This window comes from Yersinia vastinensis, assembly GCF_902726565.1.
GTDB lineage: Bacteria > Pseudomonadota > Gammaproteobacteria > Enterobacterales > Enterobacteriaceae > Yersinia > Yersinia vastinensis.
This window is the reverse complement of sequence record NZ_CACVAF010000015.1, coordinates 1-57,671: the sequence shown is the minus strand read 5'-3', so window position 1 is coordinate 57,671 and position 57,671 is coordinate 1. Positions and strand designations below refer to the sequence as shown.

Below are 57,671 nucleotides of genomic sequence, written 5' to 3'. Positions count from 1 at the left end.
TTTGGTGCGTGATGCGCTAAGCGCATTAGCCATCCCATCAGTTTACTTGTCCAATCGTGACAGTGTATTTGATACGACAGAAGCCAAAGATTTACTGTGGTTATTGCAGGCGGTGCTTGCCCCTGAGCAGGAACGGGCACTACGCAGCGCTATGGCGACCGGCATCTTAGGGCTGGATGCCAAAATGTTGGATGAATTAAACCACGATGAGCGAGCTTGGGATGCTTTAGTTGATGAATTCGATCGCTATCGCCAACATTGGCAGCATCGTGGCGTGTTGCCAATGCTACGTGAGATAATGGCCCGCCGTCATTTAGCTGAAAATTTGCTTGCTACCCCCGGTGGTGAGCGTCGGTTGACAGATGTGTTGCATCTAGGGGAATTATTGCAAGAGGCGGCATCACAACTTGATAGTGAGCACGCACTAATCCGCTGGCTAGCACAACAAATAGCACAGCCAAATAACCAGTCAGATAACCAACAATTACGTTTGGAAAGTGACCGCCATTTAGTGCAGGTCATTACTATCCATAAATCGAAAGGGCTGGAATATCCGTTGGTATGGCTGCCTTTCGTGGGCAATTTTCGTCAGCAGCAAGATGTGCTCTATCATGACCGCCACAGTTTTGAAGCATTATTGGATCTGAATGCCGACGATGAGAGTCAAGCCTTGGCGGAAGAAGAGCGCTTGGCGGAAGACCTACGGCTATTATATGTGGCACTCACTCGTGCGGTTTATCATTGTAGCGTGGGTATTGCTCCGCTGATTAAAGGCGGGCGAAAAAAGCAAGGCGACAGTGATATGCACCTCAGTGCCTTGGGCTATCTGGTACAACAAGGTAAAGCAGGTGATGCACAGTATCTGGCCGACAAACTCACAGAGCTGGCGACACTTGCTGGAGGGGATATCTCGGTTTCACCCGCCGGGCAACTAAGTGAGACTCCTTGGCAGCCACAGCCGGAGGAGGTTCCTTCCCTTGCTGCTCGTCACTTTAACCGACAAATACAAGATTACTGGCGCGTGACCAGTTATTCCGGTCTACAGCAGCATGGCTCCAGCAAAAATAGCCTATTACCGGCATTGAATGTGCCTTTACAGGAGTTATTACCCCGGCTGGATACCGATGCTGCTGGCGAGCAAGCACTGATAACCGAGCCCCATTTAACCCCGCATACTTTCCCGCGCGGCGCAGCACCGGGGACTTTCCTTCATGATTTGCTTGAGCCATTGGATTTTAGTCAACCCATTGAGCAGGAGTGGCTTTCCGAACAATTACAGCAGCAAGGGTTTGGTGAGCAATGGTCACCTATGTTGTATCAGTGGCTAAATGACATTGTACACGTCCCACTTAATGAAACCGGTGTGACACTGGCGGAGTTAACACCACAGAGCAAACAAGCGGAATTACAATTTTATCTGCCCATTGACACGCTGCTACAAGCCCGAGAGTTAGACACCTTAATTAAACACTACGATCCACTCTCTCGTCAGTGCCCGGTATTGGATTTTCAGCAAGTCCGTGGGATGCTCAAAGGGTTTATTGACTTGGTTTTCTGTTGGCAAGGTCAGTATTACTTATTGGATTACAAATCCAACTGGCTGGGAGAAGACAGCAGCGCTTACACCGTGGAGGCGATGACCCAAGCCATGGCTGAACATCGCTATGATCTGCAATATCAGCTTTATACCTTGGCATTACACCGCTATTTACGTCATCGGTTAGCCAGCTATGACTATCAACGTGATTTTGGTGGCGTCATTTATCTCTTCCTGCGTGGTATTGATAAGCAACATCCGGGTAACGGCATTTTTAGTTGTCGCCCAGCGCAGGAGTTGATTGAAGGAATGGACAGTTTATTCAGTGGATTTACCTCGGTAGATGAGGGGACATCAATATGATGATGCTACTGGAGCAAGCTGTTCGAGACCATTTACTACGTCCTCTGGATGTCCAGTTCTCACGTATGATAGCTGCTGATAATGACCCTATGCTGCAATTAGCGGCCGCTATTCTCAGTGCTGAAGCTGGGGCGGGGCATGTGTGCTTGCCATTAAGCTATTTACAGGCGGATGAGTTATTTGGTGGGCGGCAACCAGAGCTATCGCAAGCGCTATGGCAGGCGGCGGGAGCGCCAGATAAATTGCGTTGGGCACAAGTACTAAATAACGCGCCTGCGGTCAGTGATGGATCGCAGCCAACACCGCTCGTCCTACATAATGACCGTTTGTATTTGCAGCGGATGTGGCAGTACGAGGGGGATGTGGTGCGCTTTATTGCCAGTGATAATGCCGCTTCATTCATCAACGAAACCAGAGTAGTAAATGAAACGTTATTGAGAGAAACCCTTGATAACCTCTTTGGGAAGGCTGGCCCTGAAATTGATTGGCAAAAAGTGGCCGCCGCCGTCGCAGCCACACGTCGAATTTCAGTCATTTCTGGTGGGCCGGGCACGGGCAAAACGACCACAGTCGCAAAGTTATTGACCGCACTGATACAACTTAGCCAAGGGCAACGGTTACGTATTCAACTAGCAGCCCCCACTGGTAAAGCCGCGGCACGCTTGACCGAATCACTGGGCAACGCTATTCGGCAACTTCCACTGACTGATGATGAGCGCAAGTTATTTCCTGAACAGGCCTCTACTTTGCATCGTTTGCTAGGGGCTCAACCTAACAGCCAGCGCCTACGTTATCATCAAGGTAATCCATTAAGCCTTGATGTGCTGGTGGTTGATGAAGCCTCTATGGTGGATTTACCCATGATGGCGCGGCTTATTGCTGCATTACCAGAGAAGGCTCAGGTGATTTTTCTTGGTGACCGTGATCAGTTAGCTTCCGTTGAGGCGGGGGCGGTACTGGGCGATATTTGTCGCTTTGCTGAATTAGGCTATAGCAGCACTCGAGCGGCACAATTAGCACGCTTAACAGGCTGTACGCTGGCGGGTCAAATACCTATTGGTGATGTGCAGAGCGATACAGTCAATGTCCGTGATAGTTTGTGTTTGCTACGCAAGAGTTACCGTTTTGATGAAAAATCCGGTATTGGGCAGCTTGCTTTGGCCGTGAATGCAGGCAAATATCGGGACGCATTATCCGTTTTAAATGGGGCACATTCTGATATCGAGCATTTTTCTCTCGCTGACGCCGATGAGTATCAGGCATTGCTGGAAGACTGTGCTACTGGTTATCAGCACTATCTTCAACTGGCGACCACTGGCGCGCATACTGCTGATGTGTTATCAGCATTTGGTCGTTATCAGTTATTGTGTGCATTACGTACCGGGCCATTTGGTGTCAGTGGGTTAAATGAGCGGGTTGAACAGTTATTGCATCGTAAGCGCTTAATTGAACGCCCCGTAGGGCCATCAGGGCGCTGGTATGTCGGTCGGCCTGTCATGATTGGGCTTAATGACAGTGCTCTTGGTTTGTTCAATGGTGATATTGGTATTGCGCTAATTGACGGTGAGGGGGAGCTGCGAGTGCATTTCCAGTTGCCAGACGGCAATATAAAATCAGTACAACCCAGCCGCCTTCCTAGCCATGAAACTGCTTATGCGATGACCGTGCACAAGTCTCAGGGGTCGGAGTTTGAGCATACAGCGTTGGTATTACCCAATACTTTTATGCCAGTGTTGACCCGAGAGTTAGTTTACACCGCGATAACACGCGCCCGACAGCGCTTAACGCTGTATTGCAGTGAGGCGGTATTGAGCCATGCGATACGCACACCAACTCTTCGCCTTAGTGGATTGGTTGATCGTTTGAATGCGCTGAAGAAATAATACTAAGGGGGCTATTGCCCCCTCATCACCATCAATGACCGACTACAAATCCGCCAACATAATTTTTGAGCGGCGCTGATAGTTATACAATTCTTGTTTTTGAATCGGTAAAACCTCAACTTCTGCTGGGGTAAAACCGCGTTCTTGGAACCAATGAATACTGCGAGTAGTTAACACAAACAGTTTTTTCAGGCCCATCTGCCGCGCTTGATTTGCGACCCGCTTGAGGAGCATTTCACCTCGAGAAGAGCTGCGATAATCCGGGTGCACTGCAACACAAGCCATTTCCCCTATTTGCTCCTCAGGGAATGGATAAAGCGCGGCACAGGCAATAGTCAGATTATCCCGCTCAATAATAGTGAACTTATCAATTTCCATTTCAAGTTGCTCACGTGAACGCCGCACCAAAATACCTTGTTGTTCAAGTGGACGAATCAATTCCAATATGCCACCGATGTCATTGATAGTTGCGCGGCGAACTTGCTCCGCACTTTCCATCACAATCTGGGTGCCGATCCCATCACGAGAGAATAGCTCTTGAACTAATGCGCCATCTTCTTGATAACTCAGTAAATGGCTACGGCGTACGCCACTGCGGCACGCTTTCACCGCTCCACGCAGAAAACGGACTGTCCCCGAATTGTAGTCACCCTCTTGCTCCAGGTCTTCAATTCGCTTTTGCGCTTCGTTTGGAAACAGTTCTGAAATGATATTGCCTTCGTTGTCTGTCACCCCTTGGGATGAGCAGAAGCCGATCATCTTTTCGGCTTTTAGTTTAATGGCTAATTGAGTGGCAACTTCTTCAGATGTCAGATTAAAACTCTCACCAGTAACGGACACCGCAACAGGCCCCAGTAATACAATAGCGCCATTATCCAATTGGCGATGAATAGCATCTTCGTCGATTCTACGGATGCGTCCGCTATGGCAATAATCAACACCATCATCCACCCCCAGAGGTTGGGCAATGATAAAATTGCCGCTGACGACATTGATATGCGCGCCTTGGAGCGGAGTATTATTCAGGCTCATTGATAATCTTGCCGTAATATCCAACTGCAATAGGCCTGCGGCCTGTTTGACCATTTCCAACGTGCGGGCGTCGGTCACCCGAGTATGCTTGTGATAAATAGGTTCGTAGTGGTGCTGTGCCAAATTGGCATCGATTTGTGGGCGGGCGCCGTATACCACGACCAGCCGGATCCCAAGGCTATGCAACAACCCTATATCATTAACGATGTTTGAGAAGTTTTCATGCTCAATCGCCTCGCCACCCAGCATGACAACAAATGTCTTGCCGCGGTGTGCATTGATATAGGGAACTGAGTGGCGAAATCCTTGAACCAGTTCAGTACTACGTTCCTTCACGGCAGACCCTCTTTGAATTTTTATTCGATATTTTTGTATTTTTATTCTTTTTTGATCAAGATGGCAAGCAGGAAATTGCTATTAAATGCATATGTATGGCACATGTGTATTAATAAATTGAATAACATAAAAATGTTTTTCTGATGACAGCAGGGGGGCGATTAGTTAAAGTTTTTCCTCGTTAATTTTTTTTGTTCGATTTTTATTCATATTTTGGTAGTTACTTTGGAGTTACATGGCAGATTCAAATCATAATTCTGGGCGTCGCCGTCTACTACAAGGTGCTGCCGCAGCCTGGATGCTTAGTGTCACCCGGGTTGGATTTGCTGCTTCCTCACATATTATTGCTGTTAGGGTCTGGCCTTCCTCAACCTATACCCGGGTAACGCTGGAATCCAATACGCCACTTAAATATCGTCAGTTCGCTTTGACGAACCCAGATAGGATTGTGGTGGATATAGAAGGTGTGCACCTCAATAGCGTTCTGAAAGAAATTAGCACTCAAGTACAGTCCGGTGATCCTTACTTAAAGCAGGCGCGAGTAGGGCAGTTTGATAAAAACACTGTCCGACTGGTACTGGAGTTGAAGCAAAGCATCAGCCCACAATTATTTACGCTTAAGCCTTTTGCAGAATTCAAAAATCGTTTAGTCGTCGATTTGTATCCGCAAGAGGGGACAACCTCGGCAGAGGATGACCCGCTGCTGGCGTTATTAGAGGATTACAATAAAGGCAATGTGGAGCGCACATTGCCCGCAGAAGCGCCTAAAGCGGGTAAAGCAGGGCGAGATAGACCCATTGTTATCATGCTCGACCCTGGGCATGGCGGAGAAGACCCCGGTGCTATTGGTCGAAATAAAACTCGCGAAAAAGATATTGTGCTGCAAATTGCCCGGCGGTTGCAGGCATTGATAAAGAAAGAATCAAATATGCGGGTGTTTATGACCCGCAATGAAGACGTCTTTATTCCTTTGAAAGTGCGGGTGGCTAAAGCCCGTAAGCTACGTGCAGATTTATTCATTTCGATCCATGCCGATGCTTTCACTAATCGAGCTGCCAGAGGCTCCTCAGTATTTGCATTATCGACCAAGGGGGCAACCAGTACCGCAGCACGTTTCTTGGCTCAAACACAGAATGAAGCCGACCAGATTGGTGGGGTCAGTAAGAGTGGGGACCGCTATTTGGACCATACCATGATTGATTTACTGCAAACTGCAACCATCAATGACAGCCTGAAATTTGGCAAAGAAGTGCTAAACCGTATGGGGAAAATCAATAAGCTTCACAAGAATAGTGTTGATCAGGCTGGTTTTGCTGTATTGAAAGCACCGGATATTCCGTCAATTTTGGTTGAAACGGCGTTTATCAGCAACTTGGAAGAAGAGCGAAAATTGCGAACTAGCCATTTCCAGCAGCAAATTGCGGAGTCTATCTTTGCGGGTATCAAAGCTTATTTTGCTAATGGTGGGGCGATGGCACGGCTTTAGTCTTTGGCACATGGTCATTGACTGATATATAGCAGGACTAGGATAGCCCTGCTTAGGGATACGTTTATCGTCGATTGGACGCCAGAAACAAAAAAACACCCTTGAGGGTGTCTTATAGCGATATAAAGATGATTAAGAATTGGTTGCGGGGGCCGGATTTGAACCGACGACCTTCGGGTTATGAGCCCGACGAGCTACCAGGCTGCTCCACCCCGCGTCCGATTGAGCGCACTATACTCTGGATGAGATCTGTTGCAAGTAGTTTTGCCACTTAATTAGGGTAAATAGGGTTTTTCGATTAATTTATCAACTATCTGTTTCCTTTTTCCCCACAACCATGCCAAGGGGATTTTTTTCCACCTGCTGATTCCTTTATCTATAGGCGTTTGTTATCGTTCGCCAGTAGATAAAATAAGTAAGAGAAGGCGTGAAATGACGAGTCGTTGGGGCAAATACCTACTGAGTGGAATAATGATTGCTGTATTGGCCGGTTGCCAATCGCGCCCAACAGATCGCGGGCAGCAATATAAGGATGGGCGTCTGGAGCAATCACTGGAACTGGTGAATGAGCCGAACGCGACAGGTAAGCCAGTCAACGCAAAAGATTATTCTGATCAGGTGAATGTGATTAACCAATCTTCACCGGGTCTCTATAACCGTAATAGCAATACTTTCAATGCGGTTCAAAATTGGATGTTAGCAGGCGCTGATACCAGTAAATTAAGTTTGTTTGGGTTAAATGCCTATCAGATGGAAGGGGTCGATAATTTTGGTAACGTGCAATTTACCGGCTACTACACCCCGGTACTTCAGGCGCGTTACACTCCACAAGGTGAGTTCCGCCACCCACTTTACCGCATGCCAGCCAAAGGAAAGCGCCGTTTACCTGATCGGGCGGCTATTTATGCAGGTGCTCTGGATAATCGTAATTTAGTTATCGCCTATACCAATTCATTGGTGGATAATTTTATGATGGAAGTACAGGGCAGTGGCTATGTTGATTTTGGTGATGGCCGGCCTCTGACCTTCTTCGGCTATGCGGGTAAAAATGGCCATGCATATCGCAGTATTGGTAAGGTCTTGATTGATCGCGGCGAAGTTGCCAAAGCTGATATGTCAATGCAAGCGATTCGCCACTGGGCTGAAACTCACAGTGAAGCTGAAGTCAGAGAGTTATTAGAGCAAAACCCGTCCTTTGTGTTCTTCAAACCGGAAATGTATGCGCCCGTGAAAGGTGCCAGCGCTGTGCCATTGATTGCCAAAGCTTCGGTCGCTTCAGATCGTTCACTGATCCCACCGGGAACCACATTGCTGGCAGAAGTCCCTTTGTTGGATAATCAGGGGAAATTTACCGGCCAGTACCAGATGCGCTTGATGGTCGCTTTGGATGTAGGTGGTGCAATTAAAGGTCAACACTTTGATATTTATCAGGGGATTGGGCACGACGCAGGACAAGCTGCTGGTTTCTACAACCATTATGGCCGAGTTTGGGTGCTGAAAAATGCCCAAAGTGGTGGGCCACTGTTTACGGCTTATCAAGGTAATAAGGCAACGGCGCCATCGGGTGAAAACCCGTCTCTATTAGTGAGTAATCAGGGCCAATAAATAGAGTGGTTTTTATTTTTCTCAGGCGGCCAATGGGCCGCTTTTGCATTCGTATTGTTTTTCTAAGTTGTGAAGGTAATAAGGTTATGAAGGTAACAAGTCGATGAGCACAACCTATTCCGAAGCTTACCAACAGCGGTTTGGTGGTATAGCACGTCTATATGGACAGCAGGCGCTGACGCTTTTTTCACAAGCGCATGTTTGTGTCATCGGTATTGGTGGCGTGGGTTCATGGGCGGCAGAAGCATTGGCACGCACTGGCATTGGTGCAATTACTTTGATTGATATGGATGATGTTTGCGTTACCAATACTAATCGCCAGATCCATGCTTTACGGCACAATGTTGGGCAGGCCAAAACCGAAGTGATGGCAGAACGGATTCTGGCTATTAATCCGGAATGCAAAGTAACTTGTATTGATGATTTTATTACTGCAGATAATGTTGCAGAACTTTTAGATAACAATTTTAGCTATGTTATTGATGCTATTGACAGTGTAAGGCCAAAAGCGGCGCTATTGTCTTATTGCCGTCGCTATAAAATCCCAGTAGTGACGACGGGGGGAGCAGGTGGACAAATCGACCCTACCCGCATTGAAGTGGTGGATCTGGCGAAAACAATTCAAGACCCACTGGCAGCGAAATTGCGAGAAAGACTGAAGAATGATTTCAATGTGGTGAAAAACAGCAAAGGGAAATTGGGGATAGATTGTGTTTTCTCCAGCGAACCCTTGGTTTACCCACAAAGTGATGGTTCTGTATGCGCATCCCGTAGTACTGCTGAAGGGCCGAAGAAGATGGATTGCACTTCAGGTTTCGGCTCGGCGACGATGGTTACCGCCACATTTGGCTTTGTCGCCGTCTCACACGCATTGAAGAAAATGATGGCGAAAGCCGCACGCCAGGTACAATAGCTACTCAGGTATATGTGTGCGGTTAACAAAATAATCTTGTTACTTCAATTAGTTAGTGTATTTTTCGGCAATGGTTTGGACACCTTGTGCCAGCGCCTGTAAACCGCTGGCACGTGAAGTGCTTAACTGTTGGCGTAATCCCAATTGATCAAACAGTATCAAGGGGTCTTGCGCCAATACCTGCTCTGGAGTTTTGCCTTCTACAGTCGTTAAAATAACTGCCAATAATCCACGAACAATCCGCCCCTCACTGTCACCATAGAAATGTAAGCTGCCGTCTGGCAGGCGTTCATGCCCAAGCCACACTCTGTTTTCACATCCTGTGAGTTCCAACTCATTTTGCTTTAATGACTCAGGCAGTGGTGGTAATTGCTTGGCGAGCAAGATTAACTGGCGATAACGATCTTCCCACTGTTTCTGAGCACTGAATGTTTCAAGCAGATGAGCTGCGGTAATATCGTGGCCAAATGGGTGTGGAGCAATCATCATCTTCTCATTTTATGGTTAGTTAAATTATTCGAAATTATAAGCTGTTAGCGCCTAATCTTGTAATAGCGCGAGCGCTTTGGTGATTGCAGAGCACAGGACTTCAACATCGTTCTCGGTATTGTAGGGGGCAAAAGATGCACGCAAACTACCACTCACGCCCAACGCGGCCATTAATGGTTGGGCACAATGTTGCCCAGCTCGCAGTGCGATACCTTGTTCGGCGAGCAACGTCACTAAATCGCTGTGGTGAACACCATCAAATGTAAACGCGAGTAAACTTGATTGCTGACAACGGAAGCTACGAAAACCCGGCAAGTTAGCCAGTTTATTCTCGGCTAAGGTGGCTAAACTTTGGCTATAAGCTTCGGCCTCTTCCAAATCAATATGTTCGAGCCAACTGAGAACTGCTGAGAGACCAATCACACCAGCAATATTGGGCGTACCCGCTTCAAAACGGTATGGTACTTCGTGAGGAGTAAAACCACTGAATGAAGCATGTGTCAGCATTTTCCCGCCGCCTTGCCATGCGGGCATTTCGCTCAGTAATTCAGATTTGCCGTACAGGGCACCAATGCCTGTTGGTCCATATAATTTATGGGCAGAAAATGCATAAAAATCAATATGAAGAGCTTGAACATCGGCGGGGCTATGAACGATACCTTGTGCACCATCCACGACCACAATGCAGTCATACTGATGGGCGAGTTCAATGGCCTGAGCCAACTGCGGACAACCACCAGTCACATTAGACATCTGCCCCAGCGCTAAGAGCCGAGTTTTCTTATTGAGTAACCGTGGCAATTGCTGTAAATCCGGCAGATTATCCGGACCGATGGGTAATTTAACTATTTTGGCCCCGGTCTGTTCGGCAACCATAAGCCAGGGTATTAAGTTCGCATGATGTTCTGCTTCACTGACAATGATTTCATCCGCTGCCTGTAGACGAGGCCGAGCGTAGCTTTGTGCTACTAAGTTAATGGCCTCAGTTGTCCCTCGTGTCCAAATGATATTTTCTGCATCCGGCGCATTGATAAAGTCAGCTACCTGTTGGCGGGTTTCTTCAAAACGAACAGTCAATGATAGCGCCGATTGATGCTGGCTACGATGCACAGTTGCAGAATCTTGCTGATAAAACAGCTGAGTAGCCTCAATCATGGCGCGTGGCTTCAGCGCTGTTGCTGCACTGTCCAGATAGATTATTTCGTCGTTGATTGCCGGGAATTCCTGGCGAAAATCTGTTGGATTAAAAGCCTTCATATTGTTGTTTATATCCTTTAATTGGCTTCGGAACTGTCTCATTTTGCCCATAATCAGCCGACTAATGGCCCTGATGGCTGGCAATATGACATGAGCGAGTTATGCTGAATAGTAACGGACATAACCATTTGTCTGGTAATGGAAACGAGTTTTTCAGCATTTTAATCTGCAAGGAGTCACCCATGAAAAAGACAGCTGCCGTAATTTCTGCACTTATGCTCACTTTTACCTTAGCAGCCTGTTCAAGCAACTATGTTATGCACACGAATGATGGTCGCACTATCGTTGCTGATGGTAAACCTAAAGTAGATGATGAAACAGGGATGATAAGCTATACCGATGCCAATGGCACTGAGCAGCAAATTAATCGTTCAGAAGTGAAAGAGATGGCTGAAGGTAATTAGTTGATCCCCTTCGTACTACTTAAATTTAAGCTTTTGCTCTGTGCAATATAAAGCGGGCGCTTACATTTAGGTCTATTGAACATAAGTCAGCCCCAAAATAGGGCAAAAAAAAAGCACCGCAAAAATTGCGGTGCTGCATAAAATCACTATGGACAGACAGGGTAAATGTACAGGAAGTGAAAAAAAACAGTAGCTTGGCTACTATGTCTGGTACACCAGACCATTTGCAAACACAACATCACAACCACAAAGCCAAAAGCATTTCAGTACCTGGATACTAAACCTACTTTTCGTTCCGGCTTGGGAAGTGCCGTCACTATAGGTATTTACTGGCACATCCTCAACGGACAATTTATAATGTCTCGGATTACAAAAACTAATAAGTAAACAAAGGGTTTCATCTCGCGATGAGCCGTTATAAAAAAGTATCCAATTCATGTCAAAACGATTACCACCACTGAATGCTCTGCGGGTTTTCGATGCGGCCGCACGCCACCTGAGTTTTACTAAAGCTGCTGATGAATTATTTGTCACTCAAGCGGCTGTTAGCCACCAGATAAAGTCACTGGAAGATTTTCTTGGACTAAAACTGTTCCGTCGCCGTAATCGCTCTTTATTACTGACCGAAGAGGGGCAGAGTTACTATCTCGATATCAAAGAGATTTTTACTTCCATCAATGAAGCCACGCGAAAATTACAGGCGCGCAGTGCGAAAGGTGCCCTGACCGTCAGCCTTCCCCCTAGTTTTGCTATCCAATGGTTGGTTCCTCGCCTGTCTGGATTTAATGCGGCTTATCCCGGTATTGATGTCAGAATCCAAGCCGTTGACCGTGAAGAAGATAAACTTGCCGATGATGTGGATGTGGCGATATTTTATGGCCGAGGAAATTGGACCGGCTTGCGCACTGAACGTTTATATGCCGAATTCTTGCTTCCCGTGTGCGCACCGAGCCTGTTAATGGGCGAACATGGGTTAAAAGTGCCATCAGATCTGGCTTATCACACCCTATTGCATGATACTTCCCGCCGAGATTGGATGGCGTATACCCGTCAACTGGGTGTACCACAAATTAATGTGCAACAAGGCCCGATATTTAGCCACAGTGCGATGGTGGTTCAGGCCGCTGTTCATGGGCAAGGTATTGCGCTGGTGAATAACGTGATGGCGCAGTCCGAGATCGAAGCCGGGCGATTAGTGTGTCCGTTTAATGATGTGCTGGTAAGTAAAAATGCTTTTTATCTGGTTTGTCATGACAGTCAGGCAGAACTGGGTAAAATAGCCGCCTTTCGTCAGTGGATACTGGCAAGAGCTGCTAGCGAACAGGAAAAGTTACGCTTTCGCTATGACAACTAATTTTGATTATCACTAGGCGATTTAACGATAACTCTATCTAATTTAAGGTTAATGACGATGAATGGTCGTTTAATGCTGATATTTGCCGCCCTGAGCGGGTTTTTCTATGTGGCTTTTGGCGCTTTTGGTGCCCATGTATTGAATGCCTCTTTGGGGCCAAATGAGATGGCTTGGATTCGTACCGGGCTGGAGTATCAGGGGTTCCATACGTTGGCAATCCTGGCACTGGCTGTTGCCATGCAACGGCAGATAAGTATTTGGTTTTATTGGAGTGGAGCCTTGTTAGCACTTGGAACACTACTCTTTAGCGGCAGTCTCTACTGCCTGGCTCTATCACACCTGAAATTGTGGGTATATATCACGCCAATTGGCGGAGTATGTTTTCTGGCGGGATGGATTTTGATGTTGATTGGCGCGCTGCGTCTAAGAAAAAGGGCAGAACGCCATGAATAATAAGATTGCTTTGTATTGCCGCTCTGGCTTTGAGAAAGAGTGTGCGGCAGAGATTACTGCTAAGGCAGCCCAACTTGAGATCTTTGGCTTTGCGCGAGTCAAAGAAAATAGCGGTTATGTGTTGTTTGAATGCTATCAATTGGAAGATGCGGATCGTCTGATTCGTGAAGTCCCATTCCGTGAATTGATCTTCGCCCGCCAGATGATGGTGGTGGGTGAGTTATTAAAAGATTTACCGCCAGAAGATCGCGTCTCACCTATTGTTGGCATGTTGGTGGGGGTTATTGAAAAAGCGGGCGAACTGCGTGTTGAAGTTGCAGATACTAATGAAAGCAAAGAGTTACTTAAGTTCTGTCGTAAGCTGACAGTGCCGCTGCGTAATGCTATGCGTGAACAGAAAATTCTCTCTGCCCGTGAGAATCCTCATCGTCCAGTTGTGCATGTGTTCTTTATTGCCTCTGGTTGTTGCTATGTTGGTTATTCTTATAGCAACAATAACTCGCCGTTCTATATGGGAATTCCACGCCTTAAATTCCCTTCAGAGGCACCAAGCCGTTCGACCTTAAAATTGGAAGAAGCTTTCCACGTATTTATCCCCGCGGATGAATGGGACGAGCGTTTAGCTAGTGGTATGCATGCTGTTGATTTAGGGGCTTGCCCCGGTGGTTGGACTTATCAATTAGTGCAGCGCAGCATGATGGTTCAGGCTATTGATAATGGCTCAATGGCACAAAGTCTGATGGATACCGGGCAGGTAACACATCATCGCGTTGATGGTTTTAAATATGAGCCAACGCGCAGCAATATTTACTGGTTAGTATGCGATATGGTCGAGAAACCGGCCAAGGTGACCCAACTTATCACTAAGTGGTTAGTTAACGGGTGGTGCCGTGAAGCTATTTTCAATCTGAAGTTACCGATGAAAAAGCGTTTTGAAGTTGTTTCAGAGAATCTGGAAATGATGGATGAGCAACTGAAAGAAAATGGCATCAACGCGCATATTCAGGCCAAGCAACTTTATCATGACCGTGAAGAAGTTACGGTACATGTACGGCGAATCTGGTCAGGCGTGCCTGGCCGCCGAGATGAGCGTAACTAGCTCAATAACGTTGGCGTAGTGTTATATTTAAAGAAGGGATCAATGGATCCCTTCGCTTTTATATAACCGCTATCTTCAAACTGCAGGTTTGTTGGCTGCATTCATTCACTCAAGTCATTGCGTTATCTGAACTCCTCGAGTTCACTCTGTTACCACCTACCTGCAACTCAAAGTCTATTGGGTATAAGCTGATATTATTTATTCAAACGCAACTGCTGCAAATTGCCAGTTAAGGGCAAATCAGTTTTTAGTGTGGCTATTTGTTTGCAAATAAAAGCCATTTCTTGATGTTCTTGCAGTTTTTTACGCCATTTTTCCGGTATAGAATCCAGCCCCTGATAAAGTTCCTCCAGACTACTGGCTTGTTGCAGTAATAGCGCTGCCGTTTTTGCTCCGATACCGGCGACCCCAGGAATTTTGCTGCTACTGATCCCAGCCAGTCCCCAGTAATCTGGCAATTGATGTGGTAATACACCAAATTCTTGTTTTACAAATGGTATATCTAGCCAGCGTTTTTGGAAATAATCTCGAATCTGCACATTCGGCGCGAGCAGTTGGCAGTAGCCTTTGTCAGTAGAAACGATGGTTACCTGATGCCCGGCCCCACTTATCTTTGCTGCCAATGTAGCGGCCAGATCATCGGCTTCATTGCCCGGCGAATGCCAACAATTAACGCCTAATGAAGTGAATGCTTCACGGATAAGGGGCATTTCCTGTTGCAGATTATCTGGCATCGGCGAACGGCCCGCTTTGTAATCGGGAAGGCATTGATGACGCCAGCTATCAGAACGATCATCCTCATCAAAAACGGCGACGGCATGAGTCGGTTGGCTGTGCTGAATTAATTGTTGCAGCCCGTGCTTGCAGGCATTTACACAGGGTGAACCTTGTACCGCATGAATGCGACGGATTAGGTTAAGGGCATCAACAATAAGAAGGTGGATTTGCATGACCTGTCTTGAACAGTTATTAAGGCAGAGTGATATCGGGCAGTGCAAGCACCACCCGGTGAAGTTATTTATTCTCTAGCTGCAAATTTCATAGCAAGGTGTATAAGCACTACCCGGTAATTTCATTCGATACTGGGCAATAAAGCCTTGCAACAGTTGGTCCATTTGCTTCATCAGTAGTGGGTCACCGTGCAATTTGAACGGCCCATGAGCTTCAATAGCATGGATCCCGACTTCTTTGACGTTGCCGGCCACAATCCCAGAGAAAGCACGGCGTAATGCTGCGGCCAGTTTTTCGGGCGGTTGATTGTGGGATAAATCCAAATTGGCCATGTTTTCATGTGTTGGCTCGAACGGATGTTGCAAATCAGGTTCGATACGGATGGACCAGTTGAAGCTATAAGCATCGCCAGTATTACGGCGATTTTCTTTGACCAATGGCATCGCTTTTTTCATCTGACGGGCGACTTCATCTGGATCATCAATAATAATTTTATAGTATTTACGCGCCTCATCACCCAGCGTATTCATGATGAACTCATCCACGACCCTGAAGTAATCCGCGCTCTCTTTTGGCCCGGTCAGGATCAGCGGCAACACCTGTTCGCTGTTGGCCGGATTCATCAGAATCCCTAACAAATAGAGTAACTCTTCAGCCGTACCTACGCCGCCAGGGAAAATAATGATCCCATGAGCAATACGGACGAAGGCTTCCAGCCGCTTTTCAATGTCTGGCATGATAACCAATTCATTAACCAGTGGATTTGGTGGCTCGGCTGCAATGATTGAAGGCTCTGTCATACCGATAAAGCGACCTTGTCTGTAACGCTGTTGAGCATGGCCCACCGCAGCCCCTTTCATGGGGGCTTCCATTGCTCCTGGCCCACAACCAGTACAGATATTTAACTCCCGTAAACCGAGTTGGCTGCCAACTTTGCGGGCATATAGATATTCGACTTCATTGATTGAATGCCCACCCCAACAAACAACCATATTAGGTTCTTCATCAATATGCAGCGCGCGGGCATTACGTAGGATGGAGAAGACCAAGTTGGTCAAGTGGCTGGAGCTTTCGGTATTCAGATGCTGATGGTGTTCAGCACTTACAATTTGACCATTCACAAATAAAATATCGCGCAAGACGGCAAACAGGTTTGCCTGTAGTGAGCGGATGATTTTACCATCAACAAATGCATGTTCTGGTGGATTAACCAGCTCAAGTTTTACGCCTCGTTCACGACGCAACACATTGATATCAAAGGTTTCGTATCGAGATAGTAGCTCTTTGCTATTATCGGTCAGACTACCGGAATTAAGAACGGCCAATGAGCAATTACGAAATAAACGGTACAGATCACTGCTTGCTGTACGCTTGAGCATATCCACTTCGAGCTGTGACAACAGATCCATTGAGCCGAGTGGGCTGACATGTGTAATCAAAGTTACTCCTTTACACCCCTGAAGGGTGCTAGTACCTGTGTATCAGAGCGCTGTCTTCTTTTTTCCGTGGAATATCAGATAGCCCTCTAAGTATCCATTACTGGCATTTTCAGCTGAAAATAGCATGAAGATCCTGTAATTAACCTTAACGTTGCCAGCCGTTTTTTACCAATATTAACGTGTTCGAGCTGTAATCTTGCGTACATGCCCGCATTTATTGCCGTGCTAAACGCCCGGTAGAAGGCACAAAATCAGTATTAGAACGCCATGGATTGATATCTAGCCCTCCGCGGCGAGTATAACGAGCATAGACTGACAGGGTTTCGGGCTGACAAAAACGCATAATGTCAGTGAAAATACGTTCGACACACTGCTCGTGGAATTCATTATGGTGGCGGAAAGAGACCAGATAGCGCAGCAGTGCTTCGCGGTTAATCTGTGGGCCGGCATAGCTGATTTGTACTGAGCCCCAATCCGGTTGATGGGTTATCAGACAGTTAGATTTGAGCAAGTGGCTGACTAAGCTCTCTTCTACTCGATTTTCACCCGCCGCATCCTGCAAATAATCAGCACTGAATTCATAGTTTTCGATACGGATATCCTGCTGATCCAGACACTCTCCAGCGAAATTGGCAATGGGTTGGTGGGTTATTTCGTCCAGATGATATAGCGAGACGCTGACATCACCTTGTGCACAGGCGGCCAAATCCTGCTGCAAAGTGGCTCGTACACTTTCCCAATCGGCAAAAACGGTTTGGTTAAAACTATTGAGGTAGAGTTTAAAGCTTTTGGATTCAATTAGATTAAGACTATCTGCATTCAGACTTATTTCACCGACGGCAACCTGCGGTAGGCCATTGCTGTTTAGCCAAGACAATTCATATAAAGTCCAGATATCCGCGCCATGAAAGGGCAGGTTATCTGGATATAAACCGAGAGGTTCACGATTCATGCTACGTGGTACAGCTTGAAGTAAGCTGGCGTCATAGTGATCGCGGTAAGCGGTTGGCTTGCCCAGCGTCAGTTCCGCCAGAGCCTGATGGTCTTGATATGAAGACATGCTGTTTCCATGATAAGAGATAGGTACAATAGCGACAGTTTATCAATTTATGCCGCGTTTAACTGCATTTCTGAAAGTCGGGTTCCCCACTTTGGTGCAGCGCAAGTCGCCGCAATACTGAGAGTAAGAATGGACCAGAATGTTTCAACGGCACTCAATAGCTTTACTCAACGCTATATTGATTTGTGGCAGCAGCAATCAGGGCATCCCCCGGCGAGCGAAGAGCTATATGGGGTGCCTTCACCCTGCATAGTGAACACGCAGGATTCACAAGTATTTTGGTTACCTCAGCCGTTTGTTGCCGATGCGACACTCGCCAACATTGAACGGGCACTGGAAATTCAACTTCATCCAGATATTCATGAGTTTTATACCCAGCAATATGCGGGTGATATGACCGCAGATTTGGGTGATCGCCGCTTTACCTTGCTGCAAGTATGGAGCGAAGATGATTTTATCCGCTTGCAAGAGAATCTGATTGGTCATTTAGTGACACAAAAAAGATTGAAGCTGTCGCCGACACTGTTTCTAGCGACCACAGAATCTGAAATGACCATGGCCTCACTCTGTAATGTGAGTGGTAATGTGATACTTGAGGAGTTTGGGAGTGGTAAACGAACATTGCTGGCTTCAACACTCGCTCATTTTTTGGATGCATTACGACCAGTAATGCCTGAATAAATAGATGGTTATTGTTTATTCATACAGAGCCGGTGTGAGAGATCTCGCACACCGGCTGTGAGACATCACTTCTATTCTTTTTATGTGAAATTATTGTATTGGATTTATCTTCAATAAAATCATTTTGTTATAAATATTCATTTTTTCATAAATAAACTCGCCCATCTCATTATCCTTACAGTACCTTGTCTCCCTTTGTTGATTAAGCGATCCTTTATTCGCTGGATAGGATCTGGCGGAGAGGGATGGCATCAGGATGGTGCGACTTCAGGATGAAGAACACAGGGACTGCTTAGGATGAGTGAAGGGATGTTTCCGGATGAAACCAAGGACACCTCCAGGATGGAGATTGAGAGCCAACTCAGGATGATTGGTGGGTTAGGATAACCTTAGGATTGGCACTGGGATGGTGTAGCAGAACGCGACGGATTGCTGGTTAGGATAACCGCACGGAAAAGTTTTCAAGGAACGAGCAGGGAGCATCACTTTTAGCTGGATTGCTATGAAACGAATCGAGGGGTACTGGTAAAACAGTACCCCTTTTTTTATCTGTATTTTGCTTAATCCGAGCCTGTAATCTGGGGTGGGAGTTTGGGCATCTCCTGCTTCAATGGTATGCTTGGCCGCCGTTGAGCCAGCTTGGCGAATAGTTGTTTTTTGGGTTGAGAGCATAATCATGAATACAGAAAATCAGGTGCGTCAGAGCCTACAGAATATCGAGTTTGCTATGCGGGAAATCGATCTCTGGCAGACTGTGCCGCCACAAGCAGAAGCTTTTGAAAGTAATGAGCCTTTCAGCATTGATACCATGGATGCAGAACAGTGGCTGCAATGGGTATTAATTCCTCGGATGTATGCATTGCTGGAATCAAGAGGGCCACTCCCAACACGTTTTGCGATCACCCCTTATTTTGAAGAGGCCCTGAGTGGTGATGGCCGCCCAGATTGCACAGTACTGCTGGTTGAATTACAGCGCCTTGATGATTTGCTAAATAAAGAAAGTGACTAATGCTGGAAATACTCTATCAAGATGAGCATATCGTTGCGGTTAATAAACCCGCAGGTTGGTTGGTGCACCGCAGTTGGCTAGATAGCAATGAAACCGTATTTGTGATGCAAACCGTGCGTGACCAGATTGGTCAGCATGTCTATACCGTCCATCGCTTGGATCGCCCAACATCGGGTGTGTTGTTGATGGCGTTATCCAGTGATGTGGCACGCACTCTGTCAATACAATTTGAGCAACACCAAATCCAAAAAACATATCATGCGGTGGTCCGTGGATATGTCTTAGACGATGGCACTATTGATTATGAAATGACGGAAGAGCTGGATAAAATCGCGGACAAATTTGCCAGACCCGATAAAGCCCCTCAGCCTTCAGTCACTCATTATCAGCCCTTGGCTCAAGTAGAAGTCCCCGTGGCGATTGGGCGTTATGATACAGCCCGTTTCAGCTTAATGGAGTTGAAGCCGGAAACAGGTCGTAAACATCAACTTCGTCGGCATATGGCACATATTCGCCATCCTATCATCGGTGACAGCACCCACGGAGACCTACGTCAGAACCGGGGTATTGCGCAGCATTTTGACTGTTCGCGCTTGATGCTGCATGCCAGTCATTTGCAACTGAACCACCCGGTCACTGGCGAGCCTCTGACTCTGACTGCGCGCTGGGATGAATCTTGGCAACAGTTGATGTCACATTTTGGTTGGTTGGGTATTGCCCCTCATCTTGAAAGGGTTGAGTTTCCAGCGCCCGCGGGTCAGGATAGTGAATTAATTTTTTAGTCAAAAGGAAATATCTTTTATGGCCCAGGTCGGGATTTTTGTCGGCACTGTCTACGGTAATGCGCTGCTAGTTGCAGAAGAAGCTGAGAATATACTGAAAGAGCAGGGGCACGAGGTAAAAGTGTTTGATGAGGGGACATTAGAAGCTTGGCAGTATTATCGTCAACATTATGTGCTGGTGGTGACCTCAACCACTGGGCAGGGTGATTTTCCAGACAGCATTGCCTCACTTTTTGTCGCCGTACGAGATAAAGTTGGGTTTCAGCCAGAACTGCGCTATGGCGTTATTGCGCTGGGTGACAGCAGTTATGATAATTTCTGTGGCGCTGGGCGGGCGTTTGACGAATTACTGCAAGAGCAGGGTGCGACAAGAATTGGCGAAAGATTGGAAATTGATGCCATTGAACATCCTGAGCCAGAAGTGGTTTCAGCGCCGTGGGTAGAACAGTGGGGGCATTTGCTGCAATAAGTCGCACTTTTTCAGCAATAACTCGGTGTTCGAATTTGGTGTTGCAGGAGTGATTGCAATATTCACTGACCTGCAACTCCAATAATTTTAGATAGATAAAAATTCCTACCAGATTTAGCGGCCGCTGGTCAGCTTTTCCAAGTCAGATTCGATTTCAGAAATCTTATTGGCAACAACGCTTTCTAAGTGACGTAAGTCATCCAAAATTTTACGTTTCAAATCAACTTCAATTTGATCACGTTTGCATAATTGATCAAGTTCATCAATGACATAACGTAGGTTAGGGTTAATTTCATTGATTTCTTTGTAACCATGACCCGCATTATCAGCAACCACTGTTTTACGCTGGCGTGGGTATTTGAATTTCACACTCTTAGCAAAAAATTCGCCTTTATCTTTGCGGAAGTAAATTTTCAGAATGTCGTTATTGGCCTCCTGACGCAGGCTATAGCGATCGACATCTTCTGGTTGTGTGATCCCTAAACTTTTCAGATTGTCATACATAGCGCCACCTTTTTGGTTTTATATTCCACAGTTTATGATTATGACGGTAAGTTTCGCCAAAATATGTGATTACAGGCGATATCTTATACATTTGAAGCCGTTTACAGCTTCATTTACGTTGAATATACAATGCTCAAGGCAAAAAAATAGCGGGGATTAGCCCGCTATCTATAATCTTAGTCTATGGTACGCAATAACTCATTAATACCGACTTTTCCACGGGTCTTCGCATCGACTTTCTTCACGATAACCGCGCAGTACAGGCTGTAGCTGCCGTCTTTCGATGGCAGACTACCTGAAACGACCACTGAGCCTGCTGGAACTCGGCCATAATGGACTTCACCGGTTTCGCGATCATAGATGCGGGTGCTTTGGCCGATAAATACGCCCATAGAGATAACAGAGCCTTCTTCGACGATAACCCCTTCAACCACTTCTGAGCGTGCGCCAACAAAACAGTTGTCTTCAATAATGGTTGGGTTAGCTTGCAATGGCTCCAATACACCACCAATACCTACGCCACCGGACAGGTGAACATTCTTACCAATTTGCGCGCAAGAACCCACGGTTGCCCAAGTATCGACCATCGTACCTTCGTCAACGAAAGCACCAATGTTGACATAAGAAGGCATCAGGACAGTATTACGGGCAATGAAAGCACCTTTACGCACGGTAGCCGGAGGCACTACGCGGAAGCCTTCTTTTTGAAAACGAGCTTCATCATAGCCAGCAAATTTCATTGGCACTTTGTCGTAGTAACGGGTTTCAGCGCCTTCCATAACCTGGTTATCATTGATGCGGAAAGACAGTAATACTGCCTTTTTTAACCATTGGTGGGTTACCCACTGGCCGTCAATTTTTTCTGCCACTCGCAGGGCGCCGGTATCCAGCAGGTCAATCACATGGTTAATCGCTTCGCGCGTTATGGTATCTACGTTGGCTGGAGTAATATCGGCACGACGCTCGAAGGCGGTTTCAATAACATTCTGTAGTTGCTGCATCCTGGTCTCGTTCCTGATGTTATACCCGTCAGACTTGTTGCCACAGCAGTGTTAGCTGCAGCGCCAATGACTCTGGGTGGTCAATTGTAAGAAAATTAATCGCTAAAAAGTTATTTGTATCACAGTTTATCGTTCGGATTGAGGGTATCTGTCAACCGTTGTGCTAATTCACGACGAGTTTCAAGGCTCAATGCCCGGCGATCTTTATCCGCTAACACAAACAAATCCTCTACTCGCTCGCCAATCGTGGTAATACGCGCACTATGCAAGGATAATCCTAAATCTGCAAAAATCTCGCCAACACGCGCCAGCAAACCCGGTTGGTCTAGTGCAATTAACTCCAAATAAGTTCGACGCTCATTGTGGGTTGGCAAGAAATTGGTTTCGGTTGGCACACTGAAATGCCGCAATTTAGGTGATAACCGCCTGACTCGCGGGTGTTGATAGTTCGGCTGCGTCATCGCCTGTTGTAAGGCATGGCGGATAATCGGATGCCTATCTTGTGCCAGCGGGCTACCATCTGGCTCTAGCACGATAAAAGTATCCATTGCCATACCATCACGGTTAGTGAAAATCTGTGCATCATGAACACTCAGATTACGACGATCTAATTCACCAACAACGGCGGCAAATAGCGATGGGCGGTCAGGGCTCCAGATAAATATTTCGGTCCCTCCGCGTGTCGCCTGACGGCTAATCAGAACCAGAGGCTTGGTGGAGTCATGCTCAAGCAAATGACGGGCATGCCAAGCTAACTGATTAGGTGAGTGTCGCAGGAAGTAGTCGGCCCGACAACGGCTCCAGATTCGATGCAGTGCTTCTTCATCAATATTATCCATCCGCAGTAGTGCTAGCGCCTGTAGCCGATGATGGCGTACGCGCTCACGCAGATCCGGGCTGTTTTGCATACCCCGGCGTAACTGTTTTTCTGTGGCGAAATAAAGTTCGCGTAACAGGCTTTGTTTCCAGCTATTCCACAGATTCTCATTGGTGGCGCAGATGTCAGCCACAGTTAGGCTAACCAAATAGCGCAGGCGAGTTTCGCTTTGCACCTCCGCGGAGAATTGTTGGATCACCGCTGGATCCTGAATATCCCGACGTTGAGCGGTGACTGACATCAATAGATGACAGCGGACTAGCCAAGCGACAAGCTGGGCTTCGCGGGAATTTAACCCATGCTGCTCGGCAAATTCCAAAACGTCGTGAGCGCCTAGAATTGAGTGGTCACCCCCACGGCCTTTGGCGATATCGTGGAATAGCGCGGCAAGCAGTAATAATTCTGGCTGAGGCAAGCGCGGGTAAAGCTCTACGCAAAGCGGATGGCGTGGCCGCGTTGTTTCATCGGCGAAACTTTCGAGCTTGAGTAGCACTCGAATCGTGTGCTCATCAACGGTATAAGCATGGAACAGGTCAAACTGCATTTGCCCGACAATACTGCCCCATTGCGGCATATAGGCCCACAAAACACTGTGGCGGTGCATTGGTAATAATGCGCGGGAAACCGCGCCGGGGTGGCGTAAAATTGCCATAAACAGCTTACGGGCTTCAGGGATGTTGCATAAGGGTTGCTTCAGATGCCGGCGGGCATGACGTAAACGGCGCACGGTGGTGGAGTAAATCCCTTTGATATCCTGATTGCGCACCATCAAGTAGAACATGCGCATAATGGCTTCAGGTTGTTGAACAAAGAGGTTTTCATCACGAAGGTCTATTAAATCCCCGCGTAACTGAAATTCATCATCCAGTGCGCGTGGTTTTTCATTGGTATCCAGCGCCAGTATGGCCTCATCAAACAACTGCAATAACATGTTATTCAGTTCACTGACCCGGCGCGTCATACGATAAAAATCTTTCATCATATGTTCGACGGGCTCATTACCTTCCCCCTGATATTGCAAAAGCTGGGCAACGCTCAGTTGGCGGTCAAATAACAGACGGTTATCGTAACGGGTCAATACCAAATGCAGTGCAAAGCGGATACGCCATAAAAAACTTTGGCTTTCGATAAGCTCATTGCGCTCTGCTTTCGTCAGAAAACCAAAATCAACCATTTCACTTAATGATGTGGCGCCAAAATGGCGGCGGGCAACCCACTGAAGAGTATGAATATCTCTTAATCCACCAGGGCTACTTTTGATATCCGGTTCCAGATTATAGCTAGTGCCGTGGTAGCGTTTATGCCGCTCTTGCTGTTCAACCACTTTGGCGTGGAAAAATTTGGGGGATGGCCAGAAGCTGTCGCTGAAAATGTGTTTTTGCATCTGTAAAAACAGAGCAACATCACCACAAATTAAGCGCGACTCAATCATATTAGTGGCTACCGTGAGGTCGGCTAGCCCCTCTAACAAACACTCTTCCAGTGTGCGGACGCTATGACCAACCTCTAGCTTCAAGTCCCACAGCAAAGTGATTAACTGACCGACTCGCTGAGCATGTTCTTCATTTAAACGCTGTTTGCTAAGGATTAAAACATCGATATCGGATAAGGGATGCAATTCGCCACGGCCATAGCCACCAACGGCGACGAGCGCGGTTTCTGGCACATCATCAAAGCCATAAAATGTCCACAACCGCCGTAGCAGTTGGTCAATATAATCACTGCGTGCAGCAATGAGTGTCTCGGCACTAATTCCGCCATTGAATGCTTCAGCGAGCCAAGATTGGAATATCTCTAACCGCTGTTTGAGTATGGGGCAATTAAGCTCGCTATCAAGGTAGGTACTCGGTAGCGCGGGCTGTTCCGGAATGACCTTCGTTACCGCGAGTGGTGCAGAGTGCTCGGTGTGATTGTCAGACATATATTCCCCGTGGATAAAGAATCCGATGAAAAACGCAGCCCATAAAAAAGCCGGCGGGAGCCGGCTTGTTATAATTACTCGTGCGTTATGATGTTGGGGATGGTGTCATCCTTACGCAACGTCATTATTTCGCAGCCGTTATCGGTTACCACAATAGTATGCTCATACTGTGCCGACAAGCTGCGATCTTTAGTTTTTACCGTCCAGCCATCTTTCATGGTACGAATCCGGTAATCCCCAGCATTGACCATCGGTTCAATGGTGAAAGCCATGCCCGCTTGCAGGATAACGCCGCCATCATCAGCATCGTAGTGCAGAACTTGTGGTTCTTCATGGAAACCTTCACCAATACCGTGACCACAGTACTCACGCACAACAGAGAAATTCTCAGCTTCGACAAATTTCTGGATAGCTTTGCCCAGCGTGCGCAGACGGATACCCGGTTTGACCATTTTGATCGCCAGATACAGGCTCTCTTGCGTCACGCGGCACAGACGTTCCCCGAGAATGGTCGGTTTACCGACAATAAACATTTTTGAGGTATCGCCGTGAAAACCATCTTTAATTACGGTCACGTCGATATTAACGATATCGCCATCTTTCAGCACTTTTTCATCACTTGGAATACCGTGACAAATCACCTCATTTACCGAGATACAAACTGATTTCGGATAGCCGTGATAGCCCAGACAAGCAGAAATAGCCTGTTGTTTATTGGTAATATGGTCGTGGCAGATACGATCCAGTTCACCGGTCGTTACCCCTGGTTTTACGTAGGGTTCAATGATTTCCAGCACTTCAGCAGCCAAGCGGCCAGCAACGCGCATTTTTTGAATATCGTCAGGTGTTTTGATTGAGATTGCCATGCAAAAGTGTCCACAGGGGCCAGCGTGAGGCCGCTGTATAATGAAATAAGTAAAAATGCTGTCGCGTATGGTATCAGCCCTGCAATTTGCTGCCAAACTTTCGTTTGCAGCGCCGAGACTAAATACAACAAAAGTTGGTGTGTTGCGGCTGTTTATGGTATAAAGCGCGCCGGCGAACCGCACTGTGTTCTAATGACAAATGCGTTGTTTAGCCAAGTAATACCAATCGCACTCATATGTGTAAATAACACACACGTGTCGGCACATACACCGGGGTGCCCTAAAGTTTTTGATGATTATCAATCGCTTATGGGGTCGGTGTTATGGGACACGTGGAGGCATAACCCCAACTGATACTATAGAGGTTTTAATCATGGCAACTGTTTCCATGCGCGACATGCTCCAGGCTGGTGTTCACTTCGGTCACCAGACCCGTTACTGGAACCCGAAAATGAAGCCTTTCATCTTCGGCGCACGTAACAAAGTTCACATCATCAACCTGGAAAAAACTGTACCACTGTTCAACGAAGCTTTGGCTGAATTGAAAAAGATCTCTTCCCGTAAAGGTAAGATTTTGTTCGTTGGTACTAAACGCGCAGCAAGCGAAGCGGTAAAAGAAGCTGCCAACAACTGCGACCAGTTCTTCGTGAACCATCGCTGGTTGGGCGGGATGCTGACTAACTGGAAAACAGTTCGTCAGTCCATCAAACGTTTGAAAGATTTGGAAATCCAGTCTCAAGACGGCACCTTTGACAAGCTGACCAAAAAAGAAGCGCTGATGCGTACTCGTGAACTGAACAAGCTGGAAAACAGCCTGGGCGGTATCAAAGACATGGGCGGCTTACCAGACGCACTGTTTGTTGTTGATGCTGATCACGAACACATCGCTATCAAAGAAGCTAACAACCTGGGTATCCCGGTATTCTCTATCGTTGATACTAACTCCGATCCAGATGGCGTTGACTTCATCATCCCAGGTAACGACGACGCAATCCGTGCAGTTAAACTGTACCTGAGCGCTGTTGCTACTGCCGTCAATGAAGGTCGTTCTCAAGATCTGGCCGTTCAAGCGGAAGAAAGCTTCGTAGAAGCTGAATAATAAGTCAGGCTCGGTGTGAGCCCTTATTAACCAGGTATTGAAATATGTTGGTTAGGGGGCCTTTTATAGGCCCCTTTGCGTATCTAATGTGAGATCTTGTTTTCACAAGAGAACCGAGGAAATTGAAATGGTTGCTATTACCGCTGCTTTGGTAAAAGAACTGCGTGAGCGTACTGCCGCAGGCATGATGGAATGTAAAAAGGCGTTGGTTGAAGCTAACGGCGACATCGAGCTTGCCATCGACAATATGCGTAAATCTGGTCAGGCTAAAGCTGCCAAGAAAGCAGGCCGTATCGCTGCTGAAGGCATCATCCTGGCTAAAGTTTCAGCTGACGGCAAATTCGGTGTGATTCTGGAACTGAACTGCGAAACTGACTTCGTTGCTAAAGATGCTGGCTTCAAAGCATTCGGCGAAGAAGTTATCAACGCAGCTCTGGCTGACAAAATCGCTGATATCGACGTTCTGAAAGCTAAGTTCGAAGAACAACGCGCTAACCTGGTTGCTAAAATCGGTGAAAACATCAACATTCGTCGTGTTGCTGTTCTGGAAGGCGATGTTCTGGGGACTTACCTGCACGGCGCACGTATCGGTGTTATGGTTGCGGCAACTGGCGCTGATGAAGAGCTGGTTAAGCACATTGCTATGCACATCGCTGCAAGCAAGCCTGAATACGTTAAGCCAGAAGATGTTCCTGCTGAAGTTGTTGCTCGCGAGCACCAAATCCAGCTGGACATCGCTATCGAATCCGGCAAACCACGTGAAATTGCTGAGAAGATGGTTGAAGGCCGTATGCGTAAGTTCACCGGCGAAGTTTCTCTGACTGGTCAGAACTTCGTTATGGACCCAAGCAAAACTGTTGGTGATTTGTTGAAAGAAAACAAAGCCGACGTTGTAAACTTCATCCGCTTCGAAGTGGGCGAAGGCATTGAGAAAGTTGAGACTGACTTTGCTGCTGAAGTTGCAGCAATGAGCAAACAGTCTTAATGCTAAAAAATGGGGCCGCCAATAGGCGGTTCCATTTTATCCACTTCTAGAATTTAGTCCGTAGACCTTTAGCGCACTTATTGTTGCTCTGAATGTATGACGGTCAAGTCCCCAATACTATTACTGCTGCTTAGGACAGAACACCATGGCAACCAATGCAAAACCCGTATATCAGCGTATCCTGCTTAAGCTTAGTGGCGAAGCCCTGCAAGGCGCAGAAGGTTTTGGTATCGACGCAAGCGTTTTGGATCGCATGGCTCAAGAAGTTAAAGAGCTGGTCGAATTGGGCATTCAGGTCGGTGTGGTCATTGGCGGTGGTAACTTATTCCGCGGTGCCGGTTTGGCACAGGCTGGGATGAACCGCGTAGTGGGCGACCACATGGGAATGCTGGCTACCGTAATGAATGGCCTGGCAATGCGAGATGCGCTGCACCGTGCCTATGTGAACGCCCGCCTGATGTCTGCGATCCCACTTAATGGCGTGTGTGATAATTACAGCTGGGCCGAGGCAATCAGCCTGCTACGTCACAACCGTGTGGTGATTTTTGCTGCAGGTACAGGTAATCCATTCTTCACCACGGATTCTGCGGCTTGTCTGCGCGGCATCGAAATTGAAGCTGATGTTGTGCTGAAAGCAACTAAAGTCGATGGGGTTTACTCCGCAGATCCGGTGAAAAATCCTGACGCGACACTGTACGAACAGTTAACCTATCAGGACGTTTTAGAACGTGAGCTGAAAGTTATGGATCTGGCAGCCTTTACTCTGGCACGTGACCATAACCTGCCAATTCGTGTCTTCAACATGAACAAACCTGGCGCTCTGCGTCGCGTGGTGATGGGTGAGAATGAAGGGACGCTGATCACTAAAGAAGTGACGGCTATCTCTAAATAAGCGACTGCCTGTACTGTCAGGGGGCAATTAGATTGAATACCCGCCCCTTTAGCCAGCAATTGTTGGTTTGTATATTCACCGGCTATACTCAAGCTATGGCCTGCCAAGTAACCAGTTTTCAAGGGTTCACAACGTGATTAACGAAATTAGAAAAGATACCGAAGTACGCATGGAAAAATGCGTCGAAGCCTTCCAGAACCATATTAGTAAGATTCGTACCGGCCGTGCTTCTCCAAGTATCCTTGATGGCATTCAGGTTGAGTACTACGGCACGCCAACCCCTTTGCGTCAGTTGGCTAACGTTGTTGTGGAAGATTCCCGTACTCTGGCACTGACTGTTTTTGACCGTAGCCTTAGTGCCGCAGTTGAAAAAGCAATTATGTCTTCAGATTTAGGTCTGAACCCTTCTTCTGCAGGTACTGTGATTCGCGTGCCATTACCACCGCTGACAGAAGAACGTCGTAAAGACTTGATCAAAGTTGTTCGTGCAGAAGCAGAGCAGGGCCGCGTCTCTATTCGCAACGTGCGCCGTGATGCTAACGACAAAGTGAAAGCCTTACTGAAAGACAAAGAAATTAGCGAAGACGAAGATCGTCGTTCTCAAGATGAAGTGCAAAAATTGACTGATGCTTACATCAAGAAAGTTGATGCAGCATTGGCAGCGAAAGAAGCTGAGTTGATGGATTTCTAATCTTCACTCACCAGGCAGAGCGTCGCTTAGGCGGCGCTTTGTTTTTAGTTCGGTTTACTGCTTTATTGGAAAAATATCTTATTGATAATTTTTCTAATAAAACAATAGGTTATAGGCGCAATAGACTCTCATCAATAAAGCGCCGTAAATTGGGTTTGAGGGTAGTAGTTTTCCGCCTGTCATACAGTTGGTTGATGCCTCACCTATCATAAAAACAGTTATTCAGAGCACTCTCATGAAGCAACTGACTATTCTTGGTTCTACTGGTTCTATCGGCAACAGCACTCTGGGTGTTGTGCGCACTAATCCCGAATTATTCAAAGTTACTGCACTGGTTGCTGGCCGCAATGTCGAGCAGATGGCACAACAATGTCTAGAGTTCGCTCCCCGTTATGCGGCAATGTCCGATGAAACATCGGCTATAGCGCTGCGTCGCCTGTTGGCTGAAAATGGCTCTCGAACCGAGGTTTACTCTGGTGAAAAAGCAGCTTGCGAATTAGCGGCTTTAGAGGATGTCGATCAGGTTATGGCTGCTATTGTGGGTGTGGCTGGCTTGCCTTCTACATTAGCGGCTATCCGCAAAGGCAAGCAGGTCTTGTTGGCGAATAAAGAGTCGCTGATTACTTGCGGCAAGCTCTTTATGGATGAAGTCAAACATAGCCACGCGCAATTGCTCCCCATCGACAGCGAACATAATGCTATTTTTCAGAGTTTACCTGAAAATGTTCAGCGTCAATTAGGCTATTCTTCTCTAAGTGAGAATGGTGTTTCACGCATTATTCTGACAGGCTCTGGTGGCCCACTGCGTGAAATTCCATTATCACAATTTGTTGATGTCACACCGGATCAAGCCTGCGCACACCCTAATTGGTCTATGGGGCGCAAGATATCGGTCGACTCGGCAACAATGATGAATAAAGGGCTAGAATATATTGAGGCTCGTTGGTTATTTAATGCCAGTGCTGAGCAGATGGAAGTGATTTTACATCCTCAGTCAGTGATTCACTCGATGGTCCGCTATCATGACGGAAGCGTATTGGCACAGATGGGGACACCTGACATGCGCACACCTATTGCACATGCGATGGCATACCCGAAGCGAGTTCAGTCCGGTGTTGCTCCCTTGGATTTTTGCAAAATCCGCGAGTTGACCTTTGGTACACCGGATTATCAACGTTATCCATGCCTGAAACTGGCCATCGATGCATGTAATGCAGGGCAGGCAGCCACGACAGCGCTTAATGCGGCGAACGAAATTTCTGTCATGGCATTCTTGGATTCGAAAATTCGTTTCACTGATATTGCTGTTATCAATCGTACTGTAGTTGAACATTTATCGTCACCAGAACCAACCTGTGTGGATGAAGTGCTGATAATTGACCGTCAGGCCCGTGATATGGCAACGAAAGCAATAGCAAAATTGAATAATTAAAAGCCTTATCACCTGATGCGGGAATTTGTTAGGGCTGGGCTGAGATGGTATAGTCAGCACCATCAATGGAGAGATAGACCGTTGATTAACGGCCCAATAGGTATTTAAACCGTCTATTTTGGCTGTCACTTAAGAAGCCGTGACTTGGTACACGGCTTTTTTTGTGCGCTTACTGCCTAATGTTCGGGACGAACAATTGATTTATTGAGGAAATGAGTTCGCATTATGTCGTCTGTAAATGAAGATAGGGCTAACTTGTCCCCACTGACTCCACGTCATGTTGCTATTATTATGGACGGTAACGGGCGTTGGGCTAAAAACCGGGGGAAATTAAGGGTTTTCGGTCATAAAGCGGGAGTGAAGTCGGTTCGTCGCGCGGTCAGTTTTGCTGCTTCTCATCAGTTAGATGCGCTCACGCTTTATGCTTTCAGTAGTGAAAACTGGAATCGCCCTGCTCAAGAAGTCACCGCTCTGATGGAGCTTTTTGTTCGAGCGCTGGACAGCGAAGTAAAAAGTCTGCATAAACATAATGTTCGTTTATCAGTAATTGGTGATATAAGCCGATTTAGTGAGCGCTTACAGCAACGGATTCGTCGCTCAGAAGAGCTAACTGCGAACAATGATGGTCTGAAGCTGAATATTGCAGCCAATTATGGTGGTCGTTGGGATATTATTCAGGGAGTGCGCCACTTAGCTGAACAAGTACAGCGAGGAGAGCTGCAACCCGAAGATATCAAGGAAGAATCGCTAAACTCGTATATCTGCCTACATGAGCAATCTGAGGTAGATTTAGTGATCAGAACCGGTGGTGAACATCGCATCAGTAATTTCTTGTTGTGGCAAATTGCCTATGCTGAACTTTACTTTACTGATGTACTCTGGCCTGATTTTGATGAACATGTCTTTGAAGGTGCGCTGAATGCATTTGCACAACGCGAGCGTCGCTTCGGGGGAACTACACCTATCGATGTCACGGCATCCTAGGGGGAACTTTTGCTGAAGTATCGTCTCATAACTGCTTTGATTTTGATTCCGGTTGTCATTGGTGCACTGTTCCTGCTTCCGCCGGTTGGTTTTGCTATTGTAACTCTCTTTGTCTGCATGCTTGCAGCTTGGGAGTGGGGGCAATTAGCCGGGTTTGCCAGCCGTTCTCAGCGTATTTGGTTGGCTATACTTTGTGGTTTTCTTCTTGTCCTGATGCTGCTTAGTCTTCCTGCCTACCAGCATTCGGCACATCTTCTGCAAGTAAGCGTCCCCCTCTGGCTCTCTATGGGGTGGTGGATTGCCGCATTGCTGTTGGTGCTAACGTACCCACGTTCAGCGGCTTTCTGGCGCAATTCTCGTCTCTTACGTATAATTTTCGGCATTCTGACGATTGTCCCTTTCTTCTGGGGCATGGTGGCACTGCGCCAGTACGGTTATGAGTTGAACCATAATATCGGTGCCTGGTGGTTGCTGTATGTGATGCTCTTGGTGTGGGGAGCGGATTCCGGCGCTTATATGTTCGGAAAACTGTTCGGTAAACACAAATTAGCGCCAAGAGTTTCACCTGGTAAAACGTGGGAAGGATTAATTGGCGGTTTACTGACATCAGCTCTGATATCATGGTTGTTTGGTCGATACGCTCCGTTGGATATCATCCCGGAAAAACTGTTAATCTGTTCCGTGGTTGCTGCATTGGCCTCGGTACTCGGCGATTTGACCGAAAGTATGTTTAAACGTGAAGCGGGAATCAAAGACAGTGGTCATTTGATTCCTGGTCATGGTGGGATACTGGATCGTATCGATAGCCTGACCGCAGCTGTGCCGGTATTTGCCTGCTTAATGCTGTTAGTGTTTTAATCCGTCACTGACGGGGAGTTTAGGGAATATGATGAGCATACTCTGGAGCCTGGCCGCGTTTATTATCGCACTGGGGATCTTAATTACAGTGCATGAGTTTGGTCACTTTTGGGTGGCACGGCGCTGTGGTGTCCGTGTGGAGCGCTTTTCGATCGGTTTTGGTAAAGCGTTATGGCGCCGAACTGATCGTCAGGGTACTGAGTATGTCATCGCCCTTATCCCTCTGGGCGGTTATGTTAAAATGTTGGATGAGCGTGTAGAGGCTGTCGCGCCAGAGTTCCGCCATCAATCTTTTAACAATAAAACTGTTTTACAACGCGCGGCGATCGTCAGCGCGGGTCCGATTGCTAACTTCCTTTTTGCTGTCATTGCATACTGGCTGGTGTTTATCATTGGGGTGCCAAGTGTGCGCCCGGTTGTGGGTGATATTTCACCACAATCTATTGCTGCACAAGCCAATATTTCTCCGGGAATGGAACTTAAGTCCGTAGATGGCATCGAAACGCCTGACTGGGATTCTGTTCGTTTGGCATTAGTCAGTAAAATTGGCGACAAGCAAACGCAAGTGGGGGTTGCTCCATTTGGTTCTGCCAATGTGGTGCAAAAAACACTGGATTTGCGTCAGTGGCAATTTGAGCCAGATAAACAGGACCCTGTCGTCGCATTAGGGATTATTCCTCGCGGCCCGCAGATTGAATCTGTTCTGGCAGAAGTTCAACCAGGTTCAGCGGCAGAAAAGGCGGGTTTACAAGCAGGGGATAGGATAGTTAAAGTTGGCGGTCAGTTATTGGATCGTTGGCAAACATTTGTTTTACAAGTTCGAGATAACCCCGGTAAAGCGCTGGTGTTAGATATTGAAAGGGGTGGTACCCCCTTGTCTTTAACCTTGATACCAGATACAAAATCGGTTGGAGAAAACCGCAGTGAAGGTTTTGCGGGTGTAGTGCCGAAAGTTATACCGCTTCCGGATGAATATAGAACGATTCGCCAATATGGCCCGTTTACGGCATTCTACCAAGCTGGGGATAAAACCTGGCAGTTGATGCGGTTGACGGTAAGCATGTTGGGTAAACTGATTACTGGTGATGTTAAGCTGAATAACTTGAGTGGCCCGATATCTATTGCGCAAGGTGCTGGGGTTTCAGCTGAGTACGGATTGGTGTATTACCTGATGTTTTTGGCACTCATCAGTGTCAATTTAGGCATTATCAATTTGTTCCCATTACCGGTGTTAGATGGTGGACATCTGCTCTTCCTGGCGATAGAAAAGCTGAAGGGTGGGCCGGTTTCTGAGCGAGTACAGGACTTCAGTTATCGCATCGGCTCGATTTTGCTGGTGCTATTAATGGGGCTTGCACTTTTCAATGATTTCTCCCGTCTTTAACGGCAGGGGATAGGTTAGGAAGAACGCATAACAACGATGGCGATGAAAAAGTTGCTCATAGCGTCGCTGCTGTTTGGCAGCGCCACCGTATACGGTGCAGACGGGTTCGTAGTGAAAGATATTCATTTCGAAGGCCTGCAACGGGTCGCCGTCGGTGCGGCGTTACTTAATATGCCGGTTCGCGTAGGCGATACCGTCAGTGATGAAGACATCGGTAATACTATCCGTGCGTTGTTTGCTACAGGCAACTTCGAGGACGTTCGTGTCCTGCGCGATGGTAATACGCTGATTGTTCAAGTCAAAGAACGCCCAACGATTGCCAGCATCACTTTCTCCGGTAATAAAGCGGTGAAAGATGACATGCTTAAGCAGAATCTGGAAGCCTCTGGCGTCCGGGTTGGCGAAGCCCTGGACCGTACCACTATATCCAGCATTGAAAAAGGACTCGAAGATTTCTACTACAGTGTGGGTAAATACAGTGCTTCCGTGAAGGCTGTTGTTACGCCATTGCCACGTAATCGTGTCGATCTCAAACTGGTCTTTACCGAGGGTGTTTCTGCAAAAATTCAGCAGATCAACATCGTAGGTAACCACAGTTTCACAACGGATGAGCTTATCTCTCGCTTCCAATTGCGTGATGAAGTGCCATGGTGGAACGTGGTCGGTGACCGCAAATACCAGAAACAGAAACTGGCTGGTGATCTTGAAACCTTGCGTAGTTTCTATCTTGACCGTGGTTATGCCCGCTTTAATATCGATTCAACTCAAGTGAGTTTGACTCCAGATAAAAAAGGCATCTATATCACCATCAATATTACTGAAGGCGACCAATACAAGCTTAACAGTGTGGTCGTGAGCGGTAATCTTGCAGGTCATCAATCTGAAGCAGATAGGCTGACCAAGATTGAGCCGGGCGAATTGTTCAACGGCAGTAAAGTCACCCGCATGGAAGAAGACATCAAGAAGATGTTGGGCCGTTATGGCTATGCCTATCCACGTGTGGTATCTCAACCTGAGATTAACGATGCTGATAAAACGGTCAAATTGCATATCAATGTAGATGCGGGTAACCGTTTCTATGTCCGCAATGTCCGTTTCGAAGGTAACGACACCAGTAAAGACTCCGTATTACGTCGTGAAATGCGTCAGATGGAAGGTGCTTGGCTGGGGAATGATCAGGTTGAAGCCGGTAAAGAACGTTTGAACCGTTTGGGCTATTTCGAAACCGTTGATGTTGAAACTCAGCGTGTTCCGGGGACTGCTGATCAGGTTGATGTTACCTACAAAGTTAAAGAACGAAACACCGGTAGCCTGAACTTTGGTATCGGTTACGGTACTGAAAGTGGTGTGAGCTTCCAAGTTGGTGTTCAGCAGGATAACTGGCTGGGTACCGGTAATACCGTTGGTATTAACGGCACGAAGAATGACTATCAGACTTATGCTGAATTTACCTTAACTGACCCTTACTTCACCGTCGATGGTGTCAGTCTGGGCGGGCGTATCTTCTATAATGACTTTAAAGCAGATAACGCGGACCTGTCTGGCTATACCAACAGCAGCTATGGTGTTGACGGTACTTTAGGCTTCCCTATCAATGAAAATAACTCATTGCGTGTTGGCTTAGGTTACGTCCATAACGATCTGTCTGATATGGAACCACAAGTCGCGATGTGGCGATATCTTGACTCCGTAGGTCAGGATCCTAATCTGACTGACCGTGCAAGCTTTACCGCAGATGATTTCACGTTGAATCTGGGTTGGACATATAACAACCTTGACCGTGGTTTCTTCCCAACTTCTGGTGTTAAATCATCAGTGAATACGAAAGTGACCGTGCCTGGCTCTGATAACGAGTTCTATAAAATCACTTTCGATACTTCTGCTTACCAGCCGTTAGATGAAGACCGTTCGTGGGTGCTCTTAGGTCGTGGTCGCTTAGGTTATGGCGACGGTATCGGCTCTAAAGAGATGCCATTCTACGAAAACTTCTATGCCGGTGGTTCTAGTACGGTGCGTGGTTTCCGATCAAATAACATCGGTCCTAAAGCTGCATACTATAATGCTAATGGAACCATCCGGGATTCTACAGATGCTGTCGGTGGTAATGCGATGGCGGTGGCCAGTTTAGAACTGATCACACCGACACCGTTTATTAGCGAGAAATACTCAAACTCTGTACGTACTTCATTCTTCATTGATTCAGGTACGGTATGGGATACTAATTGGGAAAATACCGCAGCGACGCGTGCTGCTGGCATACCTGATTACAGTAAAGCCAGCAATATTCGTGTGTCTGCCGGTGTGTCGCTGCAATGGATGTCTCCATTGGGGCCGTTAGTGTTCTCATATGCTAAACCGGTTAAAGATTACGAAGGTGATAAGTCAGAGCAATTCCAGTTTAACATTGGTAAAACTTGGTAATTGATTGGCAAAGTAGTACTGAATTTTAAAGACAGCACTGGTAGTTGAAATAACCTAAAGTAGCGTTGGCTCAGGCTGGCGCTAACTTAGGGATTATTCAGTATTAAGTGCACTTCAAGGTGTCTCTGACACAAACGGGTAATGGTAAGGAGTTTATAGTGAAAAAGTGGTTGTGTGCCGCAGGTCTAGGTTTAGCATTGGCTGCTTCAGCCAGCGTTCAAGCCGCTGACAAGATTGCTGTTGTTAACGTTTCCAGCATTTTCCAACAATTGCCTGCGCGTGAAACCGTAGCTAAACAGCTGGAGAATGAATTCAAAGGCCGTGCAACCGAACTGCAAGGAATGGAGCGCGATCTGCAGACTAAAATGCAGAAGCTGCAACGTGACGGTTCTACCATGAAAGCCAGCGAACGTACTAAGCTGGAAAACGACGTAATGAAACAGCGTGAAACTTTCTCTACTAAAGCCCAGGCTTTTGAGCAAGACAATCGCCGTCGTCAAATGGAAGAACGTAACAAAATTCTGAGCCGTATTCAGGATGCTGTTAAATCTGTTGCCAGCAAAGGCGGTTATAACGTAGTGATCGATGCAAATGCTGTTGCATATGTAGATTCTTCTATGGATATCACTGCTGACGTGCTGAAACAGGTTAAATAAAACATGCCTTCAATTCGACTGGCTGATTTAGCCCAGCAGTTGGATGCACAGGTGCACGGTGATGGCGATATCGTCATCACCGGCATCGCTTCTATGCATTCCGCCGAGCCTTCGCAAATCACATTTTTAGCAAATAGCCGATATCAGGAACAACTCGCCACGTGTAATGCAGGTGCCGTAGTGTTGACTGAGGCTGACTTACCTTTTTGTAAATCTGCCGCTTTAGTCGTGAATAATCCCTATTTAACCTATGCTCGCATGGCGCAAATAATGGATACGACCCCTCAGCCAGCACAGGATATTGCGCCAAGCGCGGTAATTTCTCCACAAGCGACGCTGGGAGAGAACGTCTCTGTTGGCGCAAATGCGGTGATAGAGTCTGGTGTTGTACTGGGTGATAACGTTGTTATCGGTGCAGGCTGTTTTATTGGTAAAAATACTCGCATTGGTGCTGGTAGCCGTTTGTGGGCCAATGTCTCCGTTTATCATGAAGTTGTGATTGGGCAAAATTGCTTAATTCAATCCGGTACGGTCATTGGTGCAGATGGTTTTGGCTATGCAAATGATCGTGGTAATTGGATAAAAATCCCCCAGCTTGGCTCTGTTCATATTGGTGATCGTGTTGAGATTGGTGCTTGTACAACAATTGACCGTGGTGCGTTGGATAATACGATTATTGGCAACGGCGTCATCATTGACAACCAATGTCAGATTGCACATAACGTTGTGATTGGCGACAATACCGCAGTTGCGGGTGGTGTTATCATGGCAGGCAGTCTGAAAGTTGGGCGCTATTGTATGATAGGCGGCGCCAGTGTGATCAATGGTCATATGGAGATCTGTGACAAAGTCACTATCACCGGGATGGGAATGGTGATGCGTCCAATCACTGAACCTGGGTTATACTCCTCCGGTATTCCGCTACAACCGAATAAAGTTTGGCGCAAGACAGCTGCTTTAGTGATGAATATTGATGGAATTAATAAACGCTTAAAAGCTATTGAGCGCAAGATCGATAAAGAATAGTCACTTAAGCCCGAAACTCTGAGCAAATAATCAAACTTATTGGCAGTTAATGTCAAAAGTAAGTGTAAAGAGTTCATAATTTGCGGCCTGCCTAATGCCTCCCTTTTGGGGCTGCGCAGGCCGTGTTGTTGATAGCATCAGTTTTTAGACAGGAAGAGTATTTTGACTACTGACACTCATACTCTGCACATTGAAGAGATTTTGGATCTACTCCCGCATCGTTTTCCATTCTTGCTGGTAGATCGCGTCCTCGATTTCGAGGAAGGTAAATTTCTACGTGCAGTGAAGAACGTCTCTTTCAACGAGCCATTTTTCCAAGGCCATTTCCCGGGCAAGCCAATCTTCCCTGGCGTGCTGATATTAGAAGCGATGGCTCAAGCTACTGGGATTTTGGCGTTTAAGAGCCGTGGTAAACTTGAACCGGGCGAGCTTTATTATTTTGCTGGTATTGATGACGCCCGCTTCAAACGCCCCGTAGTGCCAGGCGATCAAATGATCATGGAAGTTGAGTTTGTCAAAGAACGCCGTGGCCTGACCCGTTTTACTGGTGTTGCGAAAGTTGATGGTGAAATTGTTTGTACGGCAACAATGATGTGTGCGCGTAGCAAACCAGCAACAGCAGAAGTCGCAGCTGTAAAGCCTGACGTTAAGGAGTCCTGATACGTGATTGACAAAACCGCCGTTATCCATCCTAGCTCTATTGTTGAAGAAGGTGCCATTATTGGCGCCGGCGTTCATATTGGCCCCTTCTGCTTTGTCGGATCCCAGGTGGAAATCGGCGCTGGCACGGAACTGAAATCCCATGTCGTCGTTAATGGAATAACAAAAATCGGCTGTGATAATCAGATTTACCAGTTTGCCTCGATTGGTGAAGCAAACCAGGATCTGAAATATGCAGGCGAGCCTACTCGCGTCGAGATTGGTGACCGTAACCGTATCCGCGAAAGTGTTTCTATCCACCGTGGCACTGTTCAGGGTGGTGGATTAACCAAAGTAGGCAGCGACAATTTATTGATGATTAATGCCCATATTGCCCATGACTGTATCATTGGCGATCGTTGTATTCTTGCGAATAATGCGACATTGGGTGGTCATGTAGAAATTGACGATTATGCCATTATTGGCGGTATGACAGCAGTTCACCAATTCTGCGTGATCGGTGCGCATGTTATGGTGGGCGGTTGTTCAGGCGTTGCTCAAGACGTGCCTCCTTTTGTCATCGCTCAAGGCAATCATGCGACGCCATTCGGTATCAATATCGAAGGGTTGAAGCGCCGTGGTTTCGACAAAGAATCACTTCATGCTATCCGTAATGCATACAAATTGCTGTATCGCAGTGGTAGAACGCTGGATGAAGTGAAGCCAGAAATTGCCGAACTAGCACAGCAATATCCGGCGGTTCAGGCATTCAGTGATTTCTTTGAACGTTCGACTCGCGGCATTATTCGCTGATTTATGCAAAATAGCCCATTATCTGTTGATCGTCCGTTAAGCGGCGGGCGTCCTTTAACTATCGGTTTGGTCGCTGGAGAAACGTCTGGCGACATTCTGGGTGCAGGATTGATTCGTGCACTGAAAGCGCAAGTTCCTGATGCACGTTTTGTTGGTGTCGCAGGGCCTCTGATGCAAGCTGAAGGATGTGAAGCTTGGTTTGAAATGGAAGAATTGGCAGTGATGGGCGTTGTTGAAGTATTAGAGCGCCTGCCACGTTTATTGAAAATTCGAAAAGAGTTAACTCAACGTTTTAGCGAGCTTTCTCCTGATGTCTTTGTCGGTATTGATGCCCCTGATTTCAATATTACCCTTGAGGGGCGTTTAAAGCAGCGCGGTATCAGAACCGTTCATTATGTCAGCCCATCAGTTTGGGCCTGGCGACAAAAACGTGTTTTCAAAATTGGTAAAGCAACCGATATGGTGCTCGCTTTTCTTCCTTTTGAAAAAGCGTTTTACGATCGTTTTAATGTTCCCTGCCGTTTTATCGGTCATACCATGGCAGATGCCATGCCGTTAACGCCTGATAAACAAGCTGCGCGAGCAGAACTTGGTATTGCAGCCAACACACCTTGCCTAGCCTTGCTGCCGGGGAGTCGCCATTCTGAAGTCGAAATGCTCAGTGGCGATTTTTTGCGCACAGCTGCGCTCTTGAAGCAACAAATACCGGAGTTGGACGTGTTGGTTCCTCTGGTTAATAGCAAACGACGTGAGCAGTTTGAGCGAATTAAAGCCGAAGTTGCCCCCAACTTATCCGTGCATCTACTTGATGGTAATGCTCGTTTAGCAATGATTGCCAGTGATGCGACGTTGCTGGCTTCGGGTACTGCTGCATTAGAGTGCATGCTGGCTAAATGCCCGATGGTGGTCGGCTATCGTATGAAGCCTTTCACATTTTGGCTGGCTGAACGCTTGGTCAAAACGCCTTATGTTTCATTGCCCAATTTGCTAGCGGGTGAAGAACTGGTGACGGAGCTGTTGCAACAAGAATGTCAGCCACAGAAATTAGCCGACGCGCTGCTGCCATTACTGCAAGGTGGAGATGCCGTTGAGGCTTTAAAGGCACGTTTTCTGATTTTACATCAGAGCATCCGTTGTGGCGCGGATGAGCAGGCAGCACAGGCTGTATTGGAGTTAGCTGGACGATGACGGATATTTTTATTTACCCACAGGCAAATCTGATTGCAGGTGTGGACGAAGTGGGGCGTGGTCCTTTAGTGGGCGCAGTCGTCACCGCGGCAGTCATCCTCGATCCTCAACGGCCAATTGTGGGTTTGGCTGACTCAAAAAAACTGAGTGAAAAACGCCGCCTGTCACTTTATGACGAAATTACTGACAAGGCGCTGTCATGGAGCCTCGGTCGCGCAGAGCCGGAAGAAATTGATCACCTTAATATTTTGCATGCAACGATGCTGGCAATGCAAAGGGCGGTCGCGGGGCTGCATATCGCACCTGATTATGTTTTGATCGACGGCAACCGTTGCCCAAAACTGGCGATGCCATCGTTGGCTGTTGTCAAAGGTGATAGTCGAGTCGCTGAGATTAGCGCCGCTTCAATTCTGGCTAAAGTAACGCGCGATCGTGAGATGACGGAACTTGACCTCCATTTCCCTGAATATGGCTTCGCGCAGCACAAAGGTTATCCAACTGCTGTTCATCTGGAAAAATTGGCAGCTTTCGGTGCGACTGAGCATCACCGGCGTAGTTTCGGCCCGGTTAAACGTGTGCTAGGTTTGGTGTAATTCATTTTGGTATAAACCATTTTTGTGTAAACACTAAAGCAACTTCCATAACATATGGATATGATTCCTTGCAGTAAATTGCTTGGGATATGATTCAATCCACTAATTTCTGGTATCTGGATATGGCCGAACCTCGTTTTGTCCACCTGCGTGTTCACAGCGATTACTCCATGATCGATGGATTAGCCAAGGTTGGGCCCTTGGTGAAGAGAGCTGCTGCATTAGGCATGCCCGCTCTGGCCATTACCGATTTTACCAACCTATGTGGCTTGGTAAAATTCTACGGTAGCGCTCATGGTGCAGGGATCAAACCCATCATCGGTGCAGACTTCTACGTACAAAGCGAAATTTTGGGTGATGAGCTAGCTCACCTGACTGTTTTGGCACGTAACAATGAAGGTTACCAAAACCTAACATTACTGATATCTGAAGCTTATCAACGTGGCTATGGTGCGGCGGGGCCAATCATTGATAGAGATTGGCTGATTAATCATAAAGAAGGGCTGATTCTCTTGTCTGGTGGTCGGATGGGGGATGTTGGTAAGTTTATCTTACGAGGCAATCAGGCTCAGGTTGATCAATGTCTCGAGTTTTATCAAACGCATTTTCCCAACAGCTACTATCTGGAGTTAATCCGTACCGGACGCCCAGATGAAGAAAACTATTTGCATGCTGCCGTGACACTGGCGACTGAGCGCGGATTGCCCGTGGTGGCGACCAATGATGTGCGCTTTATCGACGAGTCAGACTTTGACGCGCATGAAATTCGTGTCGCCATCCATGATGGTTTTACACTGGTTGATCCAAAGCGGCCTAAAAATTATAGCCCACAGCAGTTTATGCGTGACGAAGAGCAAATGTGTGAGCTGTTCGCCGACATCCCTGAGGCCTTGCTCAACAGTGTCGAGATAGCCAAACGTTGTAATGTCACCATCCGACTGGGGGAGTATTTCTTACCCCAATTCCCAACCGGTGATATGAGCACAGAAGATTTTCTGGTTGAAAAGTCGAAACAAGGTTTAGAAGAGCGGCTGGAGTTTTTATTCCCTGATCCTGAAGTTCGGGCGCAAAAGCGCCCAGAATATGATGAACGTCTGGAAATTGAACTCAAAGTTATCAACCAGATGGGTTTCCCCGGCTACTTCTTGATAGTCATGGAGTTCATCCAGTGGTCAAAAGATAATGGTGTGCCGGTAGGGCCAGGGCGAGGTTCTGGTGCGGGTTCTCTGGTGGCTTATGCGTTGAAGATTACCGATCTCGACCCGCTGGAATTTGATCTGCTGTTCGAACGTTTTCTAAACCCGGAACGTGTATCAATGCCCGATTTTGACGTCGACTTCTGTATGGAGAAACGCGATCTGGTGATTGAGCACGTTGCGGAAATGTATGGCCGTGATGCGGTTTCTCAGATCATCACCTTCGGTACTATGGCGGCTAAAGCCGTTATTCGGGATGTGGGCCGTGTTCTGGGTCATCCTTATGGTTTCGTCGATCGTATCTCGAAACTAGTCCCGCCAGATCCGGGGATGACGCTAGAGAAAGCCTTCGCCGCAGAACCACAGTTGCCTGAAATTTATGAGGCAGACGAAGAGGTCAGGGCGCTGATCGATATGGCGCGGAAGTTGGAAGGGGTAACCCGTAACGCCGGTAAACATGCCGGTGGGGTTGTTATCGCACCAACCAAAATTACTGATTTCGCACCACTTTACTGTGATGCTGAAGGAAATAACCCAGTCACTCAATTTGATAAGAATGATGTGGAATATGCTGGGTTAGTGAAGTTCGACTTCTTGGGTTTGCGAACGCTCACTATCATTAACTGGGCGCTGGAGATGATCAATGCCCGGCGTGCCAAAACCGGTTTAGAGCCAATTGATATTGCTTCTATTCCGCTGGATGACAAAAAAAGCTTCGATATGCTGCAACGCTCGGAAACGACAGCAGTATTCCAGCTTGAATCCAGAGGCATGAAAGATCTTATCAAGCGGCTTAAACCTGACTGCTTCGAAGACATGATCGCTCTCGTGGCACTGTTCCGTCCCGGCCCGTTGCAATCGGGAATGGTTGATAACTTTATTGACCGTAAGCATGGTCGTGAGGCTATCTCTTATCCCGATATTGAATGGCAGCATGAGTCCCTAAAACCGGTGCTTGAGCCAACTTATGGCATTATTCTGTATCAAGAACAGGTTATGCAGATTGCTCAGGTATTGTCGGGTTATTCACTCGGCGGTGCGGATATGTTGCGCCGTGCAATGGGTAAAAAGAACCCGGCAGAGATGGCCAAACAGCGCTCTGTATTCGAAGATGGCGCCAAAAGTCAGGGCGTTGATGGCGAACTGGCAATTAAAATCTTTGACCTGGTAGAGAAATTTGCCGGTTATGGCTTTAACAAATCACACTCCGCCGCTTATGCTTTGGTTTCTTACCAAACGCTGTGGCTAAAAGCACATTATCCGGCTGAATTTATGGCAGCGGTAATGACCGCTGATATGGATAACACCGATAAGGTTGTTGGCCTAGTCGATGAATGCTGGCGGATGGGGTTGAAAATTCTGCCTCCTGATATCAACAGTGGCTTGTATCATTTCCATGTCAATGACGACGGCGAAATTGTTTATGGCATTGGTGCTATCAAAGGTGTAGGTGAAGGGCCGATCGAGGCGATGCTGGAAGCCCGCAAAGAGGGCGGTTATTTCAAAGAATTATTTGATTTATGCGCCAGAGTCGACACGAAAAAACTTAATCGCCGAATTCTAGAAAAGCTTATTATGTCTGGTGCCTTTGACCGTTTGGGTCCACACCGCGCGGCATTAATGAGTTCGTTGGGTGAAGCATTAAAAGCGGCAGACCAACATGCCAAGGCAGAGGCTATTGGTCAGGTAGATATGTTTGGCGTATTAGCCGATGCACCTGAGCAGGTTGAGCAATCTTATGCTAATGTGCCGCCGTGGCAGGAACAGATTGTTTTAGACGGTGAGCGGGAAACGCTGGGATTGTACCTGACCGGCCACCCGATTACTCAGTATCTGAAGGAAATAGAACGTTATGCCGGTGGGCTGCGTTTGAAAGATATGCATCCGACGGACCGGGGCAAAATGACCATGGCTGCGGGGTTGGTGATCGCGGCAAGGGTTATGGTGACAAAACGCGGCAATCGTATTGGCATTTGCACTTTGGATGACCGCTCTGGCCGTCTGGAGGTGATGTTATTCACCGATGCGTTGGAAAAATATCAGCATTTATTGGAAAAAGACCGTATCCTGATAGCCACTGGACAGGTCAGCTTTGATGACTTTAGTGGTGGACTTAAAATGACCGCCCGTGAGTTAATGGACATCAGTGAAGCTCGTGAAAAATATGCCCGTGGGCTTGCTATATCGCTGACCGACAGGCAAATTGATGACCAGCTTTTGAACCGTCTCCGTCAGTCGTTGGAACCCCATCGAGCGGGGACGATCCCAGTACATCTTTATTACCAACGGGAAGATGCTCGCGCCCGGCTGCGGTTTGGGGCCACATGGCGTGTGACCCCCACCGATCGCTTATTGATAGATTTGCGAACGCTGGTAGGTAATGAGCAGGTGGAACTGGAATTTGACTAAAATAGGAATGCTATGAGTCTGAATTTTCTTGATTTTGAACAGCCGATTGCAGAGCTGGAAGCGAAAATTGACTCGCTGACTGCAGTCAGCCGTCAAGACGAAAAATTAGATATTAATCTGGACGAAGAGGTTCAGCGTCTACGCGAGAAAAGTGTCGAGCTGACGCGGAAGATATTCTCGGATCTTGGCGCATGGCAAATTGCCCAACTGGCACGCCATCCTGGTCGCCCTTATACCCTGGATTATATCGCTAATATCTTTACCGATTTCGAAGAACTGGCTGGTGATCGTGCTTACGCCGACGATAAAGCTATCGTGGGGGGTATTGCACGTCTGGATGGCCGTCCGGTGATGATCATTGGTCATCAGAAAGGCCGTGATACCAAAGAGAAGATCCGTCGTAACTTTGGGATGCCAGCACCAGAAGGTTACCGTAAAGCATTACGTCTGATGGAAATGGCCGAGCGCTTTAAGTTGCCGATCATTACTTTCATTGACACCCCGGGTGCATATCCGGGCGTTGGTGCTGAAGAACGTGGCCAATCGGAAGCCATCGCACGTAATTTGCGTGAGATGTCTCGCCTGAATGTACCTATCGTTTGTACCGTCATTGGTGAAGGTGGTTCCGGCGGTGCATTGGCAATCGGTGTTGGCGATAAAGTGAATATGCTGCAATACAGCACTTATTCTGTTATCTCTCCTGAAGGTTGTGCATCAATTTTGTGGAAAAGCGCCGATAAAGCGCCATTAGCCGCAGAGGCCATGGGTATCACTGCTCATCGTCTGAAAGAATTGAAGATGATCGACTCCGTGATCCCTGAGCCTTTAGGTGGTGCACATCGTGATTATTCAGCGATTGCCGCTTCACTGAAAGCACAGCTTCTGGCTGATCTCAGCGACTTGGATGTACTGAATAACGAAGAGTTATTGAATCGCCGTTATCAGCGTCTCATGAACTACGGTTATTGCTGATTTCGACACTCAGACAGTGAAAAAACCGGTGCTGTAATCAGTACCGGTTTTTTTTCATCAATTAAATGAGCGTGTAGCGAATCGATAAGAGATAACTCACTGATGATTTTATTGGAGTAATTCATGCTGGCAATACGTCGGGTTCATCATATTGCGATAATTGGCTCAGATTATCAGGTCAGTAAACAATTCTATTGTGAAGTTCTTGGATTCACTCTGGCTTCCGAAGTGTATCGAGAAGAACGTGATTCATGGAAAGCTGATCTTGCGCTAAACGGGCAGTACATTATTGAGCTATTCTCTTTTCCAACACCCGCACCGCGGCCCAGTCGTCCAGAGGCATGTGGATTACGGCACTTGGCTTTTCAGGTCGACGATATTGAGCTAGCTGTTCGGGAGCTTGAATTAGCCGGGGTTATTTGCGAGGCAATTCGCATTGATCCCTATACAGAGTCACGTTTTACTTTCTTTAATGACCCAGATGGTTTACCTCTGGAACTCTATGAATTGACACCGGAATAACATGAACGCTGTTCCCTCGACATCCCCTGTTTTGCTTAACCCGCTGCTTGCGCAATTGGGTGAACATCGGCATGTGCTGGTTGGGTTCAGTGGTGGCTTAGATTCCAGTGTGCTATTGCATTTATTAGTGTGTTTGCGTGACCAATTTATCCCTGAGTTACAGATTCGTGCCATTCATATTCACCATGGCCTAAATCCATTGGCAGATAATTGGGTAATTCATTGTCAGCAACAATGTGAACAATGGAAAATTCCGCTTGAGGTGGTGCGCGTCAGCATTGACTCCCGTGAAACCGGTATTGAGGCGGCGGCCAGAACTGCCCGCTATCAGGCATTTAGGGCCCATCTTGCCACCAATGAAGTGCTACTTACCGCTCAACATTTGGATGATCAGTGTGAAACTTTCCTACTGGCGCTCAAACGGGGTAGCGGCCCCGCAGGGTTATCCTCGATGGCGGCTAAGATGCCTTTTGCCCATGGCCAGCTTTTGCGCCCATTACTGGCTTTTTCACGTGCAATGCTAGAAAACTATGCCCGAGCGCAGCAGTTGCAGTGGATTGAAGATGACAGTAATCAGGACGATCGTTTCGATCGTAATTTCCTGCGTTTAAGAATTTTGCCTTTACTTAATCAGCGCTGGCCACATTTTGCACAAGCCACGGCGCGAAGTGCTGTCCTGTGCGCGGAGCAAGAGCAACTGCTGGATGAGTTGTTGGCTGATAACTTACAACAATTGCAAAATGCAGAGGGTGCGCTGTCTATTGAGGGGTTATTGCTGGCTTCGACAGCCAAACGTGCCGCAATACTGCGCCGTTGGTTAGCCGCATGTGGTGCTTCCATGCCGTCGCAAAACCAACTGCAACGGTTATGGTTAGAAGTTGCCATGGCCAGACAGGATGCAGAACCTCAACTGATACTGGGCGCTCATCAGATTCGTCGTTTTCGGCAATATTTATATTTGTTGCCTCCTTTGGCTGAAATAAGCGTTCAGCAACTGCCTTGGACTACAGTTTTAGCCGCCCCTGACCAAACCGCTATAGTTCCAGAACCTTTGGTTCTCCCGGCTAACCTTGGTGTGCTGCGTTTTGTTGCGAAGGGGGGGCAAGCTATCAGAGCCGCAGCTGTGGGTGAGGAAATAAGCATACGGTTTGGTTTGCAGGGGGAGATTAGTATTGTTGGGCGGCATCATTCGCGCCACAGTAAGAAGCTATGGCAAGAATTAGGCATCCCCCCTTGGTTGCGAGAACGTATTCCGCTGCTCTATTTTGGTGAGCAGTTAATTGCCGCTGCGGGTGTATTTGTTACTCAAGCCGGTCGAGCTGATGACGATGAGTTATGCTGGCATCTGGATTGGGCTAAACCGGCAGTAAAAAATAAAAATAGCTAAAGTCGTTTATTTTTGAGGAGCAATGATGAAATTAGTCGTCAGTTTAGTGGTGTTAGGCTTGTGTAGCTTTTCAGCGCTGGCCAAAAATGATATCGAAGCGGGTCGGGCAAAATCAGCCACTTGTGTTGCTTGCCATGGTATGAATGGCAAAACCTCCGTGCCGATGTATCCCAGTCTGGCGGGGCAAAATGCTGTCTATCTCGAGCAGTCACTGGCCGCCTATAAGAAAGGCAACCGTACCGGGGGGCAGGCTGAAGTAATGCGAGCTTATGTCTCTAATTTATCTGATGAGGATTTTTCGGATCTGGCCGCCTATTATGCCAGTCTGAAGCCATAGCATTTGAAGTTATAGAAAGAGTTGGATAATGATGAATCGGGCTTTATCGCGGTGAGAAGTCAAGATACAAAAACGGGCCGCTTTTCAGTGGCCCGTCAGTATAAGTTGCAGAAGTTATGATGCACTGACTACGACAGTCCCGATTTCGGGGTGGCTGAAGCTGGCGATATGGTCAAGGCGTAATTCACGCATTGTCCCTTCCTGCTCGACAATCAGGTATTCGACCTTTTTTCTCAGCAGCAGATCGCAAGCTTTACCTTCTACAATCTCACCGCCTCTCAACTTCAACGTCAGTATTAGGTGATGTTGGCAGGCGAGTTCCAGATTATCGTAGTCATCACAATTGATGGGTTGATATTCATCGTTCATCGACATAATCGCTCACCAATAAGTTAGCAGCGGCAAAGGCCGCCTGTTCCCTAACGGAGGACGGGAGTGCGTCGTTAGCCGCAACTTCGTCCAATGCTTTCAATACACAACGCAGTGCGTCTGGCACGTAGCCACGGTCACCACTTCCAATTTCGGCATAAAAACGGCGTACTAATTCACAGTATTGCTGCACAGTAATCCTCCCGGAAAAGTTTAACCCGGTAGCTTCTCAATGGAAACGTCACACTGTCAAGCTACGAAGATAAACTCTGAACTTATAAGGACTATAGCACAGGAGTGGGGGAGATATTAGAGTGAAAGCGAAGGTTTCTTTTTAGTATTGATGACACTAATAACTCTCTTTATGCACGGTTGGCTGGCTGCTGGCAGACCTAATCAAGTACACTACTCGCCAGATAATTAAGAGGTCACTCATGGCACTAAAAGCAACCATCCATAAAGCTGCCGTTAACATCGCCGATATGGATCGTAATTTTTTTCAGGATGTTAACCTGACTATCGCACAGCACCCATCAGAAACCGATCAGCGCATGATGCTGCGTTTATTAGCATGGATTTGTCATGCGGATGAGCGTTTGTTGTTCACCAAGGGGTTGAGTGCTGATGATGAGCCAGAAATTTGGCGTCATAACGATCACAATGGCATCGAATTATGGGTCGAACTGGGGCTTCCTGAAGAAAAGAGACTGCGCAAAGCCTGTAATCAGTCACAGCAAGTCGTGCTCTATGCCTACAGTGAACGGGCAGCTAAAGTGTGGTGGCCGCAGATTCAGGATAAATTATCCGGGCATGCAAATCTCCGTGTACGTTTCCTCAATGATGAACAGATGGCAAAGTTGGCCGCGCTGTCTAACCGCAACATGTCATTACAGGCTACGCTGCAAGAGGGAACTATTTGGTTATCAGATGCTCAGAATAGTCTGGAAATCAGTTTTGATGAGTGGCAAGGCAGTGAGCAATAAGCGTGTTAATTATATCTAATAATGTCAGCCTACCCGACAGCGAGATTGAACTGACGGCAATTCGGGCTCAGGGTGCAGGCGGGCAGCATGTTAATAAAACCTCAACGGCTATCCATTTGCGCTTTGACATTAAGGCATCAAGCCTGCCAGAGTATTATAAAGAAAGGTTATTATCGCTAAATAGTCATTTGATGACCGCTGAAGGGGTCATCATTATCAAAGCGCAGGAATATCGCAGTCAGGACATGAACCGTGAGGCTGCATTGGCCCGGTTGGTGGCGTTAATTCGCCAAGCAATGGTAGTGGAAAAAACACGCCGTGCGACAAAACCAACGAAAGGCTCAAAAATAAGGCGAGTTGAAAGTAAAGTCCGCAAAGGGGCGACAAAAGCGCTGCGCGGTAAAATACATCAGGAGTGAGGCTCATATCGGGCCTGCATGTTATGCATTGTGACGGGGCAACCTCATTCCTTATTTATGACCACAGTATGGGAGAATGACTGTGAGTAAATTAACAATAACGCTGTTTTTGGCAGTAGGTGCGCTGTCATTATTAGGTTGTAATAATCGATATCAGCCGGTTGAGCAAGATTTACAACCTATGTTGCAAAGTTATCAGGGAGTTTTACCTTGTGCTGACTGTAGTGGATTAGCGACATCACTGTTCTTAGACGCTGACGGTACTTTCGTATTGCAGGAAACTTATCTGGGTACCAAAGAGGGCAATCGGGTCTTCTCGGACCACGGGAAATGGGCGCGTACTGCCGATAAGCTGGTGTTAACGAACACTCAGGGCGAGAAACGTTATTTTCATCCGGTAGGCAATAATCTGGAAATGATGGATCAGCAGGGTCTGCCGATTAAGTCCTCACTAAATTATCAGCTGACGCCAAACGAAGCTTTGCCCGCAACACCAATTCCCTTGCGTGGTATGTATGTTTATATGGCTGATGCCGCGCAATTTACCGACTGTGCAACAGGTCGGCGCTTCGCAGTAGATAATAATATTGAGTTGGAAAATGGCTATATGAATGCGCAGAAAAATGCCGGAGAGCCGGTTTTCCTGACATTAAAAGGTCATTTTGGTATGCGTCCATCAATGGAAGACGGGCAATGGGATAAATCTATGATTCCAGATGGCGAAATTAAGTTTATTGCCGGGAAAAACTGCGATAGCAAATAGTCCATGAATATCGCCTCGGCTGTTTGCCAGCAGTGAATGATGTAAATAAAAAAAGCCCTGTTTGATACAGGGCTTTTTGTCATCTGTCTTGGCGAATTAACGTTTGATTTGGCTCAGTAGGAAATCAACAATTTCACTGGTTTTAATCATCTGTTTCTCACCAACACGGCGATTTTTGTATTCCACTTCTTCACTGTCGAGATTGCGATCGCCAATAACGATATTATGTGGCACACCAATCAACTCCATATCAGCAAACATCACCCCTGGGCGTTCTTTGCGGTCGTCGAGAATCACATCGATACCATGGGAGCGCAGGATGGTATACAGCTCTTCTGCCAGTTCTTTGACACGGAAAGATTTATGCATATTCATTGGCAAGATAGCGACTTGGAATGGCGCAATCGCATCTGGCCAAATAATGCCACGGTCATCATGATTTTGTTCAATTGCAGCCGCAACCACGCGAGATACCCCGATACCGTAACAACCCATGGTCATTACTTGGTTACGGCCATCTTCACCTTGAACTGTGGCTTTCATTGCTTCCGAGTATTTAGTGCCAAGCTGGAAGATATGGCCCACTTCGATACCGCGTTTGATTTGCAGTGTACCTTTGCCGTCTGGGCTGATATCACCTTCAACAACATTACGTAAATCGGCAACCTGCGGCAGTGGTAAGTCACGTTCCCAGTTAATGCCAAAGTAATGTTTGTCGTCGATATTGGCACCAGCCCCAAAATCGCTCATGACCGCAACACTACGGTCAATTACGATAGGCATTGGTAGATTAACCGGACCCAAAGAACCAGGACCTGCACCCACGATAGCGCGAATTTCTTCTTCGGTGGCAAATGTCAGCGGTTTGGCAACTTGCGGCAGCTTTTCAGCTTTGATTTCATTTAGCTCATGATCACCACGCACCAGCAGAGCCACCAGTTTATGGCCGCTCTCTTCATGGGCATGCACCATCAACGTTTTCACTGTTTTCTCGACTGGCAGTTCGAATTGCTCGACGAGTGCAGCAATGGTTTTTGCATTCGGGGTATCAACGATGCGCAATTCTTGCGTGGCGGCTGCACGAGGTTCAGAAGGTGCCAGTGCTTCAGCAAACTCGATGTTAGCGGCATAGTCAGAACCGGTTGAGAAGACGATATCATCCTCGCCACTTTCTGCCAGCACTTGGAATTCGTGGGATGCGCTACCACCGATTGAACCGGTATCGGCTAATACTGCACGGAAATTCAGATCCATACGCTCGAAGATCTTACTGTAAGCGGCGTACATCGCGTCGTAAGTCTCCTGTAGCGATTCCTGAGTGGTGTGGAAAGAATAAGCATCTTTCATCAGGAACTCGCGTGCACGCATTACGCCAAAGCGTGGGCGAACTTCATCACGGAACTTGGTCTGGATTTGGAAGAAATTCAGCGGCAGCTGTTTGTAAGAGTTGATCTCACCGCGAATCAGATCGGTTATTACTTCTTCGTGTGTTGGGCCGAGTACAAAAGGGCGCTCGCCGCGATCAACGAAACGTAGCAACTCAGGGCCATACTGTTCCCAGCGCCCACTCTCTTGCCACAAGTCAGCTGGCTGGACGACGGGCATTGACACTTCGATAGCACCGGCGTTATTCATCTCTTCGCGCACGATGTTTTCGACTTTCTTCAACACTCGAACCCCGGTCGGCAACCAAGTGTAAAGACCCGAGGCCAGTTTACGGATCATCCCGGCGCGGAGCATCAGTTGGTGACTGATCACTTCAGCATCAGCAGGTGTCTCCTTCAGAGTGGAGAGCAAATATTGGCTAGTACGCATGATGTTTTGGTTCCATTAGCACTGCAAGTAGAGGCAGCCAAAAAAGTAAAAAGTGGTTTAGTTTACCAGTGAGTACGGGTTGTCAAAAGAGAGCATGGCGAAATTTAGCAGTGGTCGATTGATAACACTTCCGTTTGGCGACCAATAACTCGCCAGCGCACATTAAATTCCAACAGCAAAACCGCATATTCACGGCTTTCGTTATCTTCCTTACGGTAGGCTGGGCGTGGGTCTTGGGCCAAAACCTGAGTAATAAAACGCCGCAAATATGGATAACGTTGTTGTTGCTGGGTTAATTGCTGCTCTGCGGTGATAGAAAAACAAACCTGCATATCGGTATCTGGTGCCGTTTGAGCAAAACCGGCTCGCGCCAGTGGCTGGCTCTCAGCGAATGGCAAATAGGGTTTGATATCAATCACTGGCGTGCCATCAACCAGATCTAAGCTACCTAGCTCCAAAATCACCTCGCCACCTTGGCAGCGCACTGCTTTTAACTCAATCAGAGACATCCCGATTGGATTTGGGCGAAATGTGGAGCGGGTAGCAAAGACGCCCATCCGGGTATTGCCTCCCAGGCGGGGGGGGCGCACTGTTGGACGCCAGCCACCTTCCATGGTTTGGTGAAAAATAAATATCACCCATAAGTGGCTGAAACCTGACAAGCCTCGAACAGCTTCTGGCTGGTTATAGGGAGCCAAAAGTTGTAATTCACCACCACCATCTTCAATCAGACCGGGCTGCCGCGGGACTGCAAACTTTTCTTTATAGGGCGAGCGAATAACACCAATCTGATTAAAGGAAAATGTACTCATTTTGAAGAAACATTCAGGGCCGATCCCTGACACACAGCTTGCTGATAGCAGCCGGGGACGCCACTCAGTATTTCACATTGGTGCAATAATACCGCATTGGCTTTCATATAAGAGGCGCGAGTCTGCATTCTCTTACGAGCGGCGGCAATACTCGGTGGAGAGTCCTGAACGGTAGACTGACATGATTCGCCAGACACTTCCCCTAAGTCGCGGAATGGCTTACCAACAAGCTCTTCAGCGCTTTTATAAAGTTTGACGGGAGCCGGACGAGGCGCAACCGTAGGGCTGGGTTTGATAACCGGAGGCGGTTGCTTAACCGGGCTGTCTGTGGTGGATGGCTTTGATTGAAGCATGGAGCATCCGGTTAGCGAAAGGGCTAACAGACACAGAGGTAACGCACGCATAGAAATTCCTCAGCCTTTTTTATTTGAGAGGCGCTATTGAAGCAATCTATTATGCAAATAACAAGACGGGCCATAGCCCGTCTTGCAATATATTTAGCAAATACTGAATTCAGTAAACATCGTCTTCAGTAAAATAGCCAATGAGCAATTACCAACCTTTAACTGCACCGCCGTTAAAGGCTTTGTTTGCCGCGTCGTAAACTTCGTCAGACTGGTAAGCCTGAACGAATTTCTTCACGTTTTCCGCATCCTTATTATCTTCGCGAGCAACGATCAGATTGACGTATGGTGATTCTTTATCTTCAACAAACAGACCGTCTTTAGCAGGGGTCAGGCCAATTTGGCTAGCATAAGTGGTATTGATAATTGCCAGTGCAATTTGCTGGTCATCCAAAGAACGTGGTAACTGAGGTGCTTCCAGCTCAACCAGCTTCAGATTTTTAGGGTTCTCAACCACATCCAGCACGGTTGGCAGCAGGCCAACACCGTCTTTCAGTTTAATCAGACCCACTTTTTCCAGCAGCAACAGAGAGCGGCCTAGGTTAGTTGGATCATTTGGCAGTGCGACTTGAGAACCCGGTTGCAGTTCTTCTAGGGATTTGATTTTTTTAGAGTAACCCGCAATTGGATAAACGAATGAGTTACCTACTGCGACCAGTTTGTAGCCGCGATCTTTAATTTGCTGATCCAAATAAGGCTTATGCTGGAATGCATTCAGGTCAATATCACCTTTGCTCAGAGCTTCGTTTGGTAATACATAGTCGTTGAACGTTACTAGCTCAACATCCAAACCATATTTGTCTTTTGCGACTTTTTGAGCCACTTCTGCCACTTGTTGCTCTGCGCCAACAATAACGCCCACTTTAATGTGGTTTGGATCTTTTTCTGCTGGGCCACAACCCACCAGTGCCAGAGTACCAATCAGTGCGCTGACTGCCGCGATCGATTTGAATTTTAAAGACATATCCCTTCCTCTATAGACATTCGTTAAGATGCGCCGCTGTGTGAGGCAGTCGCTGGTTAATCACTATGATGGTCAACAACTATTTGTGGGTAACGGCTTTTACGATCCGATCGCCACTGAACTGAATCAGATAAACCAAAATTACTAACAAGACTAATACGGTATTCATTACAGTGGCGTTATAACCAATGTAACCATACTGATAACCGATTTGGCCTAAGCCACCGGCTCCTACTGCACCCCCCATAGCGGAATAGCCTACTAGGGTAATTAAGGTAATTGTGGCCGCATTAACTAAGCCTGGAAGGGCCTCTGGCAACAACACTTTTTTGATGATTTGCATTGGCGTTGCGCCCATGGCTCGTGCGGCTTCAACCAAACCAGATGGGATCTCCAACAGAGCATTTTCCACCATACGGGCTATAAAGGGTGCTGCCCCTACCGTTAACGGTACAATCGCCGCTTGCAAACCAATAGATGTCCCTACGATCATCCGAGTGAATGGAATCATCCATACCAATAAGATAATAAAAGGTATGGAGCGGAAGATATTCACCACACCAGACAGGGTCCGGTAAACCTTATTGTTCGCAATAATTTGCCCGGGGCGGGTGACATACAACAGCACCCCGACCGGCAACCCCAGAACAAAACCAAAGAAACCTGATACAAAGGTCATCATTAGAGTTTCCCAGACGCCTCGGGCCATTAACCACATCATTGCCTCAGACATAACCTAGAACCTCTACTTTTACATGATGATCTTGCAAGAACTTAATAGCAGCAAGGCTATCTTGATTGTCGCCATGCAACTCAGCCAGCATGACACCAAACTTAACGCCACCGGCATAATCCATTTGCGAGCTAAGGATACCGATATCAATATTAAAGCGACGCACGGCTTGTGAAATCAACGGTGCATCAACTGACTGGCCGGTAAATTCCAATTTCAGCAATGGGACGCTATCTGTACTTGGCTCTTGCGTCATACGTTGGGCGTAATCCTCTGGGATATCCAGATGCAGAGTTGATTGGATAAATTGTTGGGCCAGCGGTGTTTTGGGATGAGAGAACACTTCGCTGACGCTATCCTTTTCAATCAATTTACCTTCACTGATAACGGCCACTTGGTCACAGATACGCTTCACCACATCCATTTCATGGGTGATAAGTAAAATGGTAAGCCCCAAACGGCGGTTGATATCTTTTAACAATTCCAGAATTGAGCGAGTAGTTGCAGGATCCAGCGCGCTGGTGGCTTCATCGCACAACAGAACTTTAGGATTACTGGCCAGCGCACGGGCGATAGCAACGCGCTGTTTCTGTCCGCCAGATAGGTTAGCCGGGTAAGCGTCTTGCTTGTCGGATAGGCCGACCAGTTCCAGCAATTCGGTCACTCTCTTCTTTATATCTGCGCGTGGCGTATTGTCCAGCTCAAGAGGCAATGCGATATTGCCATACACTGTGCGGGAAGAAAGTAAGTTAAAGTGCTGAAAAATCATGCCAATTTGACGGCGAGCGCGCGTTAATTGGCCTTCAGATAAGGTGGTTAGGTCTTGCCCGTCGACCAGAACTTGTCCACTGGTAGGGCGCTCTAACATATTGGCGCATCGAATCAGTGTGCTTTTACCTGCACCTGAGGCACCGATAACGCCATAAATTTGTCCAGCAGGGACGTGTAGCGTCACGTCGGAAAGCGCGGTAATGGTGCGCGAACCCTGCTGAAACACTTTGCTGATGTGAGAAAGTTTAATCATATTATTCTTATTTTATCGTTATTTCCGTGGCTAGATAAAAAGTAAACTTCAGCAGAACCAAAGTATGGATTGGATGTTAAGGCGTCTAGACGGCTAAGTCAACTAACAACGTTGATTCTCTTCCATTCTCAATCGGCAATGAAACATGCGATACTAAGAAGGTTTATAGCCCTCAGGAGTAGATAAGTGACTCAGCCCGTCCCCGCAATATTTTTAGATCGTGATGGTACAATTAATGTCGATCACGGTTATGTCCACGAAATTGATAATTTTCAGTTTATAGACGGTGTTATTGATGCTTGCCGTGAATTGAAAGAAATGGGCTTTGCTTTGGTTTTGGTCACCAATCAGTCGGGCATTGCGCGCGGTATCTTTACCGAAGAGCAATTCTTAAGCCTAACAGAGTGGATGGATTGGTCCCTTGCTGATCGTGGTGTTGATTTGGATGGCATCTATTTCTGTCCTCATCATCCCGATGGCAGTGTAGCGGAGTTCCGTGAAACATGTGAATGCCGTAAGCCACTGCCAGGTATGTTACTGCAAGCACAAGGCGAATTGAACATCGATATGGCTTCTTCTTATATGGTCGGTGACAAAATTGAGGATATGCAGGCAGCTATAGCGGCAAATATTGGTACTAAAGTATTAGTTCGCACCGGCAAGCCTGTTACCGCTGAAGGTGAGGCCAGCGCAGATTGGGTGCTAAATAGCCTCGCAGACCTACCAAAAGCGATAAAAACGCGTCATAAGTAGTCGTTGCGTTCAAATAATCAGCAGTTGGAAAAAACTTTACGATAAACCCTTGCCATTCTGAAGCTGCTCCCTATAATGCGCATCCATCGACATGGCGCTGTGAGCAACTTCACAGAGTGGCCGGGAAGAACAGAGGAAATTAACTAATTAAGTGGTTGACTCTGTAGCGGGAAAGCGTATTATCTGCCTCCCGCGTTACCGTAAGATTCGCCGCAAGGCAAACAGGTAACGAACGCTCTTTAACAATTTATCAGACAATCTGTGTGGGCACTCGCAAGACGATATCGAAGCCTGTTTCGGCAGGCAGAAGAAATATCAAAGTCTTGAAGAGTGACCAAAGCAGTAAACATTTGAACTTCGGTTCGAATGCATATTTG

Annotated in this window: 55 protein-coding genes and 1 tRNA gene (1 of these 56 running past the window's edge); 37 read left to right on the top strand and 19 right to left on the bottom strand. The window is 47.2% G+C overall.

Going from position 1 to position 57,671, the window contains the following annotated elements; translation table 11 throughout:
- Together recB and recD are read left to right on the top strand one after the other, a co-directional pair.
- Positions 1-1,900, top strand: the 3' portion of a protein-coding gene (gene recB, locus HUZ92_RS18465) for an exodeoxyribonuclease V subunit beta (protein ID WP_145579475.1). It extends 1,694 nt beyond the left edge of the window; 1,900 of the gene's 3,594 nt are visible here — the last part of the coding sequence; its start codon lies off the left edge, out of view; the stop codon is at positions 1,898-1,900.
- 2 nt (positions 1,901-1,902) lie between these two features.
- Positions 1,903-3,783 carry an exodeoxyribonuclease V subunit alpha gene (recD, locus tag HUZ92_RS18460; RefSeq protein WP_409350116.1) on the top strand — a complete coding sequence of 627 codons (1,881 nt, stop codon included), beginning with the start codon at positions 1,903-1,905 and terminating at the stop codon, positions 3,781-3,783.
- Positions 3,784-3,825: 42 nt separating this feature from the next.
- Here the strand turns inward: recD and argA are convergent, their stop codons facing one another.
- Positions 3,826-5,151, bottom strand: a complete 1,326-nt coding sequence (gene argA / locus HUZ92_RS18455; RefSeq protein ID WP_145579474.1) for an amino-acid N-acetyltransferase — start codon at positions 5,149-5,151, stop codon at positions 3,826-3,828.
- A 235-nt stretch (positions 5,152-5,386) separates the two neighbouring features.
- Between argA and amiC the strand changes: the two genes are divergently transcribed.
- The gene (gene amiC / locus HUZ92_RS18450; RefSeq protein WP_050098095.1) at positions 5,387-6,637 is read left to right on the top strand and encodes an N-acetylmuramoyl-L-alanine amidase AmiC; all 1,251 of its coding nucleotides are present in this window, start codon (positions 5,387-5,389) and stop codon (positions 6,635-6,637) included.
- Between the two features lie 140 nt (positions 6,638-6,777).
- Here amiC and HUZ92_RS18445 read toward each other — a convergent pair.
- A tRNA-Met gene (locus tag HUZ92_RS18445) sits at positions 6,778-6,854 on the bottom strand.
- Between the two features lie 215 nt (positions 6,855-7,069).
- Between HUZ92_RS18445 and mltA the strand changes: the two genes are divergently transcribed.
- Positions 7,070-8,242, top strand: coding sequence for a murein transglycosylase A (gene mltA, locus HUZ92_RS18440; RefSeq protein WP_050098096.1), 1,173 nt, complete (start codon positions 7,070-7,072; stop codon positions 8,240-8,242).
- Between the two features lie 103 nt (positions 8,243-8,345).
- Entirely contained in the window at positions 8,346-9,155 is an 810-nt protein-coding gene (tcdA, locus tag HUZ92_RS18435) for a tRNA cyclic N6-threonylcarbamoyladenosine(37) synthase TcdA (RefSeq protein WP_050098097.1), read from the top strand.
- Between the two features lie 48 nt (positions 9,156-9,203).
- Here tcdA and csdE read toward each other — a convergent pair whose 3' ends face one another.
- Positions 9,204-9,644: a cysteine desulfurase sulfur acceptor subunit CsdE gene (csdE, locus tag HUZ92_RS18430; RefSeq protein WP_050098098.1), complete on the bottom strand. Its 441-nt coding sequence runs from the start codon at positions 9,642-9,644 to the stop codon at positions 9,204-9,206.
- 51 nt (positions 9,645-9,695) lie between these two features.
- Positions 9,696-10,901: a cysteine desulfurase CsdA gene (gene csdA / locus HUZ92_RS18425; RefSeq protein ID WP_174846874.1), complete on the bottom strand. Its 1,206-nt coding sequence runs from the start codon at positions 10,899-10,901 to the stop codon at positions 9,696-9,698.
- A gap of 182 nt (positions 10,902-11,083) precedes the next feature.
- On the opposite strand from csdA, the gene HUZ92_RS18420 reads away from it, so the two are divergent.
- From HUZ92_RS18420 to rlmM, 4 genes are all read left to right on the top strand, one after another.
- Positions 11,084-11,305: a YgdI/YgdR family lipoprotein gene (locus HUZ92_RS18420; protein ID WP_032910246.1), complete on the top strand. Its 222-nt coding sequence runs from the start codon at positions 11,084-11,086 to the stop codon at positions 11,303-11,305.
- 436 nt (positions 11,306-11,741) lie between these two features.
- Positions 11,742-12,659, top strand: a complete 918-nt coding sequence (locus HUZ92_RS18415) for a transcriptional regulator GcvA (protein ID WP_050098100.1) — start codon at positions 11,742-11,744, stop codon at positions 12,657-12,659.
- 57 nt (positions 12,660-12,716) lie between these two features.
- Positions 12,717-13,112 carry a DUF423 domain-containing protein gene (locus tag HUZ92_RS18410; protein WP_072086527.1) on the top strand — a complete coding sequence of 132 codons (396 nt, stop codon included), beginning with the start codon at positions 12,717-12,719 and terminating at the stop codon, positions 13,110-13,112.
- A complete protein-coding gene (rlmM, locus tag HUZ92_RS18405) occupies positions 13,105-14,211 on the top strand; it encodes a 23S rRNA (cytidine(2498)-2'-O)-methyltransferase RlmM (protein WP_050098101.1) in 1,107 nt (368 codons plus the stop codon). Before HUZ92_RS18410 ends, rlmM begins: the two co-directional genes overlap by 8 nt.
- A 194-nt stretch (positions 14,212-14,405) precedes the next feature.
- Here rlmM and xni read toward each other — a convergent pair whose 3' ends face one another.
- From xni to queF, 3 genes are all read right to left on the bottom strand, one after another.
- Positions 14,406-15,161, bottom strand: a complete 756-nt coding sequence (gene xni, locus HUZ92_RS18400; RefSeq protein WP_050296113.1) for a flap endonuclease Xni — start codon at positions 15,159-15,161, stop codon at positions 14,406-14,408.
- A 75-nt stretch (positions 15,162-15,236) separates the two neighbouring features.
- Positions 15,237-16,601, bottom strand: a complete 1,365-nt coding sequence (ppnN, locus tag HUZ92_RS18395) for a nucleotide 5'-monophosphate nucleosidase PpnN (protein ID WP_050098103.1) — start codon at positions 16,599-16,601, stop codon at positions 15,237-15,239.
- 214 nt (positions 16,602-16,815) lie between these two features.
- Complete coding sequence (gene queF, locus HUZ92_RS18390) at positions 16,816-17,661, bottom strand: NADPH-dependent 7-cyano-7-deazaguanine reductase QueF (RefSeq protein WP_050098104.1); 846 nt, start codon at positions 17,659-17,661, stop codon at positions 16,816-16,818.
- Between the two features lie 129 nt (positions 17,662-17,790).
- Here queF and syd point away from each other — a divergent pair, with 129 nt between their 5' ends.
- From syd to HUZ92_RS18370, 4 genes are all read left to right on the top strand, one after another.
- Positions 17,791-18,342: a SecY-interacting protein gene (syd, locus tag HUZ92_RS18385; RefSeq protein WP_050098105.1), complete on the top strand. Its 552-nt coding sequence runs from the start codon at positions 17,791-17,793 to the stop codon at positions 18,340-18,342.
- A gap of 676 nt (positions 18,343-19,018) precedes the next feature.
- Positions 19,019-19,351 carry a YqcC family protein gene (locus HUZ92_RS18380; protein WP_050098107.1) on the top strand — a complete coding sequence of 111 codons (333 nt, stop codon included), beginning with the start codon at positions 19,019-19,021 and terminating at the stop codon, positions 19,349-19,351.
- Positions 19,351-20,133, top strand: a complete 783-nt coding sequence (gene truC / locus HUZ92_RS18375) for a tRNA pseudouridine(65) synthase TruC (RefSeq protein WP_050098108.1) — start codon at positions 19,351-19,353, stop codon at positions 20,131-20,133. Before HUZ92_RS18380 ends, truC begins: the two co-directional genes overlap by 1 nt.
- A 19-nt stretch (positions 20,134-20,152) precedes the next feature.
- A complete protein-coding gene (locus HUZ92_RS18370) occupies positions 20,153-20,602 on the top strand; it encodes a flavodoxin (RefSeq protein WP_145579472.1) in 450 nt (149 codons plus the stop codon).
- Between the two features lie 114 nt (positions 20,603-20,716).
- Here the strand turns inward: HUZ92_RS18370 and HUZ92_RS18365 are convergent, their stop codons facing one another.
- The 4 genes from HUZ92_RS18365 to map all read right to left on the bottom strand — a co-directional run bounded on the left by HUZ92_RS18365 (position 20,717) and on the right by map (position 25,771).
- On the bottom strand, positions 20,717-21,106 hold the full coding sequence (locus HUZ92_RS18365) for a DUF3461 family protein (RefSeq protein ID WP_005276087.1): 390 nt from the start codon (positions 21,104-21,106) through the stop codon (positions 20,717-20,719).
- A 176-nt stretch (positions 21,107-21,282) separates the two neighbouring features.
- Complete coding sequence (gene dapD, locus HUZ92_RS18360) at positions 21,283-22,107, bottom strand: 2,3,4,5-tetrahydropyridine-2,6-dicarboxylate N-succinyltransferase (protein WP_145579471.1); 825 nt, start codon at positions 22,105-22,107, stop codon at positions 21,283-21,285.
- 119 nt (positions 22,108-22,226) lie between these two features.
- Positions 22,227-24,905 (bottom strand): bifunctional uridylyltransferase/uridylyl-removing protein GlnD, encoded by a 2,679-nt coding sequence (glnD, locus tag HUZ92_RS18355; RefSeq protein ID WP_050098111.1) that lies wholly within the window; start codon positions 24,903-24,905, stop codon positions 22,227-22,229.
- A gap of 74 nt (positions 24,906-24,979) precedes the next feature.
- Positions 24,980-25,771 carry a type I methionyl aminopeptidase gene (gene map / locus HUZ92_RS18350; protein ID WP_050098112.1) on the bottom strand — a complete coding sequence of 264 codons (792 nt, stop codon included), beginning with the start codon at positions 25,769-25,771 and terminating at the stop codon, positions 24,980-24,982.
- Positions 25,772-26,144: 373 nt separating this feature from the next.
- Between map and rpsB the strand changes: the two genes are divergently transcribed.
- The 20 genes from rpsB to HUZ92_RS18250 all read left to right on the top strand — a co-directional run bounded on the left by rpsB (position 26,145) and on the right by HUZ92_RS18250 (position 48,255).
- Entirely contained in the window at positions 26,145-26,870 is a 726-nt protein-coding gene (rpsB, locus tag HUZ92_RS18345) for a 30S ribosomal protein S2 (RefSeq protein WP_004706703.1), read from the top strand.
- Positions 26,871-26,997: 127 nt separating this feature from the next.
- The gene (tsf, locus tag HUZ92_RS18340; RefSeq protein ID WP_050098113.1) at positions 26,998-27,855 is read left to right on the top strand and encodes a translation elongation factor Ts; all 858 of its coding nucleotides are present in this window, start codon (positions 26,998-27,000) and stop codon (positions 27,853-27,855) included.
- Between the two features lie 145 nt (positions 27,856-28,000).
- Positions 28,001-28,747, top strand: coding sequence for a UMP kinase (gene pyrH / locus HUZ92_RS18335; RefSeq protein ID WP_025377285.1), 747 nt, complete (start codon positions 28,001-28,003; stop codon positions 28,745-28,747).
- A 133-nt stretch (positions 28,748-28,880) separates the two neighbouring features.
- Positions 28,881-29,438, top strand: coding sequence for a ribosome recycling factor (frr, locus tag HUZ92_RS18330; RefSeq protein ID WP_050098114.1), 558 nt, complete (start codon positions 28,881-28,883; stop codon positions 29,436-29,438).
- Between the two features lie 235 nt (positions 29,439-29,673).
- Positions 29,674-30,870 carry a 1-deoxy-D-xylulose-5-phosphate reductoisomerase gene (ispC, locus tag HUZ92_RS18325; protein WP_050098115.1) on the top strand — a complete coding sequence of 399 codons (1,197 nt, stop codon included), beginning with the start codon at positions 29,674-29,676 and terminating at the stop codon, positions 30,868-30,870.
- Between the two features lie 225 nt (positions 30,871-31,095).
- Positions 31,096-31,854: a (2E,6E)-farnesyl-diphosphate-specific ditrans,polycis-undecaprenyl-diphosphate synthase gene (gene ispU / locus HUZ92_RS18320; protein WP_050098116.1), complete on the top strand. Its 759-nt coding sequence runs from the start codon at positions 31,096-31,098 to the stop codon at positions 31,852-31,854.
- 9 nt (positions 31,855-31,863) lie between these two features.
- Positions 31,864-32,712, top strand: coding sequence for a phosphatidate cytidylyltransferase (gene cdsA, locus HUZ92_RS18315; protein WP_050098117.1), 849 nt, complete (start codon positions 31,864-31,866; stop codon positions 32,710-32,712).
- A 28-nt stretch (positions 32,713-32,740) separates the two neighbouring features.
- Positions 32,741-34,096 carry a sigma E protease regulator RseP gene (gene rseP / locus HUZ92_RS18310; RefSeq protein ID WP_050098118.1) on the top strand — a complete coding sequence of 452 codons (1,356 nt, stop codon included), beginning with the start codon at positions 32,741-32,743 and terminating at the stop codon, positions 34,094-34,096.
- A 36-nt stretch (positions 34,097-34,132) separates the two neighbouring features.
- Positions 34,133-36,517 carry an outer membrane protein assembly factor BamA gene (gene bamA, locus HUZ92_RS18305; RefSeq protein WP_050098119.1) on the top strand — a complete coding sequence of 795 codons (2,385 nt, stop codon included), beginning with the start codon at positions 34,133-34,135 and terminating at the stop codon, positions 36,515-36,517.
- Between the two features lie 158 nt (positions 36,518-36,675).
- Positions 36,676-37,173 carry a molecular chaperone Skp gene (skp, locus tag HUZ92_RS18300; RefSeq protein ID WP_050098120.1) on the top strand — a complete coding sequence of 166 codons (498 nt, stop codon included), beginning with the start codon at positions 36,676-36,678 and terminating at the stop codon, positions 37,171-37,173.
- Positions 37,174-37,176: 3 nt separating this feature from the next.
- Positions 37,177-38,199, top strand: a complete 1,023-nt coding sequence (gene lpxD / locus HUZ92_RS18295; protein ID WP_050098121.1) for a UDP-3-O-(3-hydroxymyristoyl)glucosamine N-acyltransferase — start codon at positions 37,177-37,179, stop codon at positions 38,197-38,199.
- 162 nt (positions 38,200-38,361) lie between these two features.
- Positions 38,362-38,859, top strand: coding sequence for a 3-hydroxyacyl-ACP dehydratase FabZ (gene fabZ, locus HUZ92_RS18290; RefSeq protein WP_050098122.1), 498 nt, complete (start codon positions 38,362-38,364; stop codon positions 38,857-38,859).
- 3 nt (positions 38,860-38,862) lie between these two features.
- Positions 38,863-39,651, top strand: coding sequence for an acyl-ACP--UDP-N-acetylglucosamine O-acyltransferase (gene lpxA / locus HUZ92_RS18285; RefSeq protein WP_050098123.1), 789 nt, complete (start codon positions 38,863-38,865; stop codon positions 39,649-39,651).
- Between the two features lie 3 nt (positions 39,652-39,654).
- Positions 39,655-40,839 (top strand): lipid-A-disaccharide synthase, encoded by a 1,185-nt coding sequence (gene lpxB, locus HUZ92_RS18280; protein WP_050296115.1) that lies wholly within the window; start codon positions 39,655-39,657, stop codon positions 40,837-40,839.
- A complete protein-coding gene (gene rnhB / locus HUZ92_RS18275) occupies positions 40,836-41,432 on the top strand; it encodes a ribonuclease HII (protein ID WP_050140293.1) in 597 nt (198 codons plus the stop codon). The genes lpxB and rnhB overlap by 4 nt, the downstream gene beginning before the upstream one ends.
- Before the next feature lie 122 nt (positions 41,433-41,554).
- Positions 41,555-45,037: a DNA polymerase III subunit alpha gene (dnaE, locus tag HUZ92_RS18270; RefSeq protein WP_145525109.1), complete on the top strand. Its 3,483-nt coding sequence runs from the start codon at positions 41,555-41,557 to the stop codon at positions 45,035-45,037.
- Between the two features lie 12 nt (positions 45,038-45,049).
- Complete coding sequence (accA, locus tag HUZ92_RS18265) at positions 45,050-46,009, top strand: acetyl-CoA carboxylase carboxyl transferase subunit alpha (protein WP_050098126.1); 960 nt, start codon at positions 45,050-45,052, stop codon at positions 46,007-46,009.
- A 123-nt stretch (positions 46,010-46,132) separates the two neighbouring features.
- Positions 46,133-46,531: a VOC family protein gene (locus HUZ92_RS18260; RefSeq protein WP_128451841.1), complete on the top strand. Its 399-nt coding sequence runs from the start codon at positions 46,133-46,135 to the stop codon at positions 46,529-46,531.
- A gap of 1 nt (position 46,532) precedes the next feature.
- On the top strand, positions 46,533-47,918 hold the full coding sequence (tilS, locus tag HUZ92_RS18255) for a tRNA lysidine(34) synthetase TilS (RefSeq protein WP_050140295.1): 1,386 nt from the start codon (positions 46,533-46,535) through the stop codon (positions 47,916-47,918).
- 22 nt (positions 47,919-47,940) lie between these two features.
- Positions 47,941-48,255 (top strand): c-type cytochrome, encoded by a 315-nt coding sequence (locus HUZ92_RS18250; RefSeq protein ID WP_050098129.1) that lies wholly within the window; start codon positions 47,941-47,943, stop codon positions 48,253-48,255.
- Positions 48,256-48,369: 114 nt separating this feature from the next.
- Here the strand turns inward: HUZ92_RS18250 and rof are convergent, their stop codons facing one another.
- Positions 48,370-48,630, bottom strand: a complete 261-nt coding sequence (rof, locus tag HUZ92_RS18245; protein ID WP_050098130.1) for a Rho-binding antiterminator — start codon at positions 48,628-48,630, stop codon at positions 48,370-48,372.
- Positions 48,614-48,817, bottom strand: coding sequence for a YaeP family protein (locus tag HUZ92_RS18240; RefSeq protein ID WP_050098131.1), 204 nt, complete (start codon positions 48,815-48,817; stop codon positions 48,614-48,616). The genes rof and HUZ92_RS18240 overlap by 17 nt, the downstream gene beginning before the upstream one ends.
- 241 nt (positions 48,818-49,058) lie before the next feature.
- On the opposite strand from HUZ92_RS18240, the gene HUZ92_RS18235 reads away from it, so the two are divergent.
- The 3 genes from HUZ92_RS18235 to nlpE all read left to right on the top strand — a co-directional run bounded on the left by HUZ92_RS18235 (position 49,059) and on the right by nlpE (position 50,789).
- On the top strand, positions 49,059-49,607 hold the full coding sequence (locus HUZ92_RS18235; RefSeq protein ID WP_050098132.1) for a YaeQ family protein: 549 nt from the start codon (positions 49,059-49,061) through the stop codon (positions 49,605-49,607).
- A 2-nt stretch (positions 49,608-49,609) separates the two neighbouring features.
- Entirely contained in the window at positions 49,610-50,026 is a 417-nt protein-coding gene (gene arfB, locus HUZ92_RS18230) for an alternative ribosome rescue aminoacyl-tRNA hydrolase ArfB (RefSeq protein WP_050098133.1), read from the top strand.
- 82 nt (positions 50,027-50,108) lie between these two features.
- Complete coding sequence (gene nlpE / locus HUZ92_RS18225) at positions 50,109-50,789, top strand: envelope stress response activation lipoprotein NlpE (RefSeq protein ID WP_050098175.1); 681 nt, start codon at positions 50,109-50,111, stop codon at positions 50,787-50,789.
- Between the two features lie 96 nt (positions 50,790-50,885).
- Here nlpE and proS read toward each other — a convergent pair whose 3' ends face one another.
- The 6 genes from proS to metN form a co-directional block, all read right to left on the bottom strand.
- Positions 50,886-52,604 carry a proline--tRNA ligase gene (gene proS, locus HUZ92_RS18220; protein ID WP_050098134.1) on the bottom strand — a complete coding sequence of 573 codons (1,719 nt, stop codon included), beginning with the start codon at positions 52,602-52,604 and terminating at the stop codon, positions 50,886-50,888.
- 104 nt (positions 52,605-52,708) lie between these two features.
- Positions 52,709-53,416, bottom strand: coding sequence for a tRNA (N6-threonylcarbamoyladenosine(37)-N6)-methyltransferase TrmO (gene tsaA, locus HUZ92_RS18215; RefSeq protein WP_050140297.1), 708 nt, complete (start codon positions 53,414-53,416; stop codon positions 52,709-52,711).
- Positions 53,413-53,820, bottom strand: a complete 408-nt coding sequence (gene rcsF, locus HUZ92_RS18210) for an Rcs stress response system protein RcsF (protein WP_050098136.1) — start codon at positions 53,818-53,820, stop codon at positions 53,413-53,415. The genes tsaA and rcsF overlap by 4 nt, the downstream gene beginning before the upstream one ends.
- 148 nt (positions 53,821-53,968) lie before the next feature.
- Entirely contained in the window at positions 53,969-54,784 is an 816-nt protein-coding gene (locus tag HUZ92_RS18205; protein ID WP_050098137.1) for a MetQ/NlpA family lipoprotein, read from the bottom strand.
- Positions 54,785-54,863: 79 nt separating this feature from the next.
- Entirely contained in the window at positions 54,864-55,517 is a 654-nt protein-coding gene (locus tag HUZ92_RS18200; protein WP_050098138.1) for a methionine ABC transporter permease MetI, read from the bottom strand.
- Positions 55,510-56,541: a methionine ABC transporter ATP-binding protein MetN gene (metN, locus tag HUZ92_RS18195; protein WP_050098139.1), complete on the bottom strand. Its 1,032-nt coding sequence runs from the start codon at positions 56,539-56,541 to the stop codon at positions 55,510-55,512. Before metN ends, HUZ92_RS18200 begins: the two co-directional genes overlap by 8 nt.
- A 186-nt stretch (positions 56,542-56,727) precedes the next feature.
- Here metN and gmhB point away from each other — a divergent pair, with 186 nt between their 5' ends.
- Complete coding sequence (gmhB, locus tag HUZ92_RS18190) at positions 56,728-57,294, top strand: D-glycero-beta-D-manno-heptose 1,7-bisphosphate 7-phosphatase (RefSeq protein WP_050098140.1); 567 nt, start codon at positions 56,728-56,730, stop codon at positions 57,292-57,294.
- Positions 57,295-57,671 lie beyond the last annotated feature (377 nt).

Coding starts and splice junctions, on each gene's coding strand:
- recD (WP_409350116.1), top strand. CDS start 1,903: ATGCTACTGGAGCAAGCTGTTCGAGACCATTTACTACGTCCTCTGGAT.
- amiC (WP_050098095.1), top strand. CDS start 5,387: ATGGCAGATTCAAATCATAATTCTGGGCGTCGCCGTCTACTACAAGGT.
- mltA (WP_050098096.1), top strand. CDS start 7,070: ATGACGAGTCGTTGGGGCAAATACCTACTGAGTGGAATAATGATTGCT.
- tcdA (WP_050098097.1), top strand. CDS start 8,346: ATGAGCACAACCTATTCCGAAGCTTACCAACAGCGGTTTGGTGGTATA.
- csdE (WP_050098098.1), bottom strand. CDS start 9,644: ATGATGATTGCTCCACACCCATTTGGCCACGATATTACCGCAGCTCAT.
- csdA (WP_174846874.1), bottom strand. CDS start 10,901: ATGAAGGCTTTTAATCCAACAGATTTTCGCCAGGAATTCCCGGCAATC.
- HUZ92_RS18420 (WP_032910246.1), top strand. CDS start 11,084: ATGAAAAAGACAGCTGCCGTAATTTCTGCACTTATGCTCACTTTTACC.
- HUZ92_RS18415 (WP_050098100.1), top strand. CDS start 11,742: ATGTCAAAACGATTACCACCACTGAATGCTCTGCGGGTTTTCGATGCG.
- HUZ92_RS18410 (WP_072086527.1), top strand. CDS start 12,717: ATGAATGGTCGTTTAATGCTGATATTTGCCGCCCTGAGCGGGTTTTTC.
- rlmM (WP_050098101.1), top strand. CDS start 13,105: ATGAATAATAAGATTGCTTTGTATTGCCGCTCTGGCTTTGAGAAAGAG.
- xni (WP_050296113.1), bottom strand. CDS start 15,161: ATGCAAATCCACCTTCTTATTGTTGATGCCCTTAACCTAATCCGTCGC.
- queF (WP_050098104.1), bottom strand. CDS start 17,661: ATGTCTTCATATCAAGACCATCAGGCTCTGGCGGAACTGACGCTGGGC.
- syd (WP_050098105.1), top strand. CDS start 17,791: ATGGACCAGAATGTTTCAACGGCACTCAATAGCTTTACTCAACGCTAT.
- HUZ92_RS18380 (WP_050098107.1), top strand. CDS start 19,019: ATGAATACAGAAAATCAGGTGCGTCAGAGCCTACAGAATATCGAGTTT.
- truC (WP_050098108.1), top strand. CDS start 19,351: ATGCTGGAAATACTCTATCAAGATGAGCATATCGTTGCGGTTAATAAA.
- HUZ92_RS18370 (WP_145579472.1), top strand. CDS start 20,153: ATGGCCCAGGTCGGGATTTTTGTCGGCACTGTCTACGGTAATGCGCTG.
- HUZ92_RS18365 (WP_005276087.1), bottom strand. CDS start 21,106: ATGTATGACAATCTGAAAAGTTTAGGGATCACACAACCAGAAGATGTC.
- dapD (WP_145579471.1), bottom strand. CDS start 22,107: ATGCAGCAACTACAGAATGTTATTGAAACCGCCTTCGAGCGTCGTGCC.
- glnD (WP_050098111.1), bottom strand. CDS start 24,905: ATGTCTGACAATCACACCGAGCACTCTGCACCACTCGCGGTAACGAAG.
- map (WP_050098112.1), bottom strand. CDS start 25,771: ATGGCAATCTCAATCAAAACACCTGACGATATTCAAAAAATGCGCGTT.
- rpsB (WP_004706703.1), top strand. CDS start 26,145: ATGGCAACTGTTTCCATGCGCGACATGCTCCAGGCTGGTGTTCACTTC.
- tsf (WP_050098113.1), top strand. CDS start 26,998: ATGGTTGCTATTACCGCTGCTTTGGTAAAAGAACTGCGTGAGCGTACT.
- pyrH (WP_025377285.1), top strand. CDS start 28,001: ATGGCAACCAATGCAAAACCCGTATATCAGCGTATCCTGCTTAAGCTT.
- ispC (WP_050098115.1), top strand. CDS start 29,674: ATGAAGCAACTGACTATTCTTGGTTCTACTGGTTCTATCGGCAACAGC.
- ispU (WP_050098116.1), top strand. CDS start 31,096: ATGTCGTCTGTAAATGAAGATAGGGCTAACTTGTCCCCACTGACTCCA.
- rseP (WP_050098118.1), top strand. CDS start 32,741: ATGATGAGCATACTCTGGAGCCTGGCCGCGTTTATTATCGCACTGGGG.
- bamA (WP_050098119.1), top strand. CDS start 34,133: ATGGCGATGAAAAAGTTGCTCATAGCGTCGCTGCTGTTTGGCAGCGCC.
- lpxD (WP_050098121.1), top strand. CDS start 37,177: ATGCCTTCAATTCGACTGGCTGATTTAGCCCAGCAGTTGGATGCACAG.
- lpxB (WP_050296115.1), top strand. CDS start 39,655: ATGCAAAATAGCCCATTATCTGTTGATCGTCCGTTAAGCGGCGGGCGT.
- rnhB (WP_050140293.1), top strand. CDS start 40,836: ATGACGGATATTTTTATTTACCCACAGGCAAATCTGATTGCAGGTGTG.
- dnaE (WP_145525109.1), top strand. CDS start 41,555: ATGGCCGAACCTCGTTTTGTCCACCTGCGTGTTCACAGCGATTACTCC.
- accA (WP_050098126.1), top strand. CDS start 45,050: ATGAGTCTGAATTTTCTTGATTTTGAACAGCCGATTGCAGAGCTGGAA.
- HUZ92_RS18260 (WP_128451841.1), top strand. CDS start 46,133: ATGCTGGCAATACGTCGGGTTCATCATATTGCGATAATTGGCTCAGAT.
- tilS (WP_050140295.1), top strand. CDS start 46,533: ATGAACGCTGTTCCCTCGACATCCCCTGTTTTGCTTAACCCGCTGCTT.
- HUZ92_RS18250 (WP_050098129.1), top strand. CDS start 47,941: ATGATGAAATTAGTCGTCAGTTTAGTGGTGTTAGGCTTGTGTAGCTTT.
- rof (WP_050098130.1), bottom strand. CDS start 48,630: ATGTCGATGAACGATGAATATCAACCCATCAATTGTGATGACTACGAT.
- HUZ92_RS18235 (WP_050098132.1), top strand. CDS start 49,059: ATGGCACTAAAAGCAACCATCCATAAAGCTGCCGTTAACATCGCCGAT.
- proS (WP_050098134.1), bottom strand. CDS start 52,604: ATGCGTACTAGCCAATATTTGCTCTCCACTCTGAAGGAGACACCTGCT.
- tsaA (WP_050140297.1), bottom strand. CDS start 53,416: ATGAGTACATTTTCCTTTAATCAGATTGGTGTTATTCGCTCGCCCTAT.
- rcsF (WP_050098136.1), bottom strand. CDS start 53,820: ATGCGTGCGTTACCTCTGTGTCTGTTAGCCCTTTCGCTAACCGGATGC.
- HUZ92_RS18205 (WP_050098137.1), bottom strand. CDS start 54,784: ATGTCTTTAAAATTCAAATCGATCGCGGCAGTCAGCGCACTGATTGGT.
- HUZ92_RS18200 (WP_050098138.1), bottom strand. CDS start 55,517: ATGTCTGAGGCAATGATGTGGTTAATGGCCCGAGGCGTCTGGGAAACT.
- metN (WP_050098139.1), bottom strand. CDS start 56,541: ATGATTAAACTTTCTCACATCAGCAAAGTGTTTCAGCAGGGTTCGCGC.